Below are 43,631 nucleotides of genomic sequence, written 5' to 3' on the forward strand. Positions count from 1 at the left end.
TTTGATCTTTGTATTTTAAAAACCAAGATCAAAAGATCGCAGCCTTCGGCAGCTCCTACTGTGTGTGATGGAAAATTCAGGCAAAAAAAAGCGCCCCGAAGGGCGCTTTTTTCGTTTCGCGTAACGCTTAGCGCTTCAGCGAAGCCGGCAGGTGCGGCTGGATCGCCGTCAGAACTGCCTTGAAGCATTTGGTGTTGCCGGCAACGATGTGGCCTTTTTCAAGGAAATCGTGACCGCCGGTGAAGTCGCTCACCAGGCCGCCGGCTTCTTGAATCAGCAAGGCGCCTGCAGCCATGTCCCACTCGGACAGGCCCGACTCCCAGAATGCATCGAAACGACCGGCAGCTACGTAAGCCAGGTCCAGGCTCGCCGAACCGGCGCGGCGGATGCCGGCAGTCTGGCCAACCAGAGCGCGGAACATGCCCAGATAGTTTTCCAGGTTGTCCATTTGATCGTCACGGAACGGGAAGCCAGTGCCCAGCAGCGCGCCGTCGAGGCTAGTGCGACCGCTGACGCGCAGACGACGACCGTTCAGTTGAGCGCCGCGACCGCGGCTGGCGGTAAATTCTTCCTGGCGAACCGGATCCAGAACCACTGCGTGTTCCAGGCGACCACGGTATTTGCAGGCGATGCTGACAGCGAAGTGAGGAATGCCGCGCAGGAAGTTGGTGGTGCCGTCCAGCGGATCGATGATCCACAGGTACTCTTCGCCTTCGATGCCGGTACCGGCGTGCATGCCAGTTTCTTCACCGCGGATGGAGTGGTTCGGGTAAGCCTTGCGCAGCGCGTCGATGATTTTCTGTTCAGCGGCGCGATCGACCTCGGATACATAATCCTTGGCGTCTTTTTCGTCGACCTTGATGGTATCCAGGCGCTCGATGGAGCGGAAGATCAGTTCACTGGCGCTGCGGGCGGCGCGCAGCGCGATATTCAGCATGGGCTGCATGGATGTGTCACCTAAGGTTGTTAAAGAAAGCCGCGCATTCTATCAGAACTTTTCTTCAGGTGAAGGACGCTGTTCGCTTTCATAGCTTAACGGTAGGCTGTTCTGTAAGATTTGCACCCCTTTCCTGTCTCCGAGAGCGCCTCCCTTGCTGCAGAACATTCGTGTTGTCCTGGTCAATACCAGCCACCCCGGCAATATCGGTGGGGCCGCGCGCGCCATGAAAAACATGGGTCTGTCGCGATTGGTGCTGGTCGAACCGCGCCTGTTTCCGCACCACGAGGCCGATGCTCGCGCCTCCGGTGCCGGTGACATCCTTGAAAGCGCGCAAGTCGTCGCCACCCTGGAAGATGCCTTGGTCGGTTGCAATCTGGTGCTCGGTACCAGTGCCCGTGATCGCCGCATTCCCTGGCCACTGCTGGATCCGCGCGAATGCGGCACCAAAGTGGTCGAGGAAGCCGGGCAGGGCGCCGAAATCGCCTTGGTGTTCGGTCGTGAAGACTCCGGCCTGACCAATGATGAGCTGCAGCGATGTCACTTTCACGTGCACATCCCCTCCGACCCTGAGTTCAGTTCGCTGAACCTCGGCGCGGCGGTGCAGGTGTTGAGCTACGAAGTGCGCATGGCCTGGCTGGCCGCGCAAGGTCAGCCGAGCAAGGTCGAGAAAGAAGAAGTGGCTTCGGTGAAAAGCGCCGAGCTGGCGACCATGGATGAGCTGGAGCGCTTTTATGAGCATCTGGAGCAAACGCTGGTCGCGATCGAATTCCTCGATCCGGAAAAACCACGGCACTTGATGGCGCGCCTGCGCCGGTTGTACGGACGCAGCTCGGTCAGCCGGGCGGAAATGAATATTTTGCGTGGCATCCTCACGGAAACCCAAAAAGCGGCCCGTGGTGAGCTTCTAAAGCGGAAGGACTAAACAATGTTTGAGCGTTTGCGTGAAGATATCCAGAGCGTGTTCCATCGAGACCCGGCGGCGCGTAACGCTTTTGAAGTCCTGACCTGCTACCCCGGCATGCATGCGATCTGGATCCATCGCTTGGCCGGCATGCTGTGGCGCAACGAGCTGAAATGGCTGGCGCGGCTGGTGTCGAACTTCGGTCGCTGGTTGACCGGGATCGAAATTCATCCTGGGGCCAAAGTCGGTCGACGCTTCTTTATTGACCACGGCATGGGCATCGTCATCGGTGAAACCGCCGAGATCGGTGATGACGTGACCATCTATCAGGGCGTGACCCTGGGTGGCACCAGTTGGAACAAAGGCAAGCGCCACCCGACGCTGGGTGACGGTGTTGTCGTGGGGGCGGGCGCCAAGGTGCTCGGCCCATTCACCGTCGGTGCGGGTGCCAAGGTTGGCTCCAACGCCGTGGTGACCAAAGAAGTGCCGCCGGGCGCCACTGTTGTGGGGATTCCGGGGCGGATCATCGTCAAATCCGACGAAGAGCAGGACGCCAAGCGCAAGGCCATGGCCGAGAAGATCGGTTTTGATGCCTACGGCGTCAGCGAAGACATGCCCGACCCGGTGGCGCGCGCCATCGGTCAGTTGCTCGATCATCTGCAAGCAGTGGACGGGCGGCTGGAAGGCATGTGCGGCGCGTTGAAGGATCTGGGCAGCAATTACTGTGCGAAAGATCTGCCTGAGCTGCGCGAAGAAGACTTCGCCTGCGTCAAAGGCAAAGACGAATCCAAAGCCAGCTAGCTCCCCTGTGTAGGAGCTGCCGAAGGCTGCGATCTTTTGACTTTGCTTTCCATAAGATCAAAAGATCGCAGCCTGCGGCAGCTCCTACAGAGGCTTGCGCCGGCCGGTGTGCCATTAGGCCGCAGACCCTGCTATCATTCGCGCGCTCTTTTGCGGGTAATCCTGACTAAAGTACTAGGTCTTAAAGTTGACTTAAATACTCGGGAATTGCATACTCGCCCCATTCTGAACTCCGTGGTAACTGTCCATGCGACTGACTACAAAAGGCCGATACGCCGTGACCGCCATGCTTGACCTGGCGTTGCACGCGCAGCACGGGCCCGTGTCCCTGGCCGATATCTCCGAGCGCCAAGGCATCTCCCTGTCCTACCTCGAACAGCTGTTCGCCAAGCTGCGCCGCAGCAACCTGGTTTCCAGTGTTCGCGGCCCGGGTGGTGGCTACCAGTTGTCCCGCGACATGCAGGGCATCCAGGTCGCCCAAGTGATCGATGCGGTAAACGAATCGGTTGATGCCACCAAATGCCAGGGCCAGGGCGATTGCCATTCCGGCGACACGTGCCTGACTCATCATCTGTGGTGCGATTTGAGCCTGCAGATTCACGAATTTCTAAGTGGTATCAGCTTGGCTGATCTTGTGACTCGCCGTGAGGTGCAAGAAGTAGCCCAGCGTCAGGACCAGCGCCGTTGCAACAGCAAGGCGCCACGCCTGGACAAGATTGAAGCGTCCGCCGTCGAATGACAGCCGAAGAGCTAGCGGTACGCCAGCCCTGATTTAGGAGATAGTCCATGAAATTGCCGATTTACCTTGATTACTCTGCGACCACCCCGGTCGATCCGCGCGTTGCGCAAAAAATGAGTGAATGCCTGCTGGTTGACGGAAACTTCGGTAACCCGGCGTCCCGTTCCCACGTATTCGGCTGGAAAGCTGAGGAGTCCGTCGAAAACGCCCGTCGTCAGGTGGCCGATCTGGTCAATGCTGATCCGCGCGAAATCGTCTGGACCTCCGGTGCCACTGAGTCCGACAACCTGGCAATCAAGGGTGCGGCACATTTCTATGGCTCCAAGGGCAAGCACCTGATCACCTCGAAGATTGAGCACAAGGCTGTCCTCGACACCATGCGCCAACTGGAGCGTGAAGGTTTCGAAGTGACCTACCTCGAGCCAACTGAAGACGGTCTGATCACCCCGGCCATGATTGAAGCGGCACTGCGCGAAGACACCATCCTGGTCTCCGTGATGCACGTGAACAACGAAATCGGCACCGTCAACGACATCGCCGCGATCGGCGAAATGCTCCGCGCCAAGGGCATTCTGTTCCACGTCGACGCCGCTCAGTCCACTGGCAAGGTCGAGATCGACCTGCAGAAACTGAAAGTCGACATGATGTCGTTCTCCGCCCACAAAACCTACGGCCCTAAAGGCATCGGCGCACTGTACGTCAGCCGCAAGCCGCGTGTGCGCATCGAAGCGACCATGCACGGCGGCGGTCACGAGCGTGGCATGCGTTCCGGCACCCTGGCGACTCACCAGATCGTCGGCATGGGCGAAGCGTTCCGTGTGGCCAAAGAAGACATGGCTGCCGAAAACGTCCGTATCAAAGCCTTGAGCGATCGCTTCTACAAGCAGGTCGAGCATCTGGAAGAGCTGTACGTCAACGGCAGCCTGACCGCCCGCGTTCCGCACAACCTGAACCTGAGCTTCAACTACGTTGAAGGCGAGTCGCTGATCATGGCGCTCAAGGATCTGGCGGTATCGTCCGGTTCGGCGTGCACCTCGGCGTCGCTCGAGCCTTCGTACGTACTGCGCGCCCTGGGCCGCAACGACGAACTGGCACACAGCTCGATCCGCTTCACCTTCGGCCGTTTCACCACCGAAGAAGAAATCGACTACGCCGCGCAGAAAGTCTGCGAGGCCGTTACCAAGCTGCGCGCTTTGTCGCCGCTGTGGGACATGTACAAAGACGGCGTCGATATCTCGAAAATCGAGTGGGCGGCACACTAAATATAGAAGCCGCCGGATACAGATCCTGTAGCGACGCGGCGGTTTACGCAGCGCAGTTGCAGGGTCTGAAGAGCGGCCCTGATGAGTGAGGATTAAGAATCATGGCTTACAGCGAAAAGGTCATCGACCACTACGAAAACCCGCGCAACGTCGGCAAGATGAACGCGGAAGATCCTGATGTCGGCACCGGCATGGTCGGCGCTCCGGCATGCGGCGACGTAATGCGTCTGCAAATCAAGGTCAACGAAGCCGGCATCATCGAAGATGCCAAATTCAAGACCTACGGCTGCGGTTCCGCTATCGCTTCCAGCTCCCTCGCCACCGAGTGGATGAAGGGCAAGACCCTGGACGAAGCCGAAACCATCAAGAACACTCAGCTGGCCGAAGAACTGGCCCTGCCGCCAGTGAAAATTCACTGCTCGGTACTGGCTGAAGACGCTATCAAAGCGGCTGTTCGCGATTACAAGCAGAAGAAAGGCTTGATCTGACTTTCTGGATTTGGCGACGAGTAAGGAGTCACCGATGGCTATCAGCATGACAGAAGCGGCTGCTCGACACGTGCGGCGCTCCCTCGACGGGCGCGGCAAAGGTGAAGGGATTCGTCTGGGTGTTCGCACCACAGGCTGTTCCGGTCTTGCCTACGTGCTGGAGTTTGTCGACGAGGTGGTTGCAGAGGATCAGGTGTTCGAAAGTCACGGCGAAAAAGTGATCATCGACCCGAAAAGCCTGGCCTACCTGGACGGCACCGAGCTCGACTTCGTCAAGGAAGGGTTGAACGAAGGCTTCAAGTTCAACAACCCCAACGTACGCGGTGAATGTGGCTGCGGCGAAAGCTTCAACATCTGAGGCTTGTCGTGGGTATTCCTTGTCATTTCGCTTTATTCGAGCTGCAACCGAGTTTCCGTCTGGATCTCGAGCAGTTGGCCACGCGCTACCGTGAGTTGGCGCGCGGCGTTCATCCTGACCGCTTTGCCGACGCTTCCGAGCGTGAGCAGCGGACGGCACTTGAGCAGTCTGCTCGGCTCAACGACGCCTATCAGACGCTCAAGAGTCCGGCCCAGCGCGCACGCTACCTGCTGACCATCAGCGGGCATGAAGTGCCGATGGAAGTCACTGTCCATGATCCCGAGTTTCTTCTGCAGCAGATGCAATGGCGCGAAGAGCTTGAAGACCTCCAGGACAGTGCCGACCTCGACGGTGTCGCGGTGTTCAAGCGTCGCTTGAAAGTGGCTCAGGAAGAACTCAACGAAAGCTTCGCAGCCTGTTGGGATGATGCAGCGCAACGCGAACAGGCCGAACGCCTGATGCGGCGCATGCAGTTCCTCGACAAGCTCACCTACGAAGTGCGCCAGTTAGAAGAGCGCCTCGACGATTAACCCAGTGCCGCTCCGGTCGCACGCCTGATATACAGATAAGTCCTGATCACGATGGCCCTACTGCAGATCGCCGAACCCGGCCAAAGTCCTCAACCGCACCAGCGTCGTCTGGCTGTGGGGATCGACTTGGGCACTACCAATTCGCTGGTCGCTGCGTTGCGCAGTGGTCTTTCCGAACCGTTGGCCGACGCAAACGGGCAGGTCATCCTGCCGTCCGCTGTGCGTTACCACGCCGATCACGTCGAAGTCGGCGAGTCGGCGAAGCTGGCCGCCGCGTCCGATCCTTTGAACACTGTGCTGTCGGTCAAGCGCTTGATGGGTCGTGGTCTGTCCGACGTCAAGCAATTGGGCGACCAGTTGCCGTACCGCTTTGTCGGTGGCGAATCGCACATGCCGTTCATCGACACCGTGCAAGGCCCGAAAAGCCCGGTCGAAGTCTCCGCCGATATTCTCAAGGTTTTGCGTCAGCGCGCTGAAGCGACCTTGGGTGGCGAACTGGTTGGCGCGGTGATCACCGTTCCGGCTTACTTCGATGATGCTCAGCGTCAAGCCACCAAAGATGCGGCCAAACTCGCCGGTCTGAACGTGCTGCGTCTGCTCAACGAGCCGACTGCGGCCGCTGTGGCGTACGGTCTGGATCAGCATGCCGAAGGCCTGGTTGCCATTTATGACCTGGGCGGCGGTACTTTCGATATTTCGATTCTGCGTCTGACTGGCGGTGTTTTTGAAGTGTTGGCCACTGGCGGCGACAGCGCGCTGGGCGGCGATGACTTCGATCACGCGATTGCCGGCTGGATCATCGAGAGCGCCGGGCTGTCCGCCGATCTCGATCCGGGCGCACAACGTAATCTGCTGCAAACCGCTTGCGCGGCCAAAGAAGCCCTGACCGACTCGGCCAGTGTTGAAGTGGCTTACGGCGACTGGAAAGCACCGCTGACCCGCGAAGCCTTTGATGCGCTGATCGAGCCAATGGTCGCGCGCAGCCTGAAAGCCTGCCGCCGCGCTGTTCGCGACTCCGGCATCGAGCTGGAAGATGTGCACGCCGTGGTCATGGTCGGCGGTTCGACTCGCGTGCCGCGTGTTCGCGAAGCCGTTGCCGAAGCCTTCGGTCGTCAGCCTTTGACCGAAATCGATCCGGATCAAGTGGTGGCCATTGGTGCCGCGATCCAGGCCGATACCCTGGCGGGCAACAAGCGCGATGGCGGCGAACTGCTGCTGCTCGACGTGATTCCGCTGTCCCTGGGGCTGGAAACCATGGGCGGCCTGATGGAGAAGGTGATTCCGCGCAACACCACCATCCCTGTCGCTCGCGCACAAGATTTCACTACGTACAAAGATGGCCAGTCGGCCATGGCGATCCACGTGTTGCAGGGTGAGCGCGAGCTGATCAGTGACTGCCGTTCGCTGGCGCGTTTCGAACTGCGTGGCATTCCAGCGATGGTGGCCGGTGCAGCGAAAATTCGCGTGACCTTCCAGGTCGATGCCGACGGTCTGCTCAGCGTGTCTGCCCGTGAGTTGGGTTCGGGCGTTGAGGCGAGCATTCAGGTCAAGCCGTCTTACGGTCTGACCGATGGCGAAATCGCCAAAATGCTCAAGGATTCGTTCCAGCACGCCAATGACGACAAGGTCGCCCGCGTTCTGCGCGAGCAGCAAGTCGATGCCCAACGCCTGATCGAAGCGGTGCAGGGCGCTCTGGAGGCTGATGGCGAGCGTTTGCTCGACGCCGAAGAGCGCATGGTCATCGATCTGCAGTTGCAGGAACTGGCCGAACTGATGAAAGGTACCGATGGTTACGCCATCGAGCAGCAGACCAAGCGTCTGTCGCAAGTGACCGATGCTTTTGCTGCCCGCCGCATGGATCTGACGGTGAAAGCCGCTCTGTCGGGGCGCAATCTGAATGAAATCGAGGATATCTGATGCCGCAGGTCATTTTTCTGCCCCACGAGAAGTTCTGCCCTGAAGGCATGGTGGTCGAGGCTGCGCCCGGCACATCGATTCTCGAGCTGGCCCACGAACACCACATCGAGATGGAAAGCGCCTGCGGCGGCGTCTGCGCTTGCACCACCTGCCACTGCATCATCCGCGAGGGTTTCGACTCGATGGTAGAGGCTGACGAGCTGGAAGAAGACTTCCTCGATCGTGCATGGGGCCTGGAAGCGCAATCGCGTCTGGCCTGTCAGGCTATCGTTGGTGAAGAAGACATCACCGTCGAAATTCCGAAATATTCGCTTAACCATGCGGCTGAAGCGCCGCACTGACTGGTAAGACTGTCATGAGCTACGGTTGGAATGATGTTCAACGTATTGCAGAAGAACTGGCCGAGGCCCATGCCGGCGTCGATCCATATTCTGTAGGTTTTGTCCGTTTGCAGCAGATGATCCTTGATTTGCCTGACTTCGATGGCACTTCTGGCCGTGTCGGCGAGAAGGTGCTGGAAGCGGTTCAGGAGCTCTGGGCCAAGGAATTGGACTGATCGTCTCGCAGGTTAGGCAATACCCAAGAACCCGCGTATAATTCGCGGGTTTAATTTTTCGCAAATTACCGTTTCTGGAGTTACACCATGGCTGTTCAACGCACTTTCTCCATCATCAAGCCTGACGCTGTTGCAAAAAACGTCATCGGCGAAATCACCACCCGTTTCGAAAAAGCCGGCCTGCGCGTTGTAGCTTCGAAACTGAAGCAACTGTCCAAAGCTGAAGCTGAAGGCTTCTACGCTGAGCACAGCGCTCGTGGTTTCTTCGGCGACCTGGTTGCTTTCATGATCTCCGGTCCTGTTGTTGTTCAGGTTCTGGAAGGCGAAAACGCTATCGCTCTGAACCGTGAGCTGATGGGCGCTACCAACCCTAAAGAAGCTGCTGCCGGCACCATCCGCGCTGATTTCGCTGATTCCATCGACGCCAACGCTGTTCACGGTTCGGATTCCGAAGCCGCAGCTGCTCGTGAAATCTCGTACTTCTTCGCAGCTACTGAAGTAACCACTCGCTAAGCATTGGCTTAAGAGTGAAGGTGAATCCATGACTACATCGACTGTAAAAACCAACCTGCTGGGTCTGACTCAACAGGAAATGGAAAAATTCTTCGACTCAATCGGGGAGAAGCGTTTCCGTGCCGGTCAGGTAATGAAATGGATTCACCACTTTGGTGTCGATGATTTCGACGCCATGACGAACGTCAGCAAGGCCTTGCGCGACAAGCTCAAGGTTATTGCTGAAGTCCGTGGTCCGGAAGTGGTCAGCGAGGACATCTCCACCGACGGCACCCGTAAGTGGGTGGTGCGTGTGGCGTCCGGCAGCTGCGTCGAGACCGTGTACATTCCCCAGGGCAAACGCGGCACTCTGTGCGTTTCGTCCCAGGCAGGCTGTGCCCTGGATTGCAGTTTCTGCTCCACCGGCAAGCAAGGCTTCAATAGCAACCTCACCGCCGCCGAAGTCATCGGTCAGGTGTGGATTGCCAACAAATCTTTCGGCAGTGTCCCGGCAACCGTCGACCGTGCCATCACCAACGTGGTGATGATGGGCATGGGTGAGCCGCTGCTGAACTTCGACAACGTCGTCGCCGCCATGCATCTGATGATGGATGACCTCGGCTACGGGATCTCCAAGCGCCGCGTGACCCTGTCCACCTCGGGCGTGGTGCCGATGATCGATGAGCTGGCCAAGCACATCGACGTCTCCCTGGCGTTGTCCCTGCACGCACCGAATGACGCATTGCGTAACCAATTGGTGCCGATCAACAAGAAATATCCGCTTAAGATGCTGCTCGAGTCGTGCCAGCGCTACATGTCGTCCCTGGGCGAAAAACGCGTGCTGACCATCGAGTACACCTTGCTCAAAGACATCAACGACAAGGTTGAACACGCCGTCGAGATGGTCGAGTTGCTGAAAAACATTCCGTGCAAGATCAACCTGATTCCGTTCAACCCGTTCCCGCACTCCGGGTACGAGCGTCCGAGCAACAACGCGATCCGTCGTTTCCAGGATCAGTTGCATCAGGCTGGTTTCAACGTCACTGTCCGCACCACCCGTGGTGAAGACATCGACGCCGCATGTGGTCAATTGGTAGGGCAGGTGCTGGATCGCACCCGTCGCAGCGAACGTTACATCGCCGTGCGTGAGTTGAGCGCCGACAGCGATCTGGCACAGAACGCCGCGAACACTAACTAAGAGAGGATCTCTATGTCCCTGCGCTTTGCGCTGCTGTTGCTGTTGGCCAGCCTGTGTGCTGGTTGTGTCCTGTCGGGTGATTACAACCCGATGAAGACCAGCAAGGGCCGCGATGAAGCGCGGGCTGCCTACGTGCAGTTGGGGCTGGGGTACTTGCAGCAAGGCATGACCGAGCGGGCCAAGGTGCCGTTGAAAAAGGCCCTGGACCTGGACAGTTCCGATCCGGATGCCAACGCGGCCCTCGGGCTGGTGTTTCAGTCTGAAATGGAGCCTGCACTTGCCGACGAACACTTCCGCAAGGCTTTGTCCTCCCGTCCTGCCGATGCGCGCATCCTCAACAATTACGGCAGTTTCCTCTACGAAGAACAGCGTTATAAAGAAGCCTACGAGCGTTTTGAACAGGCCGCTGCCGATACCCTGTATCCTGAGCGTTCGCGTGTGTTCGAGAACCTCGGCATGACGGCAGCGAAGCTCGGTCAGCGTGATCTGGCACAGCAACAGCTGGAAAAGGCGCTGCGTCTGAACCGCCAACAGCCACGTGCGTTGCTGGAAATGGCTGAGTTGTCCTTCGAAGACAGGCATTATGTGCCCGCGCGTGACTATTACGACCGTTTCAGCCTGCTTACCGAACAAAATGCACGTAGTCTATTGCTCGGCGTTCGGCTGGCAAAAGTGTTTGAAGATCGCGACAAGGCCGCCAGTTATGGCCTGCAACTAAAACGACTCTATCCCGGTACGCCGGAATATCAGCAATACCTGTCGGAGCAATGATGAAAGCGGCGCATCCCGAAGTTGTAGCAGCGAATCGCGTTAACCCCGGTGAGACCCTGCGCCAGGCCCGCGAAAGCAATGGCTGGTCGCTGGCCGAAGTGGCCCTCAAGCTCAACCTCACCGTGACGTCCCTTGGCAATCTTGAAGCCGGCGCTTTCGACAAGCTGCCGGGGCATACTTTCGCTCGCGGTTACATTCGCGCCTATGCCAAATTGCTCGGCATGGACCAGACCGTTCTGGTTCAGCAATTCGACCAGTCCACCGGTACCGACTCGCAGGGCAGCAACGTCCACGCCCTGGGCCGTATCGAAGAGCCTGTGCGGGTTTCCCACACCATTTTGCGTATCGTCAGCCTGCTGTTGCTGATCGCGGTCATCGGCGGCGGTTTCGTCTGGTGGCAGGATCAGACTTCGCTGCGCACCAAGGATCTGACGTCTCTGGCGCCTGAGCACGTTGAAGTCGAAGGGGCTGACGGCACTACCCAGATTCACCCGATCGATGAGCCGGAAGATCAGGCTGTCGCGGAAAACCAGACCGAGGGCTCGACCGCTCTGGCATTGCCGCAAGCCGAAACCACGGCGGAATCGACGGGTGCCGAGCCTGCCGTTCCAGCCATCGAGTCTGCGCCTGCTGCACCGGTTGCTCCGGCAGCGCCAGCCGCTCCCGCTCATACGCCTGCCCCCGCGGTTGCCTCGCCTGCCACGCCGGCGCCTGCTGTGCCGAGCACGCCCGCTCCGACCGTGACTGCCCCGGTGGTACCGGCCGCGCCTGCTGCAGCCCCGGTTGCCGGCCAAGGCCAGGTATCGGTGCAATTTGTCGCCGACTGCTGGACGCAAGTCTCCGATGGCAGCGGTAAAGTATTGTTCAGTGGTCTCAAGCGCAAAGGCGACAGCCTGGCCGTTGCCGGCAAGCCGCCTTTTGCCGTACGCCTGGGCTATGCCCGTGGCGCGCAGGTCAGCTACAACGGCCAGCCGGTCGATGTTGCTCCGTTCACCAGTGGCGAGACTGCTCGCCTGAAGTTGGGTCAATAAGTCATGCACGGCGAATCTCCAATCAAACGTCGCGTTTCGCGCAAGATCTGGGTCGGCAACGTACCGGTGGGCGGCGATGCGCCGATCGCGGTACAGAGCATGACCAACAGCGACACCAATGACGTTGCCGCCACTGTTGCGCAAATCAACCGTCTGGAAGCCGCTGGCGTCGATATCGTCCGCGTCTCGGTGCCGGACATGGACGCCGCCGAGGCGTTCGGCAAGATCAAACAACTGGTCAAAGTGGCGCTGGTTGCCGACATCCACTTCGACTACAAAATCGCTCTGCGTGTAGCCGAGCTGGGCGTGGACTGCCTGCGCATCAACCCGGGCAACATCGGTCGTGAAGACCGTGTTCGCGCGGTGGTCGATGCTGCGCGTGATCGCGGCATTCCGATCCGCATCGGCGTCAACGCCGGTTCGCTGGAAAAAGACCTGCAAAAGAAATACGGCGAGCCGACCCCAGCCGCGCTGGTTGAGTCTGCTTTGCGTCACGTTGAACACCTCGAACGCCTGAATTTCCAGGACTTCAAGGTCAGCGTGAAGGCCTCCGACGTGTTCATGGCCGTCGAAGCCTACCGCTTGCTGGCGAAAGAAATCGTCCAGCCGCTGCACTTGGGCATCACCGAAGCCGGTGGATTGCGTTCGGGCACAGTGAAATCCGCCGTGGGCCTAGGTATGCTGCTCGCCGAAGGGATTGGCGATACCATCCGCATCTCGCTGGCGGCCGACCCGGTCGAGGAAGTGAAGGTCGGTTACGACATCCTCAAGTCTTTGCATCTGCGTTCCCGTGGCATCAACTTCATCGCCTGCCCGAGCTGCTCGCGGCAGAACTTCGATGTGGTGAAAACCATGAACGAGCTGGAAGGGCGCCTTGAAGACCTGCTGGTGCCGCTGGATGTCGCGGTGATCGGTTGTGTGGTCAACGGCCCCGGCGAAGCCAAGGAAGCCCATATCGGCTTGACCGGCGGCACGCCCAACCTGATTTACATCGACGGCAAGCCGGCACAGAAACTGACGAATGACAATCTGGTGGACGAGCTGGAAAGGCTGATCCGCCAGAAAGCGGCCGAAAAGGTCGAAGCTGACGCTGCCGTAATTGCGCGCGGCTGACCCTGACTGAAGAGCCGAACGAATTTAAGGATTTAAAGTGAGCAAGTCATTGCAAGCCATTCGTGGCATGAACGACATCCTGCCCGAACAGACTCCCCTGTGGCGTTATTTCGAGGGCACCGTTGCGCGCCTGCTGGATAACTACGGTTACAAGCAGATCCGCATGCCGATCGTCGAGTTCACCGAGCTGTTCAAGCGCTCGATCGGTGAAGTGACCGACATCGTCGAAAAAGAGATGTACACCTTTGAAGACCGCAACGGCGACTCCCTGACCCTGCGTCCGGAAGGCACCGCGGCGTGCGTGCGTGCGGTGCTTGAACACGGCATCACCGGCGGTGGCCAGGTGCAGAAACTCTGGTACATCGGCCCGATGTTCCGCCACGAGCGTCCGCAGAAAGGCCGTTATCGCCAGTTCCACCAGATCGGTCTGGAAGTGTTCAACCTCGACGGTCCGGACATCGACGCCGAGCTGATCACCATGACCTGGCGCCTGTGGGGCGAGCTGGGTATCCGTGATGCGGTCAAGCTCGAGCTCAACAGCCTGGGCACCAGTGAATCCCGTGGGCGTTATCGTGAAGCGCTGGTCGAGTACCTCTCGGCGCACCACGACAAACTCGACGAAGACAGCCAGCGTCGCCTGAAAACCAACCCGCTGCGCGTGCTCGACACGAAAAATGCCGACACTCAAGCGGTGCTGGTCGATGCGCCGAAGATGGCCGACTACCTCGATGACGAGTCGCGTGCACACTTCGAAGGTTTGAAAGCGCGTCTGGATGCCGTCGGCATTCCGTACGTACTCAATCCGAAGCTGGTGCGTGGCCTCGATTACTACAGCAAAACCGTTTTCGAATGGGTCACCGACAAGCTCGGCGCCCAGGGCACTGTTTGCGCGGGCGGTCGTTACGACGGTCTGGTTGAGCAAATGGGCGGCAAGCCAACCACCGGCGTCGGTTTCGCCATGGGCATCGAACGTCTGGTGCTGATGCTGGAAACGCTGGAGCAGATCCCGGAAGAAATCTCCCGTCAGGTCGACGTCTACCTCTGCGCATTCGGCGAAGAAGCGGAGCTGGCGGGGCTGGCCCTGGCTGAACGTGTTCGTGATCAACTTCCAAACCTGCGCCTGCAAGTCAATGCCGGCGCCGGCAGCTTCAAGAGCCAGTTCAAGAAGGCCGACAAGAGCGGTGCGCTGTACGCACTGATCCTCGGTGACGACGAAATGGCCCAGCAAGTGGTAGGTTTCAAACCCCTGCGTGGCCAGGGCGAACAACAAAGCATTGCCTGGGATGCGCTCGCCGCTCACCTGGCCACCTGCGTCGTGCAGGGTTGAAGCTGTCTAAACAGCCGATTTAGCGATTAAGGAGTATTGGGGTGTCGAGTACCGAAGACGAACAGTTGGCGGATTTGAAGGACTGGTGGACACGCAACGGCAAACCTCTGGTCACCGGCGGCCTGTTGGCGCTGGTCATCGTGTTCGGCTGGCAGGCTTATCACAAATATCAGGGCAACCAGTCGCAAGGCGCCTCGGTGCTCTATCAGCAACTGCTGGAAACCACGCTGACGCCTGACGGCAAGCCTGATGCTGCCCGCGTTGCGGATCTGGCCGGCAAGCTCAACAGCGAGTTCGCCGGTTCGGCCTACGCGCAGTACGGCAGCCTGTTCGTGGCTAAAGTGGCGGTCGACAGCGGCAAGCTGGATGACGCCGCCACCGAGCTGAAAGCCATCGTCGACAAACCGGCCAACCCGGCGCTGGGCGAAATCGCCCGTCAGCGTCTGGCGCAGGTGTTGGGTGCACAGAACAAAGCCGACGACGCCCTGAAACTGCTCGACGGTGATGCCGACAAAGCGTTCCTGGCCACTCGCGAAGAACTCAAGGGCGACCTGCTGGTGCAGTTGGGCCGTACCGATGACGCGAACAAGGCGTATCAAAAAGCCAAGGCGGCACTGTCGGATGAAGCGGCGGTCGGTGGCCTTCAAATCAAGCTCGACGACCTGGCCAAAGGGGATGCGTGACGTGATCCGTTGGAAGCATGCAGCATTGCTGGCTCTGGCCCTTTTGGCCGCGGGTTGCAGCAGCAACAGCAAGAAAGAATTGCCACCGGCTGAACTGACCGACTTCAAAGAAGAAGTGGTTCTGCAAAAGCAGTGGAGTCGTTCGATCGGTGACGGTCAGGGCGAAACCTACAACATGCTGGTGCCGGCGATCGACGGTGACACCATCTACGCCGCTGATGTAACCGGCGTAGTGATGGCCATGGATCGCGGCAATGGCGATGTGAAATGGAAGCAGGATCTTGATCTGCCTGTCTCCGGCGCTGTCGGCGTTGGTTATGGTCTGGTTCTGATCGGCACCCTGCGTGGCGAAGTCGTTGCTCTGGACACCAGCAACGGTGAAGAGAAGTGGCGTGCCCGCGTCAATAGCGAAGTTCTTGCGCCACCGGCCAACAACGGTGACGTCGTGGTGGTGCAGACTCAGGACGATCGTCTGATCGGTCTGGATGCTTCCACCGGTACTCAGCGTTGGGTGTATGACAGCACCCCGGCGGTACTGACCCTGCGTGGCACCAGTGCACCGCTGGTCACCAACCGCCTCGCGGTGGCTGGCCTGTCGACTGGTAAAGTGGTCGCTCTGGACATTTCCAACGGCGTGCCGGTCTGGGAACAACGCATTGCGATTCCGCAAGGTCGTTCGGAACTGGAGCGCGTAGTCGATATCGACGGCGGTCTGCTGTTGTCCGGCGGTACGCTGTACGTTGCCAGCTATCAGGGTCGCGTCGCGGCACTGGATCTGGAAAGCGGTCGTCAACTCTGGCAGCGCGATGCGTCGAGCTACGCTGGTATTGCTCAGGGTTTCGGCAGCGTTTACGTGAGCCTGTCTTCGGGCACTGTTGAAGGCGTCGACGAGCGTTCCACCACTGCATTGTGGAGCAACGATTCGCTGGCTCGCCGTCAACTGTCGGCTCCGGAAGTGTTCTCCAGCTACGTGGCAGTGGGTGACCTGGAAGGTTATCTGCACCTGATGAGCCAGGTTGACGGTCGTTTCGTCGGCCGTGAGCGCATCGACAGCGACGGCCTGCGTGCCCGTCCGCTGGTGGTGGGTGACACGATTTATGTGTATGGCAACAGCGGCAAACTGGAAGCCCTGACCATCAAGTAACAACTATGCTTGGGGTTAAACCCCCAGGCGGCCCCGGATTCATGGGGCTTGCAGCGCTTTCAGGCGTTGCCCCGAGCACCAGCCGCTGCCTCGCAGCGGCTTTTGTATTTTCTGAAATAACGAAGTGGAGAGCCGCATGGTTCCCGTAATCGCCCTGGTGGGCCGACCGAACGTCGGCAAGTCCACCTTGTTCAACCGCCTGACCAGGACTCGCGACGCCATCGTCGGCGACTTGTCCGGTCTGACCCGTGATCGCCAGTACGGTGAGGCCAAGTGGCAAGGGCGTTCCTACATTCTGGTCGACACCGGTGGTATCTCCGGTGACGAGCACGGTATGGACGAAAAAATGGCCGAGCAGTCGCTGCTGGCCATTGAAGAAGCAGATGTTGTGCTGTTCCTGGTAGATGCCAAGGCCGGTTTCACCGCCGCCGACCAGATGATCGCCGAACACCTGCGCAAACGTAACAAGCGCTCCTACGTGGTTGCCAACAAGGTCGACAACATCGATCCGGAAATGGCCCGCGCTGAATTCGCTCCGTTGGGCATGGGCCACGCGATCCCGATCGCCGGTGCTCACGGCCGTGGCATCACGCAGATGCTGGAAATCGCCTTGGGTGATTTCCCGAAAGACGAAGAAGAGCCGGAAGACGGCGAAGAAGAAATCGTTGCCGAAGGTGAGGAAGCCAAGCGCATTCCTGGCCCGAGCGAAAAAGACGGCATCAAGATCGCCATCATCGGTCGTCCGAACGTCGGCAAATCGACTCTGGTCAACCGTATGCTCGGTGAAGACCGGGTTATCGTTTATGACCAGCCCGGCACCACGCGTGACAGTATCTACATCCCGTTCGAACGGAATGAAGAGAAGTACACGCTGATCGACACCGCCGGTGTGCGCAAGCGCGGCAAGATCCACGAAGAAGTCGAAAAATTCTCCGTGGTGAAAACCCTGCAAGCGATCAAAGACGCCAACGTGGTGATCTTTGTGATGGACGCCCGTGAAGGTGTGGTCGACCACGACCTCAACCTGCTCGGCTTCGCCATCGAGTCGGGTCGTGCGCTGGTGATCGCGATCAACAAGTGGGACGGCATGACGCCGAGCGAGCGCGACTTCGTCAAGGTCGAGTTGCAGCGTCGTCTGTTCTTCGTTGATTACGCCGACATCCACTTCATCTCGGCACTGCACGGTACCGGCGTGGGCAACCTCTACGCTTCGGTGCAGAACTCGTTCAAGTCCGCGGTCACCCGCTGGCCGACCAACCGTCTGACCCAGATTCTGGAAGACGCGGTAGGCGAGCACGCGCCACCGATGGTCAACAACCGCCGGATCAAGCTGCGTTACGCCCACTTGGGTGGTGCCAACCCGCCGATTATCGTGATCCACGGTAACCAGATCGAGAAAGTGCCGAAGTCGTATGTGCGCTATCTGGAAAACACTTACCGTCGTGTGCTCAAGCTGGTCGGTACGCCGATCCGCATCGAGTTCAAGGGCGGCGAGAACCCGTATGAAGGCAACAAAAACACGCTGACCGATCGCCAGGTCAACAGGAAGCGTCGGATGATGTCGCACAGCAAGAAAGCCGACAAGAAGCGCCGCGACAAGAAGTGATTCATCACTTCATGTAGGAGCTGCCGCAGGCTGCGATCTTTTGATTTTGCTTTAAAGACAAGATCAACAGATCGCAGCCTTCGGCAGCTCCTACATGGGTTCGGCGATAAGAAGGGCGCTCACCAGAGCGCCCTTTTTTTATGGGCGTCGGATGGGCTATCCTCGGGCTCTCCCGCGCCGTCGTCAGAGCCGGGTGTTGAGCAGGGAACCCCCGATGATCACCAGTAAGCTGCCGAATGTCGGCATCACTATTTTCACGCAGATGTCTCAGCTCGCGGCGCAGACCGGCGCGATCAACCTGTCCCAGGGTTTTCCTGATTTTGACGGCCCGCAGGCGTTGCGCGATGCGGTCGGTCGGCACATTGCCAGTGGCCACAATCAGTATTCGCCGATGACTGGCCTGCCGGTATTGCGCGAACAGATTGCAGCGAAAATCGCTCGCAGCTATGGCGTGCAGGTCAATGCCGACAGCGAAGTGACCGTGACGCCGGGCGCGACCCAAGCGATCTTCTGTGCGATTCAGGCGGTTATCCACAGCGGCGACGAAGTCATCGTGTTCGATCCGTGCTACGACAGCTACGAGCCGGCGACGGAGTTGGCGGGCGGTCGTTGCGTGCATGTGCAACTGAACCCGAACGACTTCTCCATCGATTTCGACAAACTCGCCGCGGCCATCAGTCCGCGCACGAAAATGATCGTCATCAACACCCCGCACAACCCGAGTGGCGCCCTGATCAGCCGTACGGAACTGGATCAACTGGCAGCGCTGATCCGCGACCGCGACATCTACCTGATCAGCGATGAAGTCTACGAACACCTGGTGTTCGACGGCGTGCCCCACGTCAGCATGCTCGCGCACGAAGAGCTCTATCAGCGCGCCTTCGTGGTCAGCTCGTTCGGCAAGACTTACCACGTCACCGGCTGGAAAACCGGCTACGTCGTCGCGCCGCCGGCACTGACCGCCGAGCTGCGCAAAGTTCATCAGTACGTCAGCTTCTGCGGCGTGACTCCGCTGCAATATGCGCTGGCCGATTACATGGCCGAGCACCCTGAACACGTCGAAGAGCTGCCAGGTTTCTATCAGGCCAAACGTGATCTGTTCTGCGACCTGCTGACGCCGTCGCGCTTTACCTTCAAGCGTGTCACCGGCACCTATTTCCAACTGGTCGATTACTCGCAAATCCGCCCCGATCTGAACGACGTCGAGATGGCCATATGGATGACCCGCGAACACGGAGTGGCGAGCATTCCGGTATCGGTCTTCTACCAGAACCCACCCGAAGGCCAGCGCCTGGTGCGTCTGTGCTTCGCCAAACGCGAGGAGACGCTGCGTGAAGCGGCGGCAAAACTATGCGTAATCTAAGTGCGTTACCCGATCTGAACCTGGCGCTGATCCAGACCAGCCTGGCCTGGCATGACCGCCAGGCGAACTTCGAGCATTTCGAAATGCTGCTGGAGCAGGCGCAGGGCGCTGATCTGATCATCCTGCCGGAGATGTTCACCACCGGTTTCTCAATGGAGTCCGAGACCCTTGCCGAAGCCGAAAACGGCCCGACCAGCAAGTGGCTGCGCGTGCAGGCGGCGAAACTCAATGCCGTCATCACTGGCAGTGTGATCATTCAGGCCGCGGACGGCAGCCATCGCAATCGCCTGCTGTGGGCGCGCCCGGACGGCGAAGTGCTGCATTACGACAAGCGCCACTTGTTCCGCATGGCCGGCGAACACAATCACTACACCCCGGGCGAGCGTCAGGTGCAGTTCGAGCTCAAGGGTTGGCGGATTCGTCCGCTGATCTGTTACGACCTGCGCTTCCCGGTATGGAGCCGCGACGCGCAGGATACCGATCTGCTGTTGTACACCGCCAACTGGCCGGGCGCTCGTCGTCTGCACTGGAACCGCCTGTTGCCGGCGCGTGCCATCGAAAACCTCTGCTACGTGGCGGCGGTGAACCGGGTCGGCACCGATGGCAAGGGCTTTGCCTACACCGGCGACAGTCAGGTGCTGGATTTCCAGGGCGAAACCCTGCTCGCAGCGGGGGAGGCGGACGGGGTGTTCAAGGCTGTTTTGGAGGCTGCCCCGCTGGCGGCGTATCGCGAGCGTTTCCCGGCCAACCTCGACGCGGATACCTTCGAGTTCACCTGATGTTTGTATAAAACCGCATACAAACGTGTTCAGTTTTGGCGCTGTATGCCGATAGGAGGATCAGCCAAGGAGGATTTTCCAATGATCAGCATCAGCGCCAATACCGTCAGTTCATACCCTGTTGCACCTTCTAACGTCACGATCCGCGACTCGCAAGAGCAAGCGGCCAGCCCGTTGAATGCCACCGATGCCGCTGGCGACGAGAAGCTGCTGGTCAACAGTGGCAGAGCCAATATTGCTGCAGTCGGCGATTCCGGTGATCCGATCGAGGCGCTGAAAAAGCAGATCGCCGAAGCACAGAAATTGCTGGCCGCGCAGCAGGCACAGTTGGCCAGCACCGAGCGCAGCCAAGCTTCGCCTGAGCAGAAAGCGCAGCAGGTGATGGAGATGCAGACCCAGATCGCCGTGACCGCAAGCAACATTCAAGTGCTGCAGGCCACATTGCTGCAGGCGATGTTGAGCGTCGATACCCACGCGTAAGGTTAAAGGCAAAAGATCGCAGCCTTCGGCAGCTCCTACATGAGTTTCCTGTAGGAGCTGCCGAAGGCTGCGATCTTTTGATCTGCAAAAAAAGGCCCCGAAGTTCGCACTTCGGGGCCTTTTGCATTTCAGCGGTGATTACGCCGCTTTCGCCTCAGGCTGGCTCAACGAGCGGTTCAGCGCGCTGAACAGTGCCTTGAAGCTGGCCGTGGTGATGTTTTCATCAATACCCACGCCGTGCACCGCACGCTCACCGTTCACGCGCAGCTCGATGTACGCCGCAGCCTTGGCGTTGGTGCCCGCGCCGATCGCGTGTTCGTTGTAGTCCATGATCTCCACCGGAACCGGCAGGCCGGCGACCAGTGCTTCCAGCGCACCGTTGCCTTTGCCGCGCCAGTGCAGGTTGGTTTCGCCCTGACCCTTGCTCGCCACTTCCACTTCAACATTGCTGTTGCCGTTTTCTTCCTGAAGGCGATGGCTGACCAGCGCGTACGGGGTGTTGGCTTGCAGGTATTCGCTGATCAACAGCGAATGAATCTGCTTGGCAGTCATCTCCAGACCCAGACGGTCGGTTTCACGCTGGACCACCTGGCTGAATTCGATCTGCATGCGACGTGGCAGGCTGATGCCGTATTCCTGCTCCAGCAAGTACGCGATGCCGCCCTTGCCCGACTGGCTGTTGACGCGAATCACCGCCTCGTAGCTGCGGCCAATGTCGGCCGGGTCGATCGGCAAGTACGGCACTTCCCACAGTGCGTCCGGTTTCTGCTGGGAGAAACCTTTGCGGATCGCATCCTGGTGCGAGCCGGAGAACGCGGTGTGCACCAGGTCGCCAACGTACGGGTGACGCGGGTGAACCTGAATCTGGTTGCACTCTTCGACGACTTTGCGCACGCCGTCGATGTCGGAGAAGTCCAGCTGCGGGTCGAGACCCTGGGTGTACATGTTCAGTGCGACGGTGACGAGGTCGACGTTACCGGTACGCTCGCCGTTGCCGAACAGGCAGCCTTCGACGCGGTCGGCGCCAGCCATCAGACCCAGCTCGGTGGCGGCGACGCCGGTGCCACGGTCGTTGTGGGTGTGCAGGCTGATGATCACGCTGTCACGACGGTTGATGTTGCGGCCGAACCACTCGATCTGATCGGCGTAGATGTTCGGCGTTGCGCACTCAACAGTGGCGGGCAGGTTGAGGATCATCTTGTGCTCAGGCGTCGGGTTCCACACCTCGATCACCGCGTCACAGACTTCCTTGGCGAATTCCAGCTCGGTGGCGCTGAAGGTTTCCGGCGAGTATTCGAAGGTCCACTCGGTGTCCGGCTGCATCGCTGCGTATTTGACGAACAGCTTGGCGGCGTTCACGGCGATGGCCTTGATACCGTCCTTGTCCTGGTTGAAGACGATGCGACGGAAAGAAGGCGAAGTGGCGTTGTACAAGTGAACGATGGCTTTCTTCGCGCCGCGCAGGGATTCGAAGGTGCGCTCGATCAGGTCTTCACGGCCCTGGGTCAGCACCTGAATGGTGGTGTCGTCCGGGATGTGGCCTTCTTCGATGAGGGTACGCACGAAGTCGAAGTCGGTTTGCGAAGCGGCCGGGAACGACGCTTCGATTTCCTTCACGCCGACTTGCACCAGGGTTTTCCAGAAGCGCAGCTTCTTCACCGCGTCCATTGGCTCGATCAGCGACTGGTTGCCGTCACGCAGGTCGGAGCTGCACCAGATCGGCGCGGTGTCGATGGTTTTCGACGGCCAGGTGCGATCCGGCAGATTGATGACAGGAAACGCGCGGTATTTCGAAGACGGATCTTTGAGCATGCTCATCGGGAAATTCCTTATTGTCTGGGCCGAAAAGAGGCGGCCTGCCGGTGTTACGAATGTTCTGGAAAACTTGTAGGACGAGGCGCAGCGATTCAGCCTGGCAGTCGTGCGCTGACGAGGCACAGGCTGCGGTGCTGGCGAAGCTGAATGAGGGTGTGAGAGGTTTTCATGCCTTCAACCCTAACCGCGAGGGGAGAGGATGGCAAGCAGTCGAAAAAAATTGAGAGGAATACTCGGAAAGCGGGATTTTGCAGGATTTTATTGCGGGTAAATCAGCGGATCTTGTTGATGTTTGCGTGGGGTTAGGTTGGGGCGCAATTGAAGGTGGTGGGTGTCAACAGGTTTTTCGGTGGTAGTGAGTCCGTCATCGCGGGCAAGCCACGCTCCCACAGGTGGGGTGGTGTTCACAAAAATCATGTTCACCGAGAACCTTGTGGGAGCGGGCTTGCCCGCGATGAGGCCGGTCGCCTCGCTATAAAGCTCAGGGTTGAAATGCACCAATGAAAATCGCCGGATCCACCCGCGCATCATTCAGGCTGACGTTCCAGTGCATATGCGGCCCGGTCGCCCTGCCAGTCATGCCCACCTTGCCCACTACCGCGCCACGTGCCAGTTGCTGGCCATCCTTCACATCAATCTTCGACATGTGGCAGAACATGCTGATAAAGCCCTGCCCATGGTCGACAAATACCGTGTTGCCGTTGAAGAAGTAGTTACCGATCAGAATCACCTTGCCCGCCGCCGGGGTCTTGATCGGCGTGCCGGCTGGCACCGCGAAGTCGAGGCCGGCGTGCGGATTACGTTCCTCACCGTTAAAGAAACGGCGCACGCCAAACTTGCTCGACAGCGGCCCGTTCACCGGTTTGTCCAACAGCAGATTGCTCGGTGTGTTCGGGCTGAAGCTGCGATAGGCCTTGATCTGCACGGCCAGTTCCCCCTCGATGCGCTTGAGGTTCGACTGATCCGGGTTTACTTGTTGCTTGTTCTTCAGGGTGATGTGCTGTTCCGGGTATTTCTTGTTACCCACCGTGAAGGGCAGATTACGGCCGCCACTGCTGATCTGCTGCGCCCCCGGTTTGACCGTCAACGGCACGCCAACAATCGCCAGCCAGTTGTCCTGTTCCTTGACCACCAGCACCGGTTTGCCTTGATACGTGGCGGTCGGTGCTTGCGCGCCAGTGCCCAGATCAACCACGGCGACACCACCCGGCACCGGTTTGTTGAGCATGCGGGTGATGTAGCTGTCGGCGTGGGCGTTGAAGGTCAGACACAGCAAAAACAGTGGAGCCAGAAAACGCGGCATGGATCAGTCCAGTAAAGAGAGGGTGACAGGCGTCAGGTGATTGTCCTCGACGCGCACTTGCAGTTCGCCTTCGCCAAGTTTGGCTTTCAGGCGCTGGCCGGTGTGGGTTTGCGCGGCGTTGCGAATCGCATGGCCGCGCTCATCGAGCAGAATGCTGTAGCCACGACCGAGCGTTGCCAGCGGACTGACCACGTGCAGCGTCTGCATCTGACTGTGCAATTGCAGGCGACGGTTTTTCAGGCCTTCGCGCATGGCGCGGGGCAGACGCTCGGCGAGGCTGTCGAGACGCTGGCGCAACATCGCCAACTGGCGGCCCGGATGTTGCCCGGCGAGGCGGGTTTCCAGACGAATCAGCCGCTCGCGACGGGTATTGAGGCTGCGCTCGAACGCCCGACGCATGCGCATGTCCAGATCATCCAGACGTTGCGCTTGCTGGCGCAGACGTTCGCCGGGGTGACGCAGGCGACGCGCCATGCCTTCGAGGCGCAGACGATCACGCATCAGACGGTCACGCATGCGCATCACCAAACGACGATGCAGGCTTTCGACCTGGCGGATCAGATGGCTCGAATCAGGCGCGAGCAATTCGGCAGCCGCAGATGGCGTTGGTGCGCGCACGTCAGCAACAAAGTCACTGATCGACACGTCGGTCTCATGGCCGACAGCGCTGACAATCGGCGTCACGCAGGCATCGACGGCGCGGGCCACGGCTTCTTCGTTGAAACACCAGAGGTCTTCCAGCGAGCCACCGCCACGGGCGAGGATCAATGCGTCGAAACCCCGCGCATCGGCCATTTTCAGCGCGCGAACAATTTGCGCGGTGGCCTCGCGGCCCTGTACGGCGGTCGGAATCAACGTCAGTTGCACCTGCGGCGCACGGCGACGGAACACACTGATGATGTCGCGAATCACCGCGCCGGTCGGCGAACTGATGATGCCGATACGCTGCGGATGCGCCGGAAGCGGCACTTTGCGTTCGGCACTGAACAGACCCTCAGCGCTGAGTTTTTCTTTCAACGCATCGAACGCCAGACGCAGCGCGCCGTCACCGGCAGGCTCGACGGTGTCGAGAATCAACTGATAGTCGCCACGGCCTTCGAACAGCGAAACCTTGCCGCGCACTTTCACCGCCAGGCCATCCTTCAACGCTTGGCGCACGCGCGCGGCGTTCTGCCGGAACAGCGCGCAACGCACCTGCGCGCCACTGTCCTTGAGCGTGAAGTAGATGTGCCCGGACGCCGGTCGGGCGAGGTTGGAGATTTCGCCTTCGACCCAGATGTTGCTGAACACGTCTTCGAGCAACACCCGCGCGCGGCCGTTGAGCTGGCTGACGGTCAGGACTTCACGGTCCAGGCCGAGTCTTGCAAAGGGATCTTTAATCATGGGGCGCAGTTTAAAGGCATTCTCGCCGTCATTGCACGATCCCTGTAGGAGCTGTCGAGTGAAACGAGGCTGCGATCTTTTGATCTGGTTTTTTGAGATCAAGGTCAAAAGATCGCAGCCTTCGGCAGCTCCTACTTGGTGGGGGTGAAGGTCTGGATGAAGTGGTGGATCAGTGGCGTGGGGGATTGGCGGTAGGCGAGGGCGACGGTGCTTTGGCAGTCGGGATCGCTCAGCGGCAGAAAGCGTACGCCGCTCGGGGCGATGTCTTGCATGGATTCCGGCAGCAGGGCGATGCCGAATCCGCCTTGAATCAATTGTAACTGTGTCGTTTTGCGCGACATCACCCGCGCCGCTTTCGGGAAGAAACCCTGGCGCATGCACAGGTCGGCACACAGATAACTCAAGCCGCCGCGTTGCGGGTGCGGGACCGAGATGAACGCTTCGTCCTGCAACTGTGCCAGTTCGACGGTATTGCACGCCGTCAGTCGATGATCGGCCGGCACCGCCAGCAGCAAGCGTTCGGTGAACAGCGGCACGAGCTGAATGCCTTCGCGCTGACGCAGCACGGGCAGGCGCAGCAAGCCGACATCGAGTCGGCCCTCGGCCAGTTCTTCAAGCTGTGCTTCGGAAGACAATTTGCCGATATCCAGCGATACGCCGGGCTGCTGCTCAAGATAGGCGCCGATATCACGGAGCAAGCGGCCGCTGATCGACACGGTGCTCGAATGACTCAAGCGCAACGTGCCGAGTTGGCCATTGCCGACCTCGGTGGCCATGGCGCTGGCTTTACCCAATTCATTGAGCAGATTGCGCGCTCGCGGCAGAAACGCTTCGCCCGCCGCCGTCAGTCGGGGCTGGCGCGCGGTACGTTCGAACAGCGGGGTTTGCAGGCGGGTTTCCATGTCTTTGATCTGTCGGCTCAGAGCCGACTGCGCGATAAACAAACGCTCGGCGGCCGCACTGAAGCTGCCGCATTCGGCGATCTCCACGAAGTAGCGCAATTGACGGGTTGAGAGCACCAGGTATGCCTTTTCGAGATGAGTGGGCGGCTTTGAAGATATTAGTCGCAATGCTCGGCGCTGGCTAAAGTCATCTCAGGCTAATAAAGGATGTGCAGCGATGAGCGTGGTGGGGTTGTTGAGTGAATGGTCGTGGGGCATTGAGGGCTGGCTGGTCATCGGGCTCGGCATCGTGCTGGCGTACATCGTGTTCGGTATTGCCGGGTTTGGCACCGCGCTGGTGGCGGGGCCGGTGCTGATTCTGTTCATGCCGTTGTCGAAGATCGTGCCGCTGCTGGTGTTGCTGGATTTCGTCGCGGCGTTCGGCAATCTGCTGCCGTCGCGGCGCGATGTCGCTAAGCCGGAGTTGTTGCGGCTGCTGCCGTGCATGGCGGTGGGGTGTACGTTGGGGGTGATTTTTCTGCTCAACCTCAAATCCGACCTGCTGTTGCTGTTGATGGGGCTGTTTATCAGCGCTTATGCGATTTACAGCTTGTGGGTGAAAGCGCGGCCGACGCAGCTGTTGGCGGCGTGGGCGCTGCCGATGGGCACGGTCGGCGGTTTGTTTGGTGCGCTGTTTGGCAGCGGCGGCTTTTTATATGCGATTTATCTCAACAGCCGATTGCCGAAAGAAGCGGCGCGGGCCACGCAAAGTGCACTGATCAGTTGCAGCACGGTGGTGCGTTTGAGCCTGTTTGCCATCGCCGGTGTGTATGCCGAGCTACCCTTGTTGATGTTGGCGCTGTGTCTGTTGCCGGCCATGGCGTTGGGGTTGTGGATCGGGCGGCGGTTGACCATGCGTTTGTCGCGCGAGGCGTTTGTGCGGCTGGTGACGTGGCTGGTGCTGGCGAGCGGGATTGCGCTGATCGGGCGCTACCTCAGCACTTGACCGGATTTCGTCAGGGATTAAGCTGCCGGCCGCACTGACGCCATCGCGGGCAAGCCCGCTCCCACAGGTCTCTCTGTACACAACATTTGTGACCGGCCGAGATCCCCGTGGGAGCAAGGCTTGCCCGCGATGGCGGCGGAGCGAGCACCGCAGAAATTCCATTTGACGTCGCAGGCTGCACCATGAATTCGCAAAGCATCATCGTCCCGAAAATCTCCACCCTGCCGGTCCACGAACCCCGGGCCCGGGCGATCGTGCGCTGGCTGGTGCGCAAGAACATCGTCAAGGAAGAGCTGAGCACCTGTGGCCGTACCGGCAACCGCATGGCTTATGCGATTGCCGACGGCGCGCGTGCCGTGGTGCTGCACCCGCAGGCGTTGCCGTTCGGCGAGCCGATCAATGGTCTGGAAATTGTCACCAAGCGCTGCATCTACACCCCGGCCAAAGGTTTTCTTGAAGAGGCCGGCTGCGCCGAGTGTCGCCGCGAGATTGGTGAGGCACTGTTCGAAAGCCTGGAAGACTGGATGCCCGGGCGCACCGACAACTTCACCTGCCCGGAATGCGGTCACGAAGACGACATCAACGGTTTCCTGTATTTGCAGGAGTGTGGTTTTTCCAACCTGGGGTTCATCTTCAACAACTGGCTCGAAGCCGGCTTCAAACAAAGCTTCCTCGACGAATTCGCCGACTGGCTCGACCTGCCCGTCAGTTGGGTAAAAGTAGAACTCTGACCTTCAAACATCCCCTGTAGGAGCTGCCGAAGGCTGCGATCTTTTGATCTGGCTTTTAACAAACAAACGTCAAAAGATCGCAGCCTGCGGCAGCTCCTACAGGGAGCGGTTTTTCCGTATATCAATTAGGCTGAGTTTTACGTTGAACAGCAGGGGGTGTCTGACTATAATGGCGCGCTTCCATTTTCCCGCTCGGGAGCCCCCGCGATGCTGCGTATCAGCCAAGAAGCTCTGACATTCGACGACATTCTCCTAGTGCCTGGTTATTCCGAGGTGCTTCCTAACGAAGTCAGTCTCAAGACCCGCCTAACCCGTGGCATCGAGCTGAATATTCCTCTGGTTTCTGCCGCAATGGACACCGTCACTGAAGCCCGTCTGGCAATCGCCATGGCTCAGGAAGGTGGCATTGGCATTATCCACAAGAACATGACCATCGAGCAGCAAGCTGCCGAAGTTCGCAAGGTCAAGCGTTACGAAGCCGGTGTAGTCAAGGACCCAATCACCATCGAGGCCGATGCCACGGTGCGTGAACTGTTCGAACTGACCCGTCTGCACAACATTTCCGGCGTTCCGGTACTGCACGATGGCGACCTGGTCGGCATCGTCACTTCCCGTGACGTGCGTTTCGAAAACCGTCTGGAAGCCACCGTCCGTGAAGTGATGACGCCTAAAGAGCGTCTGGTCACGGTCAAGGAAGGTGCTGACAAGAACGACGTTCGCGAGTTGCTGCACAAAAACCGCATCGAACGCGTTCTGATCGTCGACGACAAATTTGCCCTCAAAGGCATGATGACCGTCAACGATATCGAAAAAGCCAAAGCCTACCCGCTGGCCAGCAAGGACGATCAAGGTCGTCTGCGCGTTGGCGCTGCTGTCGGTACCGGTAAAGACACCGGTGACCGCGTCGCCGCGCTGGTGGCTGCTGGCGTTGACGTGGTGGTAGTCGATACCGCTCACGGTCACTCCAAAGGCGTGATCGACCGCGTTCGCTGGGTCAAAGAGAATTTCCCTGAAGTGCAGGTGATCGGCGGCAACATCGCCACCGGCGCCGCTGCCAAGGCTCTGGCCGAAGCAGGCGCTGACGCAGTCAAGGTCGGTATCGGCCCTGGCTCGATCTGCACCACCCGTATCGTCGCCGGTGTCGGCGTCCCGCAAATCAGTGCCATCGCCAACGTTGCTGCTGCCCTCGAAGGCACCGGCGTTCCGTTGATCGCCGACGGCGGCATCCGTTTCTCCGGTGACCTGTCCAAGGCCATCGTAGCCGGTGCCTCCTGCGTGATGATGGGCTCGATGTTCGCCGGTACTGAAGAAGCGCCGGGCGAAATCGAACTGTTCCAGGGCCGTTCGTACAAGGCGTATCGCGGTATGGGTTCGCTGGGCGCCATGTCCCAGGCTCAAGGTTCTTCCGACCGTTACTTCCAGGACTCCTCGGCAGGCGCCGAGAAACTCGTTCCGGAAGGCATCGAAGGCCGCGTGCCTTACAAAGGCACCCTGAGCGCGATCATTCACCAACTGATGGGCGGTCTGCGTTCCTCGATGGGTTACACCGGCAGCGCCAACATCGAAGAAATGCGCACCAAGCCAGAGTTCGTGCGGATCACCGGTGCCGGCATGGCCGAATCCCACGTTCACGACGTGCAGATCACCAAAGAAGCGCCAAACTACCGCGTAGGTTGATGCTTCAAGCAAATCGTTAAGCAACCGGGGCTGTTTTATTCAGCCCCGAGTTGTTTCTGTATCACGACTGTTTCTGAATGACTTAGACGAGACTGAATCATGGCCCTCGATATTCACGCTCACCGCATCCTGATCCTCGACTTCGGCTCGCAATACACCCAACTGATCGCCCGCCGCGTGCGCGAGATCGGTGTGTACTGCGAACTGCACCCGTTCGACATGGACGAAGATGCGATCCGCGAATTCGCTCCTAAAGGCGTCATCCTCGCCGGTGGCCCCGAGTCCGTGCACGTTGCCGACAGCCCGCGCTGCCCACAGGCAGTGTTCGATCTGGGCGTACCGGTCTTCGGTATCTGCTACGGCATGCAGACCATGGCCGAGCAACTGGGCGGCAAGGTTGAAGGTTCCGAACTGCGTGAGTTCGGTTACGCCCGCGTTGACGTGGTCGGCAAGAGCCGTCTGCTCGACGGCATCGAAGACCACATCGACGCTGACGGCCTGTTCGGCCTCGACGTGTGGATGAGCCACGGTGACAAAGTCACCAAGATGCCACAAGACTTCCACATCCTGGCCAGCACCCCAAGCTGCCCGATCGCCGGCATGTTCAACGACGACCGTGGCTACTACGGCGTGCAGTTCCACCCGGAAGTGACTCACACCAAGCAGGGCGGTCGCATCCTGTCGCGCTTCGTTCTCGACATCTGCGGCTGTGAAGCCTTGTGGACGCCGTCGAAGATCGCTGAAGACGCCATCGCCAACATCCGCGCACAAGTCGGTACCGACAACGTGCTGCTGGGTCTGTCCGGCGGCGTTGACTCCTCGGTGGTTGCCGCGCTGCTGCACAAAGCCATTGGCGACCAACTGACCTGCGTCTTCGTCGACAACGGCCTGCTGCGTCTGCACGAAGGCGAGCAAGTGATGGCCATGTTCGCCGAGAACATGGGCGTCAAGGTGATCCGCGCCAACGCTGAAGAGCAGTTCCTGAACAACCTGGCCGGCGAAGCCGATCCAGAGAAGAAGCGCAAGATCATCGGTCGCACCTTCATCGACGTATTCGATGCCCAGTCGAACAAGCTGGACAACATCAAGTACCTCGCTCAGGGCACCATCTACCCGGACGTGATCGAGTCGGCTGGCGCGAAAAGCGGCAAGGCCCACGTGATCAAGTCGCACCACAACGTGGGCGGCCTGCCGGAAGAGATGAACCTGAAACTGGTCGAGCCACTGCGCGAACTGTTCAAGGACGAAGTCCGCCGTCTGGGCCTGGAACTCGGCCTGCCGTACGACATGGTTTACCGTCACCCGTTCCCGGGCCCGGGCCTGGGCGTGCGTATCCTTGGTGAAGTGAAAAAGGAATACGCCGACCTGCTGCGTCGTGCCGACCACATCTTCATCGAAGAACTGCGCAAAGCCGACTGGTACCACAAAGTCAGCCAAGCCTTTGTCGTGTTCCAGCCAGTGAAATCGGTTGGAGTTGTTGGTGATGGCCGTCGTTACGCCTGGGTGGTTGCCCTGCGTGCCGTAGAAACCATCGACTTCATGACCGCGCGTTGGGCGCACCTGCCTTACGAACTGCTGGAAACCGTCTCCGGCCGCATCATCAATGAAATCGAAGGCATTTCGCGCGTTACTTATGACGTGTCGAGCAAGCCGCCTGCGACGATTGAGTGGGAATAATCCCGGTCTGATTGATCGGTTTTAACCCCGAAAGCCCCGTGAACGCGAGTTCACGGGGCTTTTTTACGTCAGCTGATTTTTATTGGTTTGAAACCCATGAGCCTTAAGGCTGCCGATAGCTCCACAAGGCTCGAATAGCGTCGACCACTGATGGGCCAGCTCGGGCGTTCGACGGTGTACAAGCCGCCCTTGTTGAGGATCGGCGTTCGCACGATGCTGCCATCGCTGCTGCGATGAATCAGCGTGGCGACGTCGTCGATGTTCATCACGGTGCAGTCGCCGTGATTGATCAGCGCCTTCTCCAGCGAATCAGCCAGTTTGACGCTGGCGGGTGTGTCGATTTGCAGGCGCAGGTCGCTTTTGACCAGCGACAGCGGGCGGGCGAATTCGTCGGTCGGGATGCGTCCGGGATCCGCCTCGATGCCTCGGGCTGTGCCGGCCGGGGTGCTTTCGATGCGCAGGCCGATGCCGCCTTCCAGCTCGCTCAAGCCCGGGACGCCTTCCCAGGTGTTGGCATGACTGTCGCCCACCAAGGCCACCCAGCGGTGTGCGCCACGGATGGTCTGATCCGCCGTGATGACTTCATGAGAGAAGAAATTCATCATCTTCTGGCGGAAGGTGTTTCTGTCGGCGCCGCTCATGCCGGTGCTGCGATAGCTGGCCAGACAATCGATCGACTGGATGCGGATATGGTTTTGCTGTGCGGTCTTCGCCAGATTGAGGAAGCTGTACTCGCCACTCGGGTCGGTTTTGAAGCCTAGATCCAGAGTTTTGAAATAGCTTTCCAGCGTCTGCGACATCTTCCCTGTGCGATTGAAAACATCCAGATCGGCCTGATGAAAGTCCGTCAGAACATGTTCCAGATACAGGGTTTTGACTTTCTGTTTGCTGAGCACCGCCATGTTTTCGATCAGAAACTGTTTGCTGGCAACGCTGGAGTGGTTTTCACCAATCACCAGTCCGGAGGTGGATTTGTAGAGTTTCTTGATGATGTCTTTCGGCGCCAGTTTTTGCGGCAGGATAGGGATCTCGGGTCTCGCTGGTAGCTGAGGTGACTCCATCAATGCAATGGCATCGCGGTAAAGCGTTTGGCGCATGGCTTTGAAATCGGCAATTGGATTCGTACCGTCAGCTTTTGGCAGACTGGCCATGTAGTCCTTGAGGTCGTATTTGGTGCCGCCGCCCTGTGCGATTTCATTGAGGGCATCGCGTGAAGCGGGCGGAATGTCGTAAGCCGTTGGCGGGCTGTCCAAATCAGGCAGTGAAGTACGTGCGCGGCCCCATGGCCATATTCCGATGCACTTGCCGCCACCCATCAGACCCGGGCGGTTGATCGGTTGCCATTCGCCAGCTTCATCCAGTCGAATCGGCAGACTGCGATAAAACGAGTAAGGATTGGCCGGATCGATGATTGCCCAGCTCTTCAGTTCCTTGATGTAACGCACGAGGTAAAAGCTGTCGTTGATCAGTACGTAATGCCCGCCCCCCGGGGGGTGATAGATTCCCTGAAACTGGCCTTCTTGCGCGACTGGCGATAATCCGTCCAACACCTCATTGGTTTCGAACGAGTCCAGCAGATCTGCGCCTTGCTGCGCGTAAGCGGGTCCGGGGGCAAAGCGGGCAATCAGTGGGGCATCCGCAGCGTCTTCCGATGGCTCGGGTTCGGCGAACTCATCCTGCACATTGAACGTTTCACTCGCTTCGCCGACTTCCGACAGTTCGGCCGCGCCACGTAAATAAGGAAGGTTGAACAGCACATCGATACCGCTGGCAATCGCTCCGATCACCCCGGCTTTGCGATCCGCCTTGCTGGTGCCGTTGATCGCTTGATCGATGTTCATGCCCATGTCCGCCAAGCCTGCGCCAACAACCGCCAGCGCTGCGGGCCAGCCGATCGCGGCCATTGAGCCGAACACTCGAAGAAAAGCATTCAGGTAGCCGATCCACATCTTCTTGCGCAGCTCGCCGTTGGAGTGGAGCGAAAGGTCGGCGTCACTCTGCATACGCGCCTTGACCGAGTCGCGCAGCCAACTGAAAGCATCGCCGGTGATCGCTGTGGTGTTCTGATTGATCAGGTGGTGATCGCTTTTGCCCCACGTCGAGTAAAGCAAGTCGATCATCGCATTCAGTCCGATATTGCCGTCGTCTTGTTGCTGGGCCGCCAACGGAAAATGCGCCATAAAGTGTGCGCGATTTTCCGCATGGTTGTTTTGCATCAGCAGCCACCAGTGCAGATCGGATTCGCTGGCGAGAATATGGAAGCAGTCGAGTTCACCGGGGGTGTAGAGAATCTGCGCGCCGTTGCTGTCGCTGATGCACAGAATGTCCGTTGCGCTGTAGCCGCCGATATTCAGCGCGCACACACGCAGACCTTCAGCGACCGGTGTTTCAGTTTGCAAATAAGCCCGCGAGACCGGCCAGGCGATATCGCTCGCGACAGCCTTGATCAGCGTCTTCAGATTTTCATTATTCAGCCGCTCGCCATCGTGTTCATCGAGGGCCTTGGCGAGGAAATTCAGTTTGGCCAGCGTGCGGAAGTCGTCTGAGTGCAGCGCCCAGAACTGCTGCATTTTCGTTCGATAGAGCTCGCTGAAGTTGATCGACCACAGGTCTTTCAAGACTTCGCTGGGGCGCAGGCGGACTTCATTGGTCTCGTTGTAAATCGTTGCGTCCGCACCTTCGCGGTAGAAGCCGCCATAGCCGTCGAGTAAGTCGGCATTGTCCTGATCGTGGGCGTGAAAGCGTTTTACCACCAGCTCCGCCAGCGTCAGCGATTCCGAAGGTTTCGGGTAATGCTCCCATCCCAGAAAGGCCTTGTCGCTGCTGACCGAGGTGTTGTTGAAGCGATGCCACCAGATATTTTCGGGGTCGATGTCTGTGATGCCGTACTTGTCGAGAAGGCCTTGGGCGGCTTCGTGGGCCATGTCGTGCAAGTCGGGGCAAGCCTCGGTAAACGGCAGCACCAGCGCTTGCAGAGACTGTTCATCCGCCGGGTTCGGCAGCAGTGACGGGGGCAGGGTTACAGAAATGTTCACTTCTCGCTCCTTGAGAAATGGTGGAAAAAAACTGATCACCACTATGGTCTTTTCATAGGGCCGAATCTGTAGGGCTCAGGCCATTTCAAGGTAACGAAAGAGGACAGGACCTGTAAGAAACCGCCCCCGCACAGGTGGCGAACCTGTGTCGCATTGCCACGCCGGCCTTACTGTTTCGCAGTTGCGGGTGTATCGTATTCGCCTTTTAACGGGCCCCCGGGCCTGTCGCTGATACGTGAGGTAGTTGAGTTCATGTCCTTTACCCGTCGCCAAATCCTCGGTGGCCTGGCCGGTCTTGTTGTCGTTGGTGTCGGGGCGGGGGGCGCGTCGCGTTACTGGCTGGGCAAGATGGCCGACGCTGAGGCTGGCCACGATTACGAGCTGATCGCTGCGCCGCTGGACGTTGAGCTGGTGCCAGGGCACAAGACCGAGGCGTGGGCGTTCGGCCCGTCAGCGCCGGGCACCGAACTGCGCGTGCGTCAGGGCGAATGGCTGCGGGTGCGCTTCATCAACCACTTGCCGGTGGCGACCACCATCCACTGGCACGGCATCCGTCTGCCGCTGGAGATGGACGGCGTGCCGTACGTGTCGCAACTGCCGGTGCTTCCCGGTGAATACTTTGATTACAAATTCCGCGTGCCGGATGCCGGCAGCTACTGGTATCACCCGCACGTCAGCAGCAGCGAAGAGTTGGGGCGCGGGCTGGTCGGGCCGCTGATCATCGAAGAGCGCGAGCCGACCGGTTTCGTCTACGAAAAGACCCTGAGCCTGAAGAATTGGCACATCGATGACGCAGGCAATTTCGTCGAATTCAGCATCCCGCGTGAAGCGGCGCGCGGCGGTACGGCGGGGCGTCTTTCGACGATCAATGGCGTGCCGACGCCGGTGATTGAATTGCCGGCGGGGCAGATCACCCGCGTACGCTTGCTCAATCTCGATAACACCCTGACCTATCGCATCAATATTCCCGGCGTCGAGGCGAAGATCTACGCACTGGACGGCAATCCGGTCGAGCCACGACCATTGGGCAAGGAATACTGGCTCGGCCCCGGCATGCGTATTTGCCTGGCGATCAAGGCACCGGCGGCCGGCGAAGAATTATCGCTGCGTAATGGCCCCGTACGTCTCGGCACACTGCGTTCGGTGGCCAATACCGACGCGCCGACCGACTGGCCAAAAACGCTGCCGGCCAACCCGGTGGCCGAGCCGGACCTGGCCAATGCCGAGAAACTCAACTTCAATTTCGAATGGGTCGGTTCGGTGTCGGTCGATGTCGACAACGGGCGCCCGCCGAGCCTTTGGCAGATCAACGGCAAGGCTTGGGACATCACCGACAAGACGTGTGCTGATCGGCCAATCGCCAGCCTGAAATTGGGGCAGAGCTATATTTTCGAATTGAAAAACATGACCCAGTATCAGCACCCGATCCACCTGCACGGCATGAGCTTTAAAGTGTTGTCGTCGAACCGGCACAAGGTCATTCCGTATTTCACCGACACCTATCTGCTGGGCAAGAACGAGCGCGCGCAAGTGGCGCTGGTGGCCGATAATCCGGGGGTGTGGATGTTCCACTGCCATGTGATCGACCACATGGAAACCGGCCTGATGGCCGCCATCGAGGTGAAGTGATGCGCCAGATTCGCCCCGCAGCGATCATCGACCGCAGCCGCGACCGCGATTTCATGCGCGAAGCCCTGGCCCTTGCCGCGCAAGGTGCAGCGCTCGGCGAAGTGCCGGTAGGCGCGGTGCTGGTGCAGGATGGCGAGATTATCGGGCGTGGGTTTAATTGCCCGATCAGTGCCAGCGACCCGAGTGCGCATGCCGAAATGGTCGCGATTCGTGCGGCCGCGCAGGCGGTGGATAACTATCGGCTGCCGGGCAGCACGCTGTATGTGACGCTGGAACCGTGCAGCATGTGCGCGGGGTTGATCGTGCATTCGCGGGTGGCGCGCGTGGTGTATGGGGCGCTGGAGCCGAAGGCGGGGATTGTGCAGAGTCAGGGGCAGTTTTTTACCCAGGGCTTTTTGAATCACCGGGTGTTGTATGAAGGCGGGGTGTTGGCGGAGGAGTGTGGTGCGGTGCTGACTGAATTCTTCCGCGCCCGCCGAGCAAAAAGCCCCTCACCCTAACCCTCTCCCAGAGGGAGAGGGGACTGACCGGGTTGGATGGTCGAGATCTGCCGACCTGAGTTATCGAGCCGAACTCAAGTTTCGAAAAGCCCAAAGATCGGCTCCCTCTCCCAGAGGGAGAGGGGACTGACCGGTTGGATGGTCGAGATCTGCCGACCTGAGTTATCGAGCCGAACCCAAGTTTCGAAAAGCCCAAAGATCGGCTCCCTCTCCCAGAGGGAGAGGGTACTGACCGGGTTGGATGGTCGAGATCTGCCGACCTGAGTTATCGAGTCGAACTCAAGTTTCGAAAAGCCCAAAGATCGGCTCCCTCTCCCAGAGGGAGAGGGTACTGACCGGGTTGGATGGTCGAGATCCGCCGACTTGAGTTATCGAGCCGAACCCAAGTTTCGAAAAGCCCAAAGATCGGCTCCCTCTCCTTGGGGAGAGGGCTGGGGTGAGGGGTGAATTCACCGCGGTGTTTGAGAGGTCGGGTTACTTCTTGGCGACGATCACGGCACGCATCGGCGCCGGCAGGCCTTCGATGGTTTTGCTGTGGTCTTCGGGATCAAGGAAGTCGCTCAACGACTGATACTTCATCCACTCCGTACCGCGCTGCTCTTCAATCGTTGTGGTGCTGACGTCCACGCAACGAATGTCGGTAAACCCCGCACGCCGCAACCACAATTCCAGCGCCGGCACCGACGGCAGGAACCAGACGTTACGCATCTGCGCATAACGGTCTTCCGGCACTAGCACCTGATGCTTGTCGCCTTCCACTACCAGCGTTTCCAGCACCAGTTCGCCACCCTTGACCAGGCAGTCCTTGAGCGCCAGCAAATGTTCGATCGGCGAGCGACGGTGATAGAACACGCCCATCGAAAACACCGTGTCGAAACCTTCCAGATTCGCCGGCAAGTCTTCAAACGGGAACGGCAGGTGCCAGGCATTCGGCTCTGACAGATAGCGCTGTACTGCCTGGAACTGGCAAAAGAACAGCCAGTTCGGATCAACGCCAATCACACTGTCTGCACCCGCGCCGAGCATGCGCCACATGTAGTAACCGTTACCGCAGCCGACATCGAGGATGCGTTTGCCCTTAAGGTCCAGATGCGGAGCGACGCGTGACCACTTCCAGTCCGAACGCCATTCAGTGTCGACGTGCACACCAAACAAGTCGAACGGCCCCTTGCGCCACGGCGACAAGCCCATCAATGCGCTACGCATCTGCGCGCGGGTTTCATCATCGCAATCGGTGTCGAGCTTCAGGCCGTTGAGCAGGTCGACTTCACTCGGCTGGATCTTCGGCAAGGCGTCCAGCGCACTTTGCCAGCGCTCCAGGTCGCCGTGACCTTTCTCCATTTTCTGGTCGAGTTGACGCTGCAGGGTGTTAGCCCATTCAGCCAGCGGCGTGCCAGCCAGACGGCGGGCGAGGGGGGACAGATCAATCATGGCAAGGCAATCAACGAGGCAAAGTTAAGACACTGGAACCACGGCACGACTTTCGAGAAACCGGCGGCCAACAGGCGTTCACGGTGTTCTTCGAGGCTGTCGGGCTTCATGACGTTTTCGATGGCGCTGCGCTTCTGGGCGATTTCCAGTTCGCTGTAGCCGTTGGCGCGTTTAAAGGCGACGTGCAGATCAGTGAGCAGCGCGTGCTCTTCGGTATCGTTGAAACGCAGCTTTTCCGAGAGAATCAGCGCGCCACCCGGCAGCAACGAATGACGGATGCGCGAGAGCAACGCGGTGCGTTGATCCGGGGCGATGAATTGCAGGGTGAAGTTCAGCGCCACCACCGAGGCGGGCTGGAAGTCGAGGGCGAGGATGTCGCCTTCGATCACTTCGACGGGCAGCAACTCCTGAAACATCGAGTCCTGACCGTTGAGGTACTCGCGGCAACGCTCGACCATGGCGGCGGAGTTATCCACCGCGATCACCCGGCAACCGTCGGTGCGCACGTGACGGCGCAGGGCTTGAGTGACAGCGCCCAGCGAGGAGCCGAGGTCGTAGAGCACGCTGTGCGGCTGAGCGAACTGCGCGGCGAGTACGCCGAGGTTTTCGACGATGGTCGGGTAACCCGGCACCGAGCGCTTGATCATGTCCGGGAACACCCGCACCACGTCCTCGTTGAAGGCGAAGTCGGGTACCTGGGCCAAGGGCTTGGCGAAAATGCGATCGGGTTCTTTGCTCACGGCGGTGTCCGGCGATGTCGGTGGAAAGGCCGGCATTTTAGCCAAACTGGCGCGGGGATGCTTGGGTTGTCTGATAAAGCGTGAAATGGCTGAAAAAAAGTGATTGGCCAAACTCAAAGATGAGACTTGGCCAATCATTGTTAAATGCGATTTACTCGAAATTCATTAATACGAGAAAGTCGGATGCACCCTTGACATGCAGTTCCCGATTACGTTGGTCGACGCCTTTGAAATCAAAGCTGATTTTGTACTGTAATTTTTCGGAACTGACGTCAGCTAGCTCAACAGTGAAAGTACCGCTATTCGCGTGATATTCGTAAGACTGAACGGAACCGAACCGAGTGCCCGTTTCAAAATAATAGGCACTGCGGAAAGGGAAGTTAGAGTCGGTAACGGCGTAATTGCCTTTCTGAATGTTTTTATTTAATACCAGTACCAAACCTTTTTTACTTCCTCGTGAGTAATCCGAAGCATTCGCGCGAGTCACCAGAGCGATATTTTCGGTATCGCAGGGGTCGATCTCGTACGCGACAATCTGGCTTTCAAATTTGACCCGACCTGAAACTGTGGCAACTGTTTCAGCGCTGACGGTGATGAAAGGTTCTACGGCGTTAGCAGAAATCGTATTGTTGTTTTTGAAAAAGCTCATGAGGATCGTCCTTGTTTTACATGGGTGGTTAGGTAGGGCCACTGAATACTAAGGACGGTTGAAGATCCTGGATACTGTCAGGTTTGACAGGTTTTTATAATATTTCGAGATGGGTAGCTGCCGGGTTATTCATTCCGAGCATTAATACTTACTTTATTGAATGCCGACGCCGCAATCCCCCATTGTCCCAACCAATAACTGAGAATAATCACATACGGCGCAGCGGAGAGCGGCGAAACAAATCGGTTGATCCCGATCACACTGTCAGAAAAAACAAATGCCAGCGCACCGGCAGCCGCCAACAATGCCGAGCGTTTCGGCACGTCGGTGCCCAGCCGGGCCAATGCGCGCCAGAGCATGGCGCTGATGGCTGTGCCGTAGACGATCACCGGCACCAGCAACGGGCCAAGTCCATTGGATAGCAGAATTCCCAGCAGCACCGCGCCTACACCCACGGCCAGCAGCAGTGGCAGCCATGCCAGGCGCCGGCAATCGCTCAAATAGGCCTTGAGATATGCCAGATGCGCGACCAGAAACGCGCCGAGCCCGAACACAAACAGATCGCCGGGCCACGCCAGCAGCACGTCGCCGAGCAGAGAGAAAATCAGGCCGAGGCTGATCCAGCGCCGATAGTCGCTGGGCGGTGCATCGTGTAACCAGCCGAGCAACGCCAGTACCGGCAACGGTTTGACCAACAGACAAAGCAGCGCTGCGTGCGTGCTGACACCGTAAAGAAAGGTCACCGCGCCCATCAGCGCCAGAATCAGCCAGCCCACGATCAGTTCACCGAAATGGCGCAGTCAAAGGTCTCCACCGGCAACACTTCCGGTGCCCATGGTTGCTGCGAGGTCAGACGCAGACGCCCGGTGCCAGGAGCGAACGCTTGAAAGCGCCAGGTGGAGAGTCCGGCCGCGCCGACCACACCGGCGTCCTCCGGATTGCTGTACACCTCGGGGCTCAGTGCGCGCAGCACGCCACCGGCCGAGTCCTGAATGGCCCAGCGATAACCGGTGGTTGGATTGCTTGGCAACATGACGATCAGGTTTTGCCCGTTGGTCAGCCGCACCGGGCATTCGCTCTGTTTTTCCACGGTCACGTTGTGTTTCGGTTGGCTGGCGCAAGCGGCCAGCAACGAGAGGGCGAGGGGGACAAACAGGCGAGTGGGGGACATAAGGTCAGCGGCTCCGGGCGTTCACGACGAACGGCGAGCATAACTGAAGATGAGACAAAGTGTGACAGTTAGCAAGTCCAGTGTTGTCAGCACTGATGCCATCGCTGGCAAGCCAGCTCCCACAGGTTTCTCGTTTGAACACAAGATTGGTGAGCACCAATAAACATTGTGGGAGCTGGCTTGCCAGCGATAGAGGATTTACCGGCGAGGAAAATCAGATGTGATCACGGTATAACCAGATCAACTTCAATGTCCTCGGCGTGTGTATTAAATGTCAGTTTGAAATTCAACCGGTATTTCAGGTTGATGTTGTCGAGGGTGGAATTGAATGTACCCGCTTTAGCGTAGTCTTTTCCTGCCATGCTGAGATAGAAAACTTCTCTCAGCCTTTGGTCGGGCACAAACGTTTGCTCACCGTCAGGTGTGGATCGATCGATGACTAACTTGATCGATTGTCCTTCTCTGAATCCAAGCCTGTAGGAGCCTTCAATGATGATGTAAGTGCTCTGATTATCTACGGTGATAAGGTCCGTTTCAAAAAGCGGACTACCGTTTTTCGTTGCGATAAATGTTTTTTTGTCTTTTATTTCGTCGCAAGCTTCGTGCTGCCTCATGATGTTGTTCCTCTCATAAATTAAAGATTCATGCCGAGGAACGGTAAAGGAGCTGGCACGGGTTGGGTACTGTCAGCTCTGTCAGTTTTTAAACACTATTTGCAATTAAGATTACGTTTTAATGCCCTGCTGCGGACTTGTTACCTTCATCACGGGGAATCGCTATGCCCGTGACGAAGGTCATTAAATGATGACTTCTTAGAAAAGCACCTTCGCCACATCGGCAAACTTCTTCGCGAAATGCACGGTAATCCCTTCCTTCAGATAATCCGGCAGCTCCTCGAAGTTACCGCGGTTAGGCTCCGGCAAAATCAACTCGAAGATCTTCTGCCGCCGCGCCGCAATCACCTTCTCGCGCACCCCGCCAATCGGCAGTACATGCCCGGTCAACGTCAGTTCGCCGGTCATGGCCACGCCTTTTTTCGGCGGCTGATTACGTGCGAGCGAGAGCAGCGCACTGGCCATGGTCACACCGGCGCTCGGGCCGTCTTTCGGGGTGGCGCCTTCGGGTACGTGCAGGTGGACGAAGGCTTCGTCGAAGAACTTCGCGTCACCGCCAAACTGCTTCAGGTGCGAACTGACGTAGCTGTAGGCGATCTCCGCCGATTCCTTCATCACATCGCCGAGTTGCCCGGTGAGTTTGAAACCGCGATTGAGCGTGTGAATGCGCGTCGCTTCGATCGGCAACGTCGCGCCGCCCATGCTGGTCCAGGCCAGACCGGTAATCACACCGGTGCCGGACAGCACTTGTTCGTTGCGGAACACTGGATGACCCAGTGACGCTTCGAGGTCTTTCGGCCCGAGTTTGATCACCGCTTTCGGGTCGTCGATCAGCTTCATCACCGCTTTGCGCACTAGTTTACCCATCTGTTTTTCCAGCTGGCGCACGCCGGCTTCACGGGCGTAACCGTCAATCAGGGACTTGAGCGCGCTGTCGCTGATGCTCAGGCTGCCCTTGGACACGCCGGCCTTTTCCAGCAATTTCGGCCACAGGTGACGCTTGGCGATGGCGACTTTCTCTTCGGTGATGTAACCCGACAGGCGAATCACTTCCATCCGGTCCAGCAGCGGGCCGGGAATCGAATCGAGGGTGTTGGCGGTGCAGACGAACAGGACTTTCGACAAGTCCATGCGCAGGTCGAGGTAATGGTCGAGGAATTCGACGTTCTGTTCCGGGTCGAGGGTTTCCAGCAGCGCCGAGGCCGGGTCGCCCTGGTAGCTCTGGCCCATCTTGTCGATCTCGTCGAGCATGATCACCGGGTTCATCACTTCGACGTCTTTCAACGCCTGCACCAGTTTGCCCGGCTGCGCGCCGATGTAGGTGCGGCGATGGCCCTTGATCTCGGCTTCGTCGCGCATGCCGCCGAGGCTGAAGCGGTAGAACGGCCGGCCGAGGGATTCGGCGATGGATTTGCCGACGCTGGTTTTACCCACGCCCGGCGGGCCGACCAACAGCACGATGGAACCACTGATCTCGCCTTTATAAGCACCGACGGCGAGGAATTCGAGGATGCGATCCTTGATGTCATCAAGGCCGGCGTGGTGTTTGTCGAGAATTTTGCGCGCGTGCTTGAGGTCGAGTTTGTCCTCGCCATACACGCCCCACGGCACCGACGTCGCCCAGTCGAGGTAGTTGCGGGTGACCGCGTACTCCGGCGAGCCGGTTTCGAGGATCGACAGTTTGTTCATTTCCTCTTCGAGGCGTTTCTGCACCTGCGCGGGGAGGACTTTGCCTTCGAGGCGTTGTTCGAACTGTTCGAGGTCGGCGCTGCGGTCGTCCTTGGTCAGGCCGAGTTCCTGCTGGATGACCTTGAGTTGTTCCTTGAGGAAGAACTCGCGCTGATGCTCGCCGATCTTGCGGTTAACTTCCGCCGAGATCTCTTTTTGCAGGCGCGCGACTTCGACTTCCTTGCGCAGCATCGGCAGGACTTTTTCCATGCGCTTGAGCATCGGCACGCAGTCGAGTACTTCTTGCAGCTCGGGGCCAGTAGCGGAGGTCAGGGCGGCGGCGAAGTCGGTCAGCGGCGACGGGTCGTTGGGGCTGAAGCGGTTGAGGTAGTTTTTCAGCTCTTCGCTGTACAGCGGGTTGAGCGGCAGCAGTTCCTTGATCGCGTTGATCAGCGCCATGCCGTAAGCCTTGACCTCGTCGGTCGGCTCGGTCGGCTGGTGCGGGTATTCGACTTCAACCAGGTACGGTGGGCGGTGGTGTTTGAGCCAGGTTTTGATGCGTACGCGGCTCAGGCCTTGGGCGACGAACTGCAGTTTGCCGTTTTCACGGCTGGCGTGATGGACTTTGACCAGTGTGCCGTATTCGGGGAGGGCGCCGGTGTTGAAGTGGCGCGGGTCTTCCTGGGGCGTGTCCATGAAGAACAGAGCCAGGGAGTGGTGGTCGGATTTGCTGACCAGGTCGAGGGTTTCGGCCCAGGGTTCTTCGTTGACTATGACCGGCAGGACTTGGGCCGGGAAGAACGGGCGGTTGTGGATCGGGATGATGTAGACCTTGTCCGGCAGGTTTTGGCCTGGCAGGGCGAGGCCTTTGCCGGAGGAGGTGTGTTCGATGTGGTCGTCTTCGGTGTAGTCGTCGGGGTGATCGGGGAATTCTTGCTGGTCGCTCATGGGGCACCTGCGCAATGGGGTATGGGTCTTAGATGGGGCAGGCTTTCGGTGGTTTCAATGGTGGGCGATGTTTCTGCTTGTGTGTTCAGGGTTTTGACAGGGGTCACGCTTTGGACTTGGCGGCCTTTGGGCCGACCATGTTCTTGGGGGGTTGGGTGTATATCCGTTTTTTTTGTGATGGCGGATTGAGGTTTCGCCCTTACGGCGAGTCACCTTTTCCAAACGCCGAAAAGGTAACCGAAAAGGCTTTGCTCCTGCGTTCGGCCCGCTCGCTGGGGCTCGGGGTTCCTTCGC

Annotated in this window: 41 protein-coding genes; 28 read left to right on the plus strand and 13 right to left on the minus strand. The window is 58.9% G+C overall.

What is annotated here, in order from left to right:
* Positions 1 to 127: 127 nt before the first annotated feature.
* On the minus strand, positions 128 to 946 hold the full coding sequence (gene suhB, locus EJA70_RS29045) for an inositol-phosphate phosphatase (RefSeq protein WP_008084666.1): 819 nt from the start codon (positions 944 to 946) through the stop codon (positions 128 to 130).
* A 145-nt stretch (positions 947 to 1,091) separates the two neighbouring features.
* Here suhB and trmJ point away from each other — a divergent pair, with 145 nt between their 5' ends.
* From trmJ to EJA70_RS29155, 22 genes are all read left to right on the plus strand, one after another.
* On the plus strand, positions 1,092 to 1,862 hold the full coding sequence (trmJ, locus tag EJA70_RS29050) for a tRNA (cytosine(32)/uridine(32)-2'-O)-methyltransferase TrmJ (RefSeq protein ID WP_158835916.1): 771 nt from the start codon (positions 1,092 to 1,094) through the stop codon (positions 1,860 to 1,862).
* 3 nt (positions 1,863 to 1,865) lie between these two features.
* Positions 1,866 to 2,642 carry a serine O-acetyltransferase gene (gene cysE / locus EJA70_RS29055; RefSeq protein WP_007916901.1) on the plus strand — a complete coding sequence of 259 codons (777 nt, stop codon included), beginning with the start codon at positions 1,866 to 1,868 and terminating at the stop codon, positions 2,640 to 2,642.
* A 247-nt stretch (positions 2,643 to 2,889) separates the two neighbouring features.
* Positions 2,890 to 3,381 carry a Fe-S cluster assembly transcriptional regulator IscR gene (gene iscR / locus EJA70_RS29060; protein ID WP_003227911.1) on the plus strand — a complete coding sequence of 164 codons (492 nt, stop codon included), beginning with the start codon at positions 2,890 to 2,892 and terminating at the stop codon, positions 3,379 to 3,381.
* Between the two features lie 47 nt (positions 3,382 to 3,428).
* Positions 3,429 to 4,643 carry an IscS subfamily cysteine desulfurase gene (locus tag EJA70_RS29065; protein WP_008084662.1) on the plus strand — a complete coding sequence of 405 codons (1,215 nt, stop codon included), beginning with the start codon at positions 3,429 to 3,431 and terminating at the stop codon, positions 4,641 to 4,643.
* Positions 4,644 to 4,744: 101 nt separating this feature from the next.
* Complete coding sequence (iscU, locus tag EJA70_RS29070) at positions 4,745 to 5,131, plus strand: Fe-S cluster assembly scaffold IscU (RefSeq protein ID WP_046820395.1); 387 nt, start codon at positions 4,745 to 4,747, stop codon at positions 5,129 to 5,131.
* Positions 5,132 to 5,165: 34 nt separating this feature from the next.
* Entirely contained in the window at positions 5,166 to 5,489 is a 324-nt protein-coding gene (iscA, locus tag EJA70_RS29075; RefSeq protein WP_003227904.1) for an iron-sulfur cluster assembly protein IscA, read from the plus strand.
* Positions 5,490 to 5,497: 8 nt separating this feature from the next.
* Positions 5,498 to 6,019 carry a co-chaperone HscB gene (gene hscB, locus EJA70_RS29080; RefSeq protein ID WP_053123537.1) on the plus strand — a complete coding sequence of 174 codons (522 nt, stop codon included), beginning with the start codon at positions 5,498 to 5,500 and terminating at the stop codon, positions 6,017 to 6,019.
* Positions 6,020 to 6,070: 51 nt separating this feature from the next.
* Complete coding sequence (hscA, locus tag EJA70_RS29085; protein WP_158835919.1) at positions 6,071 to 7,936, plus strand: Fe-S protein assembly chaperone HscA; 1,866 nt, start codon at positions 6,071 to 6,073, stop codon at positions 7,934 to 7,936.
* Positions 7,936 to 8,277, plus strand: a complete 342-nt coding sequence (fdx, locus tag EJA70_RS29090) for an ISC system 2Fe-2S type ferredoxin (RefSeq protein ID WP_158835922.1) — start codon at positions 7,936 to 7,938, stop codon at positions 8,275 to 8,277. The genes hscA and fdx overlap by 1 nt, the downstream gene beginning before the upstream one ends.
* 14 nt (positions 8,278 to 8,291) lie before the next feature.
* Positions 8,292 to 8,492: a Fe-S cluster assembly protein IscX gene (gene iscX, locus EJA70_RS29095; RefSeq protein WP_053123533.1), complete on the plus strand. Its 201-nt coding sequence runs from the start codon at positions 8,292 to 8,294 to the stop codon at positions 8,490 to 8,492.
* An 87-nt stretch (positions 8,493 to 8,579) separates the two neighbouring features.
* Positions 8,580 to 9,005, plus strand: coding sequence for a nucleoside-diphosphate kinase (gene ndk / locus EJA70_RS29100; protein WP_007916882.1), 426 nt, complete (start codon positions 8,580 to 8,582; stop codon positions 9,003 to 9,005).
* Between the two features lie 28 nt (positions 9,006 to 9,033).
* A complete protein-coding gene (rlmN, locus tag EJA70_RS29105) occupies positions 9,034 to 10,182 on the plus strand; it encodes a 23S rRNA (adenine(2503)-C(2))-methyltransferase RlmN (RefSeq protein WP_158835925.1) in 1,149 nt (382 codons plus the stop codon).
* Positions 10,183 to 10,194: 12 nt separating this feature from the next.
* Positions 10,195 to 10,953: a type IV pilus biogenesis/stability protein PilW gene (gene pilW / locus EJA70_RS29110; protein ID WP_158835928.1), complete on the plus strand. Its 759-nt coding sequence runs from the start codon at positions 10,195 to 10,197 to the stop codon at positions 10,951 to 10,953.
* Positions 10,953 to 11,984, plus strand: coding sequence for a RodZ family helix-turn-helix domain-containing protein (locus EJA70_RS29115; protein WP_158835931.1), 1,032 nt, complete (start codon positions 10,953 to 10,955; stop codon positions 11,982 to 11,984). Before pilW ends, EJA70_RS29115 begins: the two co-directional genes overlap by 1 nt.
* A gap of 3 nt (positions 11,985 to 11,987) precedes the next feature.
* Complete coding sequence (ispG, locus tag EJA70_RS29120) at positions 11,988 to 13,097, plus strand: flavodoxin-dependent (E)-4-hydroxy-3-methylbut-2-enyl-diphosphate synthase (protein WP_158835934.1); 1,110 nt, start codon at positions 11,988 to 11,990, stop codon at positions 13,095 to 13,097.
* A gap of 37 nt (positions 13,098 to 13,134) precedes the next feature.
* Entirely contained in the window at positions 13,135 to 14,424 is a 1,290-nt protein-coding gene (hisS, locus tag EJA70_RS29125; protein ID WP_016984369.1) for a histidine--tRNA ligase, read from the plus strand.
* Positions 14,425 to 14,465: 41 nt separating this feature from the next.
* Entirely contained in the window at positions 14,466 to 15,107 is a 642-nt protein-coding gene (locus tag EJA70_RS29130) for a tetratricopeptide repeat protein (RefSeq protein ID WP_008084642.1), read from the plus strand.
* On the plus strand, positions 15,100 to 16,251 hold the full coding sequence (gene bamB, locus EJA70_RS29135) for an outer membrane protein assembly factor BamB (protein WP_158835937.1): 1,152 nt from the start codon (positions 15,100 to 15,102) through the stop codon (positions 16,249 to 16,251). Before EJA70_RS29130 ends, bamB begins: the two co-directional genes overlap by 8 nt.
* Before the next feature lie 136 nt (positions 16,252 to 16,387).
* Positions 16,388 to 17,857, plus strand: a complete 1,470-nt coding sequence (der, locus tag EJA70_RS29140) for a ribosome biogenesis GTPase Der (protein ID WP_008084638.1) — start codon at positions 16,388 to 16,390, stop codon at positions 17,855 to 17,857.
* Between the two features lie 214 nt (positions 17,858 to 18,071).
* On the plus strand, positions 18,072 to 19,220 hold the full coding sequence (locus EJA70_RS29145; protein WP_158835940.1) for a pyridoxal phosphate-dependent aminotransferase: 1,149 nt from the start codon (positions 18,072 to 18,074) through the stop codon (positions 19,218 to 19,220).
* Positions 19,208 to 19,999: an amidohydrolase gene (locus tag EJA70_RS29150; protein WP_158835943.1), complete on the plus strand. Its 792-nt coding sequence runs from the start codon at positions 19,208 to 19,210 to the stop codon at positions 19,997 to 19,999. The genes EJA70_RS29145 and EJA70_RS29150 overlap by 13 nt, the downstream gene beginning before the upstream one ends.
* Positions 20,000 to 20,080: 81 nt before the next feature.
* Positions 20,081 to 20,479 (plus strand): hypothetical protein, encoded by a 399-nt coding sequence (locus EJA70_RS29155; RefSeq protein WP_158835946.1) that lies wholly within the window; start codon positions 20,081 to 20,083, stop codon positions 20,477 to 20,479.
* 138 nt (positions 20,480 to 20,617) lie between these two features.
* Here the strand turns inward: EJA70_RS29155 and leuA are convergent, their stop codons facing one another.
* From leuA to EJA70_RS29175, 4 genes are all read right to left on the minus strand, one after another.
* Complete coding sequence (leuA, locus tag EJA70_RS29160; protein ID WP_008082522.1) at positions 20,618 to 22,297, minus strand: 2-isopropylmalate synthase; 1,680 nt, start codon at positions 22,295 to 22,297, stop codon at positions 20,618 to 20,620.
* Positions 22,298 to 22,775: 478 nt separating this feature from the next.
* On the minus strand, positions 22,776 to 23,597 hold the full coding sequence (locus EJA70_RS29165) for a peptidoglycan DD-metalloendopeptidase family protein (RefSeq protein WP_008082521.1): 822 nt from the start codon (positions 23,595 to 23,597) through the stop codon (positions 22,776 to 22,778).
* A 3-nt stretch (positions 23,598 to 23,600) separates the two neighbouring features.
* Complete coding sequence (gene xseA, locus EJA70_RS29170) at positions 23,601 to 24,980, minus strand: exodeoxyribonuclease VII large subunit (RefSeq protein ID WP_008082520.1); 1,380 nt, start codon at positions 24,978 to 24,980, stop codon at positions 23,601 to 23,603.
* 131 nt (positions 24,981 to 25,111) lie between these two features.
* Positions 25,112 to 25,999, minus strand: coding sequence for a LysR family transcriptional regulator (locus tag EJA70_RS29175; protein ID WP_158835949.1), 888 nt, complete (start codon positions 25,997 to 25,999; stop codon positions 25,112 to 25,114).
* 100 nt (positions 26,000 to 26,099) lie between these two features.
* Here EJA70_RS29175 and EJA70_RS29180 point away from each other — a divergent pair, with 100 nt between their 5' ends.
* From EJA70_RS29180 to guaA, 4 genes are all read left to right on the plus strand, one after another.
* Positions 26,100 to 26,867: a sulfite exporter TauE/SafE family protein gene (locus tag EJA70_RS29180; protein WP_158835952.1), complete on the plus strand. Its 768-nt coding sequence runs from the start codon at positions 26,100 to 26,102 to the stop codon at positions 26,865 to 26,867.
* A 182-nt stretch (positions 26,868 to 27,049) separates the two neighbouring features.
* Positions 27,050 to 27,598, plus strand: coding sequence for a sugar ABC transporter ATPase (locus EJA70_RS29185; protein ID WP_045123163.1), 549 nt, complete (start codon positions 27,050 to 27,052; stop codon positions 27,596 to 27,598).
* A 207-nt stretch (positions 27,599 to 27,805) separates the two neighbouring features.
* On the plus strand, positions 27,806 to 29,275 hold the full coding sequence (gene guaB, locus EJA70_RS29190; protein ID WP_158835955.1) for an IMP dehydrogenase: 1,470 nt from the start codon (positions 27,806 to 27,808) through the stop codon (positions 29,273 to 29,275).
* 99 nt (positions 29,276 to 29,374) lie between these two features.
* Complete coding sequence (guaA, locus tag EJA70_RS29195; protein ID WP_008082511.1) at positions 29,375 to 30,952, plus strand: glutamine-hydrolyzing GMP synthase; 1,578 nt, start codon at positions 29,375 to 29,377, stop codon at positions 30,950 to 30,952.
* Between the two features lie 68 nt (positions 30,953 to 31,020).
* Here guaA and EJA70_RS29200 read toward each other — a convergent pair whose 3' ends face one another.
* The gene (locus EJA70_RS29200; protein WP_158835958.1) at positions 31,021 to 33,987 is read right to left on the minus strand and encodes a membrane-targeted effector domain-containing toxin; all 2,967 of its coding nucleotides are present in this window, start codon (positions 33,985 to 33,987) and stop codon (positions 31,021 to 31,023) included.
* Positions 33,988 to 34,239: 252 nt separating this feature from the next.
* Here EJA70_RS29200 and EJA70_RS29205 point away from each other — a divergent pair, with 252 nt between their 5' ends.
* Both EJA70_RS29205 and tadA read left to right on the plus strand, forming a co-directional pair.
* The gene (locus tag EJA70_RS29205; protein WP_158835961.1) at positions 34,240 to 35,616 is read left to right on the plus strand and encodes a multicopper oxidase family protein; all 1,377 of its coding nucleotides are present in this window, start codon (positions 34,240 to 34,242) and stop codon (positions 35,614 to 35,616) included.
* Entirely contained in the window at positions 35,616 to 36,116 is a 501-nt protein-coding gene (tadA, locus tag EJA70_RS29210) for a tRNA adenosine(34) deaminase TadA (RefSeq protein ID WP_053123497.1), read from the plus strand. Before EJA70_RS29205 ends, tadA begins: the two co-directional genes overlap by 1 nt.
* A gap of 474 nt (positions 36,117 to 36,590) precedes the next feature.
* Here the strand turns inward: tadA and cmoB are convergent, their stop codons facing one another.
* The 7 genes from cmoB to lon all read right to left on the minus strand — a co-directional run bounded on the left by cmoB (position 36,591) and on the right by lon (position 43,337).
* A complete protein-coding gene (gene cmoB / locus EJA70_RS29215; protein ID WP_158835964.1) occupies positions 36,591 to 37,547 on the minus strand; it encodes a tRNA 5-methoxyuridine(34)/uridine 5-oxyacetic acid(34) synthase CmoB in 957 nt (318 codons plus the stop codon).
* Positions 37,544 to 38,323, minus strand: a complete 780-nt coding sequence (cmoA, locus tag EJA70_RS29220) for a carboxy-S-adenosyl-L-methionine synthase CmoA (protein WP_178117031.1) — start codon at positions 38,321 to 38,323, stop codon at positions 37,544 to 37,546. Before cmoA ends, cmoB begins: the two co-directional genes overlap by 4 nt.
* A 115-nt stretch (positions 38,324 to 38,438) precedes the next feature.
* Positions 38,439 to 38,936 carry a hypothetical protein gene (locus EJA70_RS29225; protein WP_158835970.1) on the minus strand — a complete coding sequence of 166 codons (498 nt, stop codon included), beginning with the start codon at positions 38,934 to 38,936 and terminating at the stop codon, positions 38,439 to 38,441.
* A gap of 125 nt (positions 38,937 to 39,061) precedes the next feature.
* Positions 39,062 to 39,712 (minus strand): lysoplasmalogenase, encoded by a 651-nt coding sequence (locus EJA70_RS29230; RefSeq protein ID WP_178117033.1) that lies wholly within the window; start codon positions 39,710 to 39,712, stop codon positions 39,062 to 39,064.
* A 2-nt stretch (positions 39,713 to 39,714) separates the two neighbouring features.
* Positions 39,715 to 40,107, minus strand: a complete 393-nt coding sequence (locus tag EJA70_RS29235) for a protease inhibitor I42 family protein (protein ID WP_008082494.1) — start codon at positions 40,105 to 40,107, stop codon at positions 39,715 to 39,717.
* 224 nt (positions 40,108 to 40,331) lie between these two features.
* Positions 40,332 to 40,721, minus strand: coding sequence for a hypothetical protein (locus EJA70_RS29240; RefSeq protein WP_158835973.1), 390 nt, complete (start codon positions 40,719 to 40,721; stop codon positions 40,332 to 40,334).
* Between the two features lie 198 nt (positions 40,722 to 40,919).
* A complete protein-coding gene (lon, locus tag EJA70_RS29245; protein ID WP_158835976.1) occupies positions 40,920 to 43,337 on the minus strand; it encodes an endopeptidase La in 2,418 nt (805 codons plus the stop codon).
* Positions 43,338 to 43,631: the final 294 nt, after the last annotated feature.

Source organism: Pseudomonas sp. PB103 (genome assembly GCF_009764635.1).
GTDB lineage: Bacteria > Pseudomonadota > Gammaproteobacteria > Pseudomonadales > Pseudomonadaceae > Aquipseudomonas.

Coding starts and splice junctions, on each gene's coding strand:
- suhB (WP_008084666.1), bottom strand. CDS start 946: ATGCAGCCCATGCTGAATATCGCGCTGCGCGCCGCCCGCAGCGCCAGT.
- cysE (WP_007916901.1), top strand. CDS start 1,866: ATGTTTGAGCGTTTGCGTGAAGATATCCAGAGCGTGTTCCATCGAGAC.
- iscR (WP_003227911.1), top strand. CDS start 2,890: ATGCGACTGACTACAAAAGGCCGATACGCCGTGACCGCCATGCTTGAC.
- EJA70_RS29065 (WP_008084662.1), top strand. CDS start 3,429: ATGAAATTGCCGATTTACCTTGATTACTCTGCGACCACCCCGGTCGAT.
- iscU (WP_046820395.1), top strand. CDS start 4,745: ATGGCTTACAGCGAAAAGGTCATCGACCACTACGAAAACCCGCGCAAC.
- iscA (WP_003227904.1), top strand. CDS start 5,166: ATGGCTATCAGCATGACAGAAGCGGCTGCTCGACACGTGCGGCGCTCC.
- hscA (WP_158835919.1), top strand. CDS start 6,071: ATGGCCCTACTGCAGATCGCCGAACCCGGCCAAAGTCCTCAACCGCAC.
- fdx (WP_158835922.1), top strand. CDS start 7,936: ATGCCGCAGGTCATTTTTCTGCCCCACGAGAAGTTCTGCCCTGAAGGC.
- iscX (WP_053123533.1), top strand. CDS start 8,292: ATGAGCTACGGTTGGAATGATGTTCAACGTATTGCAGAAGAACTGGCC.
- ndk (WP_007916882.1), top strand. CDS start 8,580: ATGGCTGTTCAACGCACTTTCTCCATCATCAAGCCTGACGCTGTTGCA.
- rlmN (WP_158835925.1), top strand. CDS start 9,034: ATGACTACATCGACTGTAAAAACCAACCTGCTGGGTCTGACTCAACAG.
- pilW (WP_158835928.1), top strand. CDS start 10,195: ATGTCCCTGCGCTTTGCGCTGCTGTTGCTGTTGGCCAGCCTGTGTGCT.
- EJA70_RS29115 (WP_158835931.1), top strand. CDS start 10,953: ATGAAAGCGGCGCATCCCGAAGTTGTAGCAGCGAATCGCGTTAACCCC.
- ispG (WP_158835934.1), top strand. CDS start 11,988: ATGCACGGCGAATCTCCAATCAAACGTCGCGTTTCGCGCAAGATCTGG.
- bamB (WP_158835937.1), top strand. CDS start 15,100: ATGCGTGACGTGATCCGTTGGAAGCATGCAGCATTGCTGGCTCTGGCC.
- der (WP_008084638.1), top strand. CDS start 16,388: ATGGTTCCCGTAATCGCCCTGGTGGGCCGACCGAACGTCGGCAAGTCC.
- EJA70_RS29145 (WP_158835940.1), top strand. CDS start 18,072: ATGATCACCAGTAAGCTGCCGAATGTCGGCATCACTATTTTCACGCAG.
- EJA70_RS29150 (WP_158835943.1), top strand. CDS start 19,208: ATGCGTAATCTAAGTGCGTTACCCGATCTGAACCTGGCGCTGATCCAG.
- EJA70_RS29155 (WP_158835946.1), top strand. CDS start 20,081: ATGATCAGCATCAGCGCCAATACCGTCAGTTCATACCCTGTTGCACCT.
- leuA (WP_008082522.1), bottom strand. CDS start 22,297: ATGAGCATGCTCAAAGATCCGTCTTCGAAATACCGCGCGTTTCCTGTC.
- EJA70_RS29165 (WP_008082521.1), bottom strand. CDS start 23,597: ATGCCGCGTTTTCTGGCTCCACTGTTTTTGCTGTGTCTGACCTTCAAC.
- xseA (WP_008082520.1), bottom strand. CDS start 24,980: ATGATTAAAGATCCCTTTGCAAGACTCGGCCTGGACCGTGAAGTCCTG.
- EJA70_RS29180 (WP_158835952.1), top strand. CDS start 26,100: ATGAGCGTGGTGGGGTTGTTGAGTGAATGGTCGTGGGGCATTGAGGGC.
- EJA70_RS29185 (WP_045123163.1), top strand. CDS start 27,050: ATGAATTCGCAAAGCATCATCGTCCCGAAAATCTCCACCCTGCCGGTC.
- guaB (WP_158835955.1), top strand. CDS start 27,806: ATGCTGCGTATCAGCCAAGAAGCTCTGACATTCGACGACATTCTCCTA.
- guaA (WP_008082511.1), top strand. CDS start 29,375: ATGGCCCTCGATATTCACGCTCACCGCATCCTGATCCTCGACTTCGGC.
- EJA70_RS29205 (WP_158835961.1), top strand. CDS start 34,240: ATGTCCTTTACCCGTCGCCAAATCCTCGGTGGCCTGGCCGGTCTTGTT.
- tadA (WP_053123497.1), top strand. CDS start 35,616: ATGCGCCAGATTCGCCCCGCAGCGATCATCGACCGCAGCCGCGACCGC.
- cmoB (WP_158835964.1), bottom strand. CDS start 37,547: ATGATTGATCTGTCCCCCCTCGCCCGCCGTCTGGCTGGCACGCCGCTG.
- cmoA (WP_178117031.1), bottom strand. CDS start 38,323: ATGCCGGCCTTTCCACCGACATCGCCGGACACCGCCGTGAGCAAAGAA.
- EJA70_RS29225 (WP_158835970.1), bottom strand. CDS start 38,936: ATGAGCTTTTTCAAAAACAACAATACGATTTCTGCTAACGCCGTAGAA.
- EJA70_RS29235 (WP_008082494.1), bottom strand. CDS start 40,107: ATGTCCCCCACTCGCCTGTTTGTCCCCCTCGCCCTCTCGTTGCTGGCC.
- EJA70_RS29240 (WP_158835973.1), bottom strand. CDS start 40,721: ATGAGGCAGCACGAAGCTTGCGACGAAATAAAAGACAAAAAAACATTT.
- lon (WP_158835976.1), bottom strand. CDS start 43,337: ATGAGCGACCAGCAAGAATTCCCCGATCACCCCGACGACTACACCGAA.